This is a genomic window from Lysinibacillus alkalisoli (assembly GCF_014643595.1).
Lineage (GTDB): Bacteria > Bacillota > Bacilli > Bacillales_A > Planococcaceae > Metalysinibacillus > Metalysinibacillus alkalisoli.
This window is the reverse complement of the sequence record NZ_BMJT01000002.1, coordinates 288,357-346,027: the sequence shown is the minus strand read 5'-3', so window position 1 is coordinate 346,027 and position 57,671 is coordinate 288,357. Positions and strand designations below refer to the sequence as shown.

The 57,671-nt window shown below is 36.2% G+C and carries 60 protein-coding genes (1 of these 60 only partly in view); 22 read left to right on the top strand and 38 right to left on the bottom strand.

Annotated features, from left to right (window positions below):
• From IEW44_RS04180 to IEW44_RS04170, 3 genes are all read right to left on the bottom strand, one after another.
• Positions 1-285 carry the start of a PhzF family phenazine biosynthesis protein gene (locus tag IEW44_RS04180; protein WP_188613767.1) on the bottom strand. It extends 558 nt beyond the left edge of the window, so only the first 285 of its 843 coding nucleotides appear in the window; its start codon is at positions 283-285; the stop codon falls past the left edge of the window.
• Positions 286-449: 164 nt separating this feature from the next.
• Positions 450-2,003: a solute symporter family protein gene (locus tag IEW44_RS04175; RefSeq protein WP_188613766.1), complete on the bottom strand. Its 1,554-nt coding sequence runs from the start codon at positions 2,001-2,003 to the stop codon at positions 450-452.
• The gene (locus tag IEW44_RS04170) at positions 2,000-2,347 is read right to left on the bottom strand and encodes a DUF485 domain-containing protein (RefSeq protein WP_188613765.1); all 348 of its coding nucleotides are present in this window, start codon (positions 2,345-2,347) and stop codon (positions 2,000-2,002) included. The genes IEW44_RS04175 and IEW44_RS04170 overlap by 4 nt, the downstream gene beginning before the upstream one ends.
• Before the next feature lie 619 nt (positions 2,348-2,966).
• Here IEW44_RS04170 and IEW44_RS04165 point away from each other — a divergent pair.
• Complete coding sequence (locus IEW44_RS04165; RefSeq protein ID WP_188613764.1) at positions 2,967-3,554, top strand: alpha/beta hydrolase; 588 nt, start codon at positions 2,967-2,969, stop codon at positions 3,552-3,554.
• Positions 3,555-3,666: 112 nt separating this feature from the next.
• The gene (locus IEW44_RS04160; RefSeq protein WP_188613763.1) at positions 3,667-4,194 is read left to right on the top strand and encodes a GrpB family protein; all 528 of its coding nucleotides are present in this window, start codon (positions 3,667-3,669) and stop codon (positions 4,192-4,194) included.
• A 339-nt stretch (positions 4,195-4,533) separates the two neighbouring features.
• Here the strand turns inward: IEW44_RS04160 and IEW44_RS04155 are convergent, their stop codons facing one another.
• From IEW44_RS04155 to IEW44_RS04120, 8 genes are all read right to left on the bottom strand, one after another.
• Entirely contained in the window at positions 4,534-5,571 is a 1,038-nt protein-coding gene (locus IEW44_RS04155) for an enoyl-CoA hydratase/isomerase family protein (protein WP_188613762.1), read from the bottom strand.
• A 13-nt stretch (positions 5,572-5,584) separates the two neighbouring features.
• Positions 5,585-6,370 (bottom strand): enoyl-CoA hydratase-related protein, encoded by a 786-nt coding sequence (locus IEW44_RS04150; RefSeq protein WP_188613761.1) that lies wholly within the window; start codon positions 6,368-6,370, stop codon positions 5,585-5,587.
• A 21-nt stretch (positions 6,371-6,391) separates the two neighbouring features.
• Complete coding sequence (locus IEW44_RS04145; RefSeq protein WP_188613760.1) at positions 6,392-8,077, bottom strand: acyl-CoA dehydrogenase FadE; 1,686 nt, start codon at positions 8,075-8,077, stop codon at positions 6,392-6,394.
• Positions 8,078-8,620: 543 nt separating this feature from the next.
• Positions 8,621-9,292 (bottom strand): response regulator transcription factor, encoded by a 672-nt coding sequence (locus IEW44_RS04140; RefSeq protein ID WP_188613759.1) that lies wholly within the window; start codon positions 9,290-9,292, stop codon positions 8,621-8,623.
• 2 nt (positions 9,293-9,294) lie between these two features.
• Entirely contained in the window at positions 9,295-10,656 is a 1,362-nt protein-coding gene (locus IEW44_RS04135) for a HAMP domain-containing sensor histidine kinase (RefSeq protein WP_188613758.1), read from the bottom strand.
• A gap of 53 nt (positions 10,657-10,709) precedes the next feature.
• A complete protein-coding gene (locus tag IEW44_RS04130; protein WP_229704154.1) occupies positions 10,710-11,552 on the bottom strand; it encodes a patatin-like phospholipase family protein in 843 nt (280 codons plus the stop codon).
• A gap of 162 nt (positions 11,553-11,714) precedes the next feature.
• A complete protein-coding gene (locus tag IEW44_RS04125; RefSeq protein WP_188613757.1) occupies positions 11,715-13,175 on the bottom strand; it encodes an MDR family MFS transporter in 1,461 nt (486 codons plus the stop codon).
• Complete coding sequence (locus IEW44_RS04120; protein ID WP_188613756.1) at positions 13,168-13,761, bottom strand: TetR/AcrR family transcriptional regulator; 594 nt, start codon at positions 13,759-13,761, stop codon at positions 13,168-13,170. Before IEW44_RS04120 ends, IEW44_RS04125 begins: the two co-directional genes overlap by 8 nt.
• A 391-nt stretch (positions 13,762-14,152) precedes the next feature.
• Between IEW44_RS04120 and IEW44_RS04115 the strand changes: the two genes are divergently transcribed.
• A complete protein-coding gene (locus IEW44_RS04115; RefSeq protein ID WP_188613755.1) occupies positions 14,153-15,202 on the top strand; it encodes a 2,3-butanediol dehydrogenase in 1,050 nt (349 codons plus the stop codon).
• Positions 15,203-15,408: 206 nt separating this feature from the next.
• Positions 15,409-15,573, top strand: coding sequence for a hypothetical protein (locus IEW44_RS04110; protein ID WP_188613754.1), 165 nt, complete (start codon positions 15,409-15,411; stop codon positions 15,571-15,573).
• Positions 15,574-15,624: 51 nt separating this feature from the next.
• Here IEW44_RS04110 and IEW44_RS04105 read toward each other — a convergent pair whose 3' ends face one another.
• The 5 genes from IEW44_RS04105 to IEW44_RS04085 are packed head-to-tail and all read right to left on the bottom strand — an operon-like array spanning position 15,625 to position 19,798.
• A complete protein-coding gene (locus IEW44_RS04105) occupies positions 15,625-16,380 on the bottom strand; it encodes an amino acid ABC transporter ATP-binding protein (RefSeq protein WP_188613753.1) in 756 nt (251 codons plus the stop codon).
• A complete protein-coding gene (locus IEW44_RS04100) occupies positions 16,374-17,078 on the bottom strand; it encodes an amino acid ABC transporter permease (RefSeq protein ID WP_188613752.1) in 705 nt (234 codons plus the stop codon). Before IEW44_RS04100 ends, IEW44_RS04105 begins: the two co-directional genes overlap by 7 nt.
• Entirely contained in the window at positions 17,079-17,780 is a 702-nt protein-coding gene (locus tag IEW44_RS04095; RefSeq protein ID WP_188613751.1) for an amino acid ABC transporter permease, read from the bottom strand.
• Positions 17,781-17,793: 13 nt separating this feature from the next.
• Positions 17,794-18,636, bottom strand: a complete 843-nt coding sequence (locus IEW44_RS04090; protein WP_188613750.1) for a transporter substrate-binding domain-containing protein — start codon at positions 18,634-18,636, stop codon at positions 17,794-17,796.
• Entirely contained in the window at positions 18,629-19,798 is a 1,170-nt protein-coding gene (locus IEW44_RS04085; RefSeq protein WP_188613749.1) for an acyl-CoA dehydrogenase family protein, read from the bottom strand. Before IEW44_RS04085 ends, IEW44_RS04090 begins: the two co-directional genes overlap by 8 nt.
• Positions 19,799-19,964: 166 nt before the next feature.
• On the opposite strand from IEW44_RS04085, the gene IEW44_RS04080 reads away from it, so the two are divergent.
• Both IEW44_RS04080 and IEW44_RS04075 read left to right on the top strand, forming a co-directional pair.
• The gene (locus tag IEW44_RS04080; RefSeq protein ID WP_188613748.1) at positions 19,965-21,089 is read left to right on the top strand and encodes an SPFH domain-containing protein; all 1,125 of its coding nucleotides are present in this window, start codon (positions 19,965-19,967) and stop codon (positions 21,087-21,089) included.
• Positions 21,090-21,104: 15 nt separating this feature from the next.
• On the top strand, positions 21,105-22,214 hold the full coding sequence (locus IEW44_RS04075; protein ID WP_188613747.1) for a TFIIB-type zinc ribbon-containing protein: 1,110 nt from the start codon (positions 21,105-21,107) through the stop codon (positions 22,212-22,214).
• A gap of 66 nt (positions 22,215-22,280) precedes the next feature.
• Here IEW44_RS04075 and IEW44_RS04070 read toward each other — a convergent pair whose 3' ends face one another.
• The 5 genes from IEW44_RS04070 to IEW44_RS04050 form a co-directional block, all read right to left on the bottom strand.
• Positions 22,281-22,925 (bottom strand): HAD hydrolase-like protein, encoded by a 645-nt coding sequence (locus IEW44_RS04070; RefSeq protein ID WP_188613746.1) that lies wholly within the window; start codon positions 22,923-22,925, stop codon positions 22,281-22,283.
• Between the two features lie 78 nt (positions 22,926-23,003).
• Positions 23,004-24,707 (bottom strand): putative bifunctional diguanylate cyclase/phosphodiesterase, encoded by a 1,704-nt coding sequence (locus tag IEW44_RS04065; RefSeq protein WP_188613745.1) that lies wholly within the window; start codon positions 24,705-24,707, stop codon positions 23,004-23,006.
• Between the two features lie 161 nt (positions 24,708-24,868).
• The gene (locus IEW44_RS04060; protein WP_188613744.1) at positions 24,869-25,027 is read right to left on the bottom strand and encodes a transcriptional regulator; all 159 of its coding nucleotides are present in this window, start codon (positions 25,025-25,027) and stop codon (positions 24,869-24,871) included.
• A 111-nt stretch (positions 25,028-25,138) separates the two neighbouring features.
• Positions 25,139-25,285, bottom strand: a complete 147-nt coding sequence (locus IEW44_RS04055) for a transcriptional regulator (RefSeq protein WP_188613743.1) — start codon at positions 25,283-25,285, stop codon at positions 25,139-25,141.
• 148 nt (positions 25,286-25,433) lie between these two features.
• Positions 25,434-26,315 carry a tyrosine-type recombinase/integrase gene (locus IEW44_RS04050; protein ID WP_229704153.1) on the bottom strand — a complete coding sequence of 294 codons (882 nt, stop codon included), beginning with the start codon at positions 26,313-26,315 and terminating at the stop codon, positions 25,434-25,436.
• Between the two features lie 360 nt (positions 26,316-26,675).
• Between IEW44_RS04050 and IEW44_RS04045 the strand changes: the two genes are divergently transcribed.
• The gene (locus IEW44_RS04045) at positions 26,676-27,353 is read left to right on the top strand and encodes a hypothetical protein (protein WP_188613741.1); all 678 of its coding nucleotides are present in this window, start codon (positions 26,676-26,678) and stop codon (positions 27,351-27,353) included.
• Between the two features lie 72 nt (positions 27,354-27,425).
• Here the strand turns inward: IEW44_RS04045 and IEW44_RS04040 are convergent, their stop codons facing one another.
• The gene (locus tag IEW44_RS04040; protein WP_188613740.1) at positions 27,426-28,847 is read right to left on the bottom strand and encodes a DHA2 family efflux MFS transporter permease subunit; all 1,422 of its coding nucleotides are present in this window, start codon (positions 28,845-28,847) and stop codon (positions 27,426-27,428) included.
• Positions 28,848-28,968: 121 nt separating this feature from the next.
• Between IEW44_RS04040 and IEW44_RS04035 the strand changes: the two genes are divergently transcribed.
• Complete coding sequence (locus tag IEW44_RS04035; protein WP_188613739.1) at positions 28,969-29,400, top strand: MarR family winged helix-turn-helix transcriptional regulator; 432 nt, start codon at positions 28,969-28,971, stop codon at positions 29,398-29,400.
• Between the two features lie 92 nt (positions 29,401-29,492).
• Here IEW44_RS04035 and IEW44_RS04030 read toward each other — a convergent pair whose 3' ends face one another.
• Entirely contained in the window at positions 29,493-30,257 is a 765-nt protein-coding gene (locus tag IEW44_RS04030; RefSeq protein ID WP_188613738.1) for a DeoR/GlpR family DNA-binding transcription regulator, read from the bottom strand.
• Positions 30,258-30,429: 172 nt separating this feature from the next.
• Between IEW44_RS04030 and IEW44_RS04025 the strand changes: the two genes are divergently transcribed.
• The 6 genes from IEW44_RS04025 to IEW44_RS04000 are packed head-to-tail and all read left to right on the top strand — an operon-like array spanning position 30,430 to position 36,653.
• Positions 30,430-31,497, top strand: coding sequence for an ABC transporter ATP-binding protein (locus IEW44_RS04025; RefSeq protein WP_188613737.1), 1,068 nt, complete (start codon positions 30,430-30,432; stop codon positions 31,495-31,497).
• A 1-nt stretch (position 31,498) separates the two neighbouring features.
• Positions 31,499-32,362, top strand: coding sequence for a carbohydrate ABC transporter permease (locus IEW44_RS04020; protein ID WP_229704152.1), 864 nt, complete (start codon positions 31,499-31,501; stop codon positions 32,360-32,362).
• Positions 32,363-32,373: 11 nt separating this feature from the next.
• Positions 32,374-33,207, top strand: coding sequence for a carbohydrate ABC transporter permease (locus tag IEW44_RS04015; RefSeq protein WP_229704151.1), 834 nt, complete (start codon positions 32,374-32,376; stop codon positions 33,205-33,207).
• 33 nt (positions 33,208-33,240) lie between these two features.
• Positions 33,241-34,536, top strand: coding sequence for an ABC transporter substrate-binding protein (locus IEW44_RS04010; RefSeq protein WP_188613736.1), 1,296 nt, complete (start codon positions 33,241-33,243; stop codon positions 34,534-34,536).
• Between the two features lies 1 nt (position 34,537).
• Positions 34,538-35,959, top strand: coding sequence for a CehA/McbA family metallohydrolase (locus IEW44_RS04005; RefSeq protein ID WP_188613735.1), 1,422 nt, complete (start codon positions 34,538-34,540; stop codon positions 35,957-35,959).
• On the top strand, positions 35,952-36,653 hold the full coding sequence (locus IEW44_RS04000) for an HAD family hydrolase (RefSeq protein WP_188613734.1): 702 nt from the start codon (positions 35,952-35,954) through the stop codon (positions 36,651-36,653). Before IEW44_RS04005 ends, IEW44_RS04000 begins: the two co-directional genes overlap by 8 nt.
• 52 nt (positions 36,654-36,705) lie before the next feature.
• On the opposite strand, the gene IEW44_RS03995 is transcribed toward IEW44_RS04000, so the two are convergent.
• The gene (locus IEW44_RS03995; RefSeq protein ID WP_188613733.1) at positions 36,706-37,110 is read right to left on the bottom strand and encodes a hypothetical protein; all 405 of its coding nucleotides are present in this window, start codon (positions 37,108-37,110) and stop codon (positions 36,706-36,708) included.
• 46 nt (positions 37,111-37,156) lie between these two features.
• Here IEW44_RS03995 and IEW44_RS03990 point away from each other — a divergent pair, with 46 nt between their 5' ends.
• Positions 37,157-37,468 (top strand): DUF5713 family protein, encoded by a 312-nt coding sequence (locus IEW44_RS03990; RefSeq protein ID WP_229704150.1) that lies wholly within the window; start codon positions 37,157-37,159, stop codon positions 37,466-37,468.
• Between the two features lie 46 nt (positions 37,469-37,514).
• Here the strand turns inward: IEW44_RS03990 and IEW44_RS03985 are convergent, their stop codons facing one another.
• A complete protein-coding gene (locus tag IEW44_RS03985; protein WP_188613731.1) occupies positions 37,515-38,375 on the bottom strand; it encodes a tyrosine-type recombinase/integrase in 861 nt (286 codons plus the stop codon).
• A 167-nt stretch (positions 38,376-38,542) separates the two neighbouring features.
• On the opposite strand from IEW44_RS03985, the gene IEW44_RS03980 reads away from it, so the two are divergent.
• Positions 38,543-39,334, top strand: coding sequence for an enoyl-CoA hydratase/isomerase family protein (locus IEW44_RS03980; protein WP_188613730.1), 792 nt, complete (start codon positions 38,543-38,545; stop codon positions 39,332-39,334).
• A gap of 299 nt (positions 39,335-39,633) precedes the next feature.
• Here IEW44_RS03980 and IEW44_RS03975 read toward each other — a convergent pair whose 3' ends face one another.
• Positions 39,634-40,821: an MFS transporter gene (locus IEW44_RS03975; protein WP_188613729.1), complete on the bottom strand. Its 1,188-nt coding sequence runs from the start codon at positions 40,819-40,821 to the stop codon at positions 39,634-39,636.
• Positions 40,818-41,252 (bottom strand): MarR family winged helix-turn-helix transcriptional regulator, encoded by a 435-nt coding sequence (locus IEW44_RS03970; RefSeq protein ID WP_188613728.1) that lies wholly within the window; start codon positions 41,250-41,252, stop codon positions 40,818-40,820. The genes IEW44_RS03975 and IEW44_RS03970 overlap by 4 nt, the downstream gene beginning before the upstream one ends.
• A gap of 384 nt (positions 41,253-41,636) precedes the next feature.
• Here IEW44_RS03970 and IEW44_RS03965 point away from each other — a divergent pair, with 384 nt between their 5' ends.
• Positions 41,637-41,837, top strand: a complete 201-nt coding sequence (locus IEW44_RS03965) for a cold-shock protein (RefSeq protein ID WP_008406560.1) — start codon at positions 41,637-41,639, stop codon at positions 41,835-41,837.
• Between the two features lie 100 nt (positions 41,838-41,937).
• Here IEW44_RS03965 and IEW44_RS03960 read toward each other — a convergent pair whose 3' ends face one another.
• From IEW44_RS03960 to IEW44_RS03945, 4 genes are all read right to left on the bottom strand, one after another.
• Entirely contained in the window at positions 41,938-43,437 is a 1,500-nt protein-coding gene (locus tag IEW44_RS03960; protein ID WP_188613727.1) for a class I adenylate-forming enzyme family protein, read from the bottom strand.
• A 244-nt stretch (positions 43,438-43,681) separates the two neighbouring features.
• Positions 43,682-45,094 carry an alanine/glycine:cation symporter family protein gene (locus IEW44_RS03955; protein ID WP_188613726.1) on the bottom strand — a complete coding sequence of 471 codons (1,413 nt, stop codon included), beginning with the start codon at positions 45,092-45,094 and terminating at the stop codon, positions 43,682-43,684.
• A 249-nt stretch (positions 45,095-45,343) separates the two neighbouring features.
• Complete coding sequence (locus IEW44_RS03950) at positions 45,344-45,775, bottom strand: GNAT family N-acetyltransferase (RefSeq protein WP_188613725.1); 432 nt, start codon at positions 45,773-45,775, stop codon at positions 45,344-45,346.
• The gene (locus IEW44_RS03945) at positions 45,775-46,575 is read right to left on the bottom strand and encodes a hypothetical protein (RefSeq protein ID WP_188613724.1); all 801 of its coding nucleotides are present in this window, start codon (positions 46,573-46,575) and stop codon (positions 45,775-45,777) included. Before IEW44_RS03945 ends, IEW44_RS03950 begins: the two co-directional genes overlap by 1 nt.
• Positions 46,576-46,707: 132 nt before the next feature.
• Here IEW44_RS03945 and IEW44_RS03940 point away from each other — a divergent pair, with 132 nt between their 5' ends.
• The 3 genes from IEW44_RS03940 to IEW44_RS03930 all read left to right on the top strand — a co-directional run bounded on the left by IEW44_RS03940 (position 46,708) and on the right by IEW44_RS03930 (position 49,689).
• Positions 46,708-47,883, top strand: coding sequence for an aminotransferase class I/II-fold pyridoxal phosphate-dependent enzyme (locus IEW44_RS03940; protein ID WP_188613723.1), 1,176 nt, complete (start codon positions 46,708-46,710; stop codon positions 47,881-47,883).
• Between the two features lie 232 nt (positions 47,884-48,115).
• Entirely contained in the window at positions 48,116-48,412 is a 297-nt protein-coding gene (locus IEW44_RS03935; RefSeq protein ID WP_188613722.1) for an ArsR/SmtB family transcription factor, read from the top strand.
• Positions 48,403-49,689, top strand: a complete 1,287-nt coding sequence (locus IEW44_RS03930) for an arsenic transporter (RefSeq protein ID WP_188613721.1) — start codon at positions 48,403-48,405, stop codon at positions 49,687-49,689. The genes IEW44_RS03935 and IEW44_RS03930 overlap by 10 nt, the downstream gene beginning before the upstream one ends.
• 159 nt (positions 49,690-49,848) lie before the next feature.
• Here the strand turns inward: IEW44_RS03930 and ytvI are convergent, their stop codons facing one another.
• The 6 genes from ytvI to IEW44_RS03900 form a co-directional block, all read right to left on the bottom strand.
• Complete coding sequence (gene ytvI, locus IEW44_RS03925) at positions 49,849-50,937, bottom strand: sporulation integral membrane protein YtvI (protein WP_188613720.1); 1,089 nt, start codon at positions 50,935-50,937, stop codon at positions 49,849-49,851.
• A 202-nt stretch (positions 50,938-51,139) separates the two neighbouring features.
• Entirely contained in the window at positions 51,140-51,742 is a 603-nt protein-coding gene (locus IEW44_RS03920; RefSeq protein WP_188613719.1) for a flavin reductase family protein, read from the bottom strand.
• Between the two features lie 15 nt (positions 51,743-51,757).
• Complete coding sequence (locus tag IEW44_RS03915) at positions 51,758-52,786, bottom strand: hemolysin family protein (RefSeq protein WP_188613718.1); 1,029 nt, start codon at positions 52,784-52,786, stop codon at positions 51,758-51,760.
• A 14-nt stretch (positions 52,787-52,800) separates the two neighbouring features.
• Entirely contained in the window at positions 52,801-54,111 is a 1,311-nt protein-coding gene (locus IEW44_RS03910; protein WP_268236344.1) for a hemolysin family protein, read from the bottom strand.
• Positions 54,112-54,262: 151 nt separating this feature from the next.
• Complete coding sequence (locus IEW44_RS03905; protein ID WP_188613716.1) at positions 54,263-55,108, bottom strand: DegV family protein; 846 nt, start codon at positions 55,106-55,108, stop codon at positions 54,263-54,265.
• 261 nt (positions 55,109-55,369) lie between these two features.
• On the bottom strand, positions 55,370-55,969 hold the full coding sequence (locus IEW44_RS03900; RefSeq protein ID WP_188613715.1) for a nitroreductase family protein: 600 nt from the start codon (positions 55,967-55,969) through the stop codon (positions 55,370-55,372).
• Between the two features lie 185 nt (positions 55,970-56,154).
• On the opposite strand from IEW44_RS03900, the gene IEW44_RS03895 reads away from it, so the two are divergent.
• Both IEW44_RS03895 and IEW44_RS03890 read left to right on the top strand, forming a co-directional pair.
• A complete protein-coding gene (locus IEW44_RS03895; RefSeq protein WP_188613714.1) occupies positions 56,155-56,526 on the top strand; it encodes a hypothetical protein in 372 nt (123 codons plus the stop codon).
• A gap of 67 nt (positions 56,527-56,593) precedes the next feature.
• Positions 56,594-57,025: a GNAT family N-acetyltransferase gene (locus IEW44_RS03890; RefSeq protein ID WP_188613713.1), complete on the top strand. Its 432-nt coding sequence runs from the start codon at positions 56,594-56,596 to the stop codon at positions 57,023-57,025.
• 30 nt (positions 57,026-57,055) lie between these two features.
• On the opposite strand, the gene IEW44_RS03885 is transcribed toward IEW44_RS03890, so the two are convergent.
• Positions 57,056-57,481, bottom strand: a complete 426-nt coding sequence (locus IEW44_RS03885) for a carboxymuconolactone decarboxylase family protein (protein WP_188613712.1) — start codon at positions 57,479-57,481, stop codon at positions 57,056-57,058.
• Positions 57,482-57,671: the final 190 nt, after the last annotated feature.

Sequence of the window (57,671 nt, the reverse complement as noted above, 5' to 3'; positions counted from 1 at the left end):
AGTGTAGTGCTGTTTATTTAGTTTATTTAAATAGTTAAGTATGACAAAGGCACCTATCGTGGCATGACCACAAAGGTTTACCTCCTCCTTGGGAGTAAAATATTCGATTTTATAATCTGCTTTTTGTGATGTGGATATAAAGGCTGTTTCGGCATAACCTAATTGCTTAGCAATAGCCATCTTTTGTGCTGTCGTTAATAGGTAGTCCATAAAAACGACACCCGCTTTATTTCCACCTTTTCCTTCTTTACTAAACGCACTTGCTACGTAAACTTGTATTTCCATTCTACACTTCCTTCCTAACACTCTCTAAAGTATAACGAATTTACACCAGTAGATAAATAAGAAGGAGAATGGTATTTTCGGTTGATTAGCCTAAAATAGGCGTTAGCTGTTCATTGCTTTTTAAATAAAAATGTGAGGCGATTATTATCACCTCACATCCTATTTTAGTGTGAAACATCTTGTACAGATACACCTGTATTGGCTTTTACGCGAATCTCTTTGTAAATTTCTTCTGCTTGAGCTGTATTATGTTTACGCGCGCCAATCATTGAGCCAACGTATCCCGCTAAGAAGCCAAGAGGAATCGTAATAATAGCAGGCACTGCTAGGTTCACAAGTGGCTTTCCAACAAAGATAGCGGCACCTGGTACTTCAGACCAAATATTAGGCCCCATAGCACCAAAGATTAAGCAAGATAATACACCTGTTGAAATTGCAGCAACTACGCCTGTTGAGTTAAACTTCTTCCAATAAATCGTGTATAAAATAACAGGTAAGTTAGCCGATGCCCCAATACAGAAGGCAAATGATACAAGGAATGATACGTTGAGACTTTGAGCAAACAAGGCTAAGAAAATCGAAATAATCGCAATAGAAATTGAACCAATACGAGCGGCTAACACTTGTTGCTTCTCTGTTAAATTACCGTCTTTAATAATTTCACCATAAATATCATGTGAAATCGCTGAGGCACCTGTCAATACAAGGCCTGAAACTACAGCTAAAATAGTAGCAAAAGCTACAGCACTAATAAATGACATTAATACGTCGCCACCTAAATAAAAGGCAAGTAGTGGCGCTGCTGTATTCCCAGCTTTACTCTCAGCTAAGATCGATTCTGCCCCTACTAAATGTAATGCCCCTAAACCTAAGAAAATGGTTAACGAGAAGAAAATAGCTGTAATCCATGTTGTCCATGAAATCGATGAACGTGCTGTTTTCGCATCTTTTACGGTAAAGAAGCGCATTAAAATATGTGGTAAACCAGAAGTACCTAATACAAGTGCCATCATCATCGACACAGAGTCAATGGTACTCGTATATTTCATACCAGGTACTAAATACTCCTCACCATGTTCGATAGCGATGGTATCAAACATTTTCATCAACGAAAAATCAAATTGTACTAAAACGAGAGTAGCTAATAAGCCAGTACCAAATAATAAAAGGCCTGCTTTAATAATTTGTACCCATGAGGTTGCAGTCATCCCACCAAATAATACATATGTGGTCATCATCACACCAACAATTAATACAGCAATCCAATATTCAATACCAAATAGCAATTTAATCAGTGCTCCAGCTCCCACGAGTTGAGCAATCATATATAAAATCACAATAACAATCGTACCAGAAGCGGCCACCCCACGCACACGCTTCTCGTTAAAACGAGCGGTTAACATATCAGCCAACGTATATTTCCCCAAATTACGCATTGGCTCAGCGATGATGTATAAAAGGACTAAGTTAGCTACTACATAACCAACAGAGAAAAAGAAACCATCAAAGCCTGTTAACGCAATAGCACCAGACACCCCTAAAAATGCAGCTGCTGATAAATAGTCACCAGCAATAGCAAAACCATTTTGCCACCCTGTTAAACCGCCACCAGCTGTGTAAAAGTCACTTGCTGATGATGTTCTTTTAGCAGCAATGTATGTAACGACTAATGTTAGCCCCACAATACCTAAAAAGAAACCTACAGATACTAAATTCATGATTTACCACCCTTTGCTTGATACTCTTTAATTACATTTGCCGCTTGTTCATCAAACTTTGTAGCCTTTTTCACATAAATTGTACAAACGACTACCGTCATAATGAATAAAGCAGCGGAATAAATCCAAACACCTGTAATATTTCCTATTACTTTTTGTTGTAGTACAGGTTTAAAAGCAAGGATCGGAAGTAAAATATAAAAGAGTAAAAAGGCGCCTGTCATGGAAAATAGAAAAGTATTTTTCTTTTTCACAAACGTATTAAAGCTCTCCATTGCTTCTATTGCAGCATAATCTTTAGCGTCGAATGTGGATTTTGCTGCATCTTTCTTTTTGTTTGACATGTAAAATCTCCCCCTAACGATTGAAATTGCTATTTCATGCTTAATATTACTCGCATGAGCTTTTTAGCATGACATCATTTTATGAAAGAAAAACTTATAATGCAATACCAAATTTTTATTTTTTAGAAAATTCACCCTATAGTTATACCGAGAAATAATAAGGTTTATAGAGAAGTATTTTACTTTAAACAGACTTGTAACATTATGTAAATAGTATTTTAATAATAGTATAGTAAAAGAAAAATGACTTATAGGACGAAAAAATAACATAATCGAGAAATAATAAAATTGTGTAAATTTTGATTGCGGCTGTTGTTTACAGGGAAAACACATACTATTTTTGTTGTATAACAAGTTCTTTTTTTATGGGAAATAAAAAAACTTTTTTTATAAATATTCGTTCTAAAGGAATTTTATAAAAAACGTGTTTTATGTAAGTGAATACACTTTTTTGGTAATGAAGGGATTAATAATGATGATTTTATGACTTATCAATTATAAAAACCCGGTTTTTTTCTCAATAGTAATCAAAAAAATATCATAGAGAGGGATTATTCGCTTTTTTATAAGTTATTTTGTATAATTACTTTGAATTCGAGATAAAAGAGGAGTGATACTAATGTTAAAACATACATTTAAAAAAGGGCATACAGACCGAACATTGCTTTTATTACACGGAACAGGTGGCAATGAGTTTGATTTGTTACCGTTAGCTGAGATTGTGGACAAGGACGCTAATATTCTTGGGGTGAGAGGTAATGTGCTAGAGAATGGTATGCCAAGATTCTTTAGGCGTTTAGCTGAAGGGGTATTTGATGAGAAGGATTTAATCGTACGTACAAAAGAATTGTATACATTTATTCAAGAAGCGGCTGAATTATATCATTTTGACGCTAAAAAGGTAGTAGCGATTGGTTATTCTAATGGAGCTAATATTGCGGCAAGTTTATTATTCCATTACGATCAAGCTGTAGAAGCGGCTATTTTACATCATCCCATGGTGCCACTTCGCAATAAGGTAGTTCCTATACAACATACACGTGTTTTCATTGCTGCAGGGAAAAATGATCCTATGTGCCCGCCAAAAGAAGCGGAGGACTTAGCTTCAATGCTTGAACAAGCAGGTGCTGATGTAACACTTTACTGGGAACAAAATGGCCATCAATTAACACGCACAGAAGTAGAAGCCGCAAAATACTGGCTATGATGCAGCTTAATCAAAGTATTAAAGAAGTTAGGATTTGAATTTGAACAAAATATAAAAGACTATCCTAAAGAAATTTCTATTTATTCTAAATATCTATAAAGGAGTGAATTTTATGGAACTAGGGTTAGAAAGAAATAAAGTAAAATTGGTACCTTACAATAAAAATTGGAAAAATGAATTTGAAAAAGTAAAAGAAATAATTCATAATTCGACTGGTATTGAAAATGATAAGATTGAACATATTGGAAGCACTGCTATAAAAAATATAATGGCAAAACCATTAATAGATATATTGGTAGGTGTAGAGAACATTAGTTACATTAAACCTGATTTGATAAAGCAATTAAAACAAATAGGTTTTTATAAATTAAAAGTGGAAAGAGAAAATGAAATTGTATTTGCTAAATTTACAGATGATACATTTAATATAAAAATACACTTCATTCATCTAGTTGATTACGATGGGGAAATATGGAAAGATTTGATCTTTTTTAGAGATTATTTAAATTATGACGAGTCTTCGAGAGAAGATTATGAGAATATTAAAAAGAAATTTGTTGAAATTCAGTCAGTAGGGATTGAAGAATATACTGATTCAAAAGAAGAATTTGTAAAGTATATATTCTCCAAAAGGACATAATAAGAATTAAACATAAACCAAAAAAGCATGTGTGATACAGCATGCTTTTTTTGGTTTTCAAAACAATGCTTGTATTGAGTCATTCTTCTCTTATTTTACATTAAGGACATAATAAGAATTAAACATAAACCAAAAAAGCATGTGTGATACAGCATGCTTTTTTTGGTTTTCAAAACAATGCTTGTATTGAGTCATTCTTCTCTTATTTTACATTTGTCTCAATGTTAAAAGAATACTATTGAATGAGATATAACTTCCAACAATTTATATTATGTAAACTAAAATTAAAAAATAACAAAAACATGCGCCCTACTATCTTTAGAGGCGCATGTTTTTGTTTTATTTGAAGAAAGCTGTTACAGCCTCATCACTAAAGTCTGCTAATGTTTTATATTTATAGTTAGGATTACGATCTTTATCAATGACTACAGAACGTACCCCTTCATAAAAATCAGCATGTGTTAAAAAGTTTTTAGCTAGTGTTAAATTCGTAGCAAAACATTCTTCCATTGTTTTTTGTTGGCCATCTATGATTTGTTTTAATGTAATTTTTAGTGATGATGGCGAAACAGATTGTAATTGTTTGCATGTTGTTTGCGCAAATTCACTAGGATCATTAGCTAATGAAGCTATGATGGCTTCTACATTATCAAAGTTAAAGTGTTTGTTAATGGCATCTTCATCTGTTTGTAGTGCACTCTCATCGGCTGGTTGACTAGCGTATTGGGCAATTAGACTATCCAATTGTGCCGTACTATCTCCTTGCCACTTCGTATGTTCAATCGCTGTTAAAAACGCTGTTAATTGTTCTGTTTGCATAAAAATATCCGCAGCATTTGCAAATAGTACATCCTGTGCAGGTATAACAGAAGCTGTTAATGCTAAATAACGTCCGATATGCCCTGGCGCTTTATTTAAAAAGTACTCAGCACCCACATCTGGGAAAAAACCAATATTCATTTCAGGCATTGCCCATTTTGTGCGTTCTGTCACGATGCGATGGCTTGCCCCATATGTGAGCCCAACGCCACCACCCATAACAATACCATCTAATACAGCAATGATTGGTTTTTTATAATGATAGAATTGCATATCTACTTTGTACTCTTCCTCGAAAAACTGCATGGCTGTCGCTTTAGCTTCATCATTTTTACGTGCCTCATAGAGCGTTTTAATATCGCCACCAGCACAGAAGCCTTTTTCTCCAGCTCCTTTAACGATAACCACTTTAACTTGCTCATCCATTGCCCATTTTGTTAAGTGTTCCCCAATTGGTTTAACCATGTCATAAGACAATGAATTTAAAGCTTTTGGGCGATTTAATGTAATAACAGCTGTGCCGCCTTCATATACGTCAAAAAGAACTACATTTTCCATCCTACATGCCTCCCTAGCGATTATTGAACTTAGCTTCACGTTTTTCAATAAAGGCTTGTACGCCTTCTTGTGCATCTTCAGTTGTAAATAATTCTGAAAAACGCTTGCTCTCTAAAGCTAAGCCATCTCGTAAAGATAAATCAGTACCTTGCATAATACATTCGATTGTGCGCGAGATACTTGTCATACTTTTATTTTCAATAAATGACTGAGCAGTCGCTCGGGCAGTGCTCATAAGTTCTTCAGGTGGAGTGACAACTTGTACAATACCTAATGTTTGTGCTTCTTCTGGCGATAATTGTTTACTCGTTAAAATTAATTCGATTGCTTTTGCTTTAGATGTGATATGTGTGAGGCGTTGTGTCCCACCAAACGTTGGTAGCAATCCAAGTTTAAGTTCTGGTAAACCAAGAATCGCTTTTTGAGATGCAATACGATAATGACAACCTAATGCAAGCTCAAGACCGCCGCCAAGTGCTGGGCCATTAATCGCAGCAATGACTGGTTTTGTTAATGCTTCAATCTCATCACATAATGCTTGTCCTGCTTTAGCCATCTCATGTGCGGCTTGTTCATTACCAAATGCTTCAACAAACTCCTTAATATCGGCTCCGGCTACAAAAAATCGCCCTTCCCCTGTAACGATAATCGCGTGAACAGTATCATCTGCTCCTAGTTGTTTGAATGTAGCACGTAAGTCAGCAATACACGCTGAAGATAAAGCATTAGCTGGTGCATGATTGATGGCAACAATCGCAATGGCTCCATCCTTTGTAATAGTTGAAAATGATTGTGACATATGAATACCCTCCCTGTTATATTAAGCAAACCATTTTGGATTAGTAATAATCTCTGTAGCAATCGCACGTTTTTTAGCAAATAGATTGCGATGAGTTGGTGCTTTTGGCAATGATGCTAAGCTTGTATTTAATGCCTCACCATCTTGAATACCTGCTATAATACTTGTCGCTAATTGAGATACTTTGTGATAGCCCTCTTCACATAATACATCTGTCAATAATGTATGCAACTCAGGTGGAGTAGCTTGTTTTTTTAGACGAGCTAAGGCAGCGTCCATCACATATACTTGTGTCACAATATCGGATAATGCGCGTGAATATTCTTGTTCAGCATTAATATCAATTTGTGCAGATGTAACATGTTGTAAAGCAAGCTGTAATGCTAACTTAGCGCTCGCTACAAATTGTGTATTAACATCAGCTTGCTGATCTACCACACTATTGTGTAATCCGCTATCGAAACGTTTCGTTAACATTTTAGCTATCGTTAAGCGATTGATTTCATTTGTACCTTCAAAAATACGGCTAATACGTGCATCGCGATATAAACGCTCTACATCGTACTCTTGCATATACCCATAACCACCATGAATCTGTACGGCTTCGTCAACAGCATAAGCTAAACTCTCTGAACAAAATACTTTATTTAATGCACATTCCATCGCATAGTTGGCGATACTCTTCATAACGGCTTGTTGGTCTGTCGCAGCTTCAATCGCATCATCCATATCACCAGCTGTACGATAAGCAGCACTCTCAGCACCATAAATTGCTACGGCCATATTAGCAATCTTTTCTTGAATCATCGTAAAATCAACAAGGAAGTGATTGAATTGTTTGCGCTCTTTCCCGTAATTAACAGCTAAATGCATCGCTTGTTTCGCTGTACCAATGTTAGAGAAAGCAAGTTTTAAACGTGCCATATTTAAAATATTCATGGCTACCTTATGCCCTTGACCTAATTCACCTAATACGTTTTCTTTTGGTACTTTCACATCCTGTAAAATTAATGTTGCTGTAGAAGAGCCTTTAATGCCCATTTTCATTTCTTCAACACCAATAGATACACCGTCATATGTGCGCTCTACAATAAAGGCTGTCATGGCATTGTCTGTTTTAGCAAAAACGACATAAACATCAGCCATATTAGCGTTTGTAATCCACTGTTTCTCCCCGTTAATCGTGTAGTGCGTGCCATCGTCAGATAATATGGCATTTGTTTTTGGCTTTAAGGCATCCGACCCTGCATCTGGCTCTGTTAATGCATAAGCACCAATCCATTCACCAGAAGCGATTTTTGGCAAGTAGGTTTTCTTTTGTTCTTCCGTCCCGAAATAAACATAAGGTAATGTACCTACCCCTGCATGAATATTATAAGAAACACTAAATGACCCACCAAAGCCAATGCGTTCTGCTACTAAACCTGATATTTTTTTGTTTAATTCTAAACCATCATAATCTTCTGGTACTTCAATTGCTAGTAAGCCAAGTTCGCCCGCTTTTTCAAACAATTTAACTGAAATCTCATGTTGTTGTTTTTCAATTGCTTCGATTTGTGGCGTAACATCTTGTTTAATAAACATCTCTGCTGTTTTTGCGATTAACTCTTCTTCATCTTGGAAATCTTCGGGTGTAAATAAAGCATTGCGCTTTACCTCATCTCCTAAAAAGATTGCTTCTGAAAATTGACACGTTGTTTTTTCCATACAATACCCTCCCCAAAATCGCTTACATTTATTTTCCTTGATGTCCCCTTTGAAAACGCTGTCACCACTAAGGAAAATAATACATGACAAATACACTAAAGCGGATAAAACCGACAAAAAATAGCATATTTGTCTTGTTTCTTCACCTTACCATATGCTTTTTAATACAAGCAATATCGTTAAAATTCTGAAAAAACAATTAACGACAAACAAAAAGTGTTGTCGAGCATTATTATAACGTAAACAACAAATAATGTGTATAAAAATAATTTTATATCCTTTTTAGCATAATAAAAGAGAGCCATTAACGGAGTGGCTCTCTTTTATTTCGGTATTTACGCATGATAGCTGATGTTATCACACTGACGGTTGAATAACGTATAAGCAGCTTGGTCAGAGATGTCAGATTCCCAGTATTACCATCATCTTTGGGGAAGATGTGCTAATAAACATCTCACTGTTATATCGCATTCGACCTTATGCTTGCATCTTATCAAATGAATGTGCAAATAGTATGCAAAATTTGCGAAATTACAAAGAATTTTATTGCCAACGGTAACCGATGCCCCATACCGTTAATAAATAATCATCCATTGGCAAGCCCTTCTTTCGCAACTTATCCCGTAAATTACGAATGTGAGAATCGACTGTACGATAATCCGTATTTGTCTCATCCTCCCAGCCATAATACAGTAACTCTTCACGCGAGTAGGCTTTATTAGGACGTGATAAGAAAGCCTTCATTAGAGCAAACTCTTTCACTGTCATGGGTATGATCGTAGTTTGATATTGGAGCGTAAATGTTTCCATGTTCAAGACAAAATCTTGATATTGGATAACTTGTCGTTCAGCGGGTTGCGTCCTTCGCAATAAGGCTTGTAAACGTGCGACTAATTCGTCCTCATCAAATGGTTTTGTAATATAATCATCCGCTCCAATATTTAAGCCTTCGATAACATCTTGTTTTTCGCTTTTAGCTGTTAACATAATAATCGGTACTCGTGAAAACTGACGAATGGCTTGGCAAATTTCAAAGCCATTTAAACCTGGCATCATAACATCTAACAAGACAGCATCGACCTCGTTAGCGCGCAAATAACGTAAAGCTTCCTTACCATTTGTAAATGTTTTACACGTAATATCATGTGGATATAAAAATATTTCAATTAATTCAAGCATACGTTGTTCATCGTCTACAACAACAATATTTGACATCTTTAAACCTCCTCAAGCGTCACAATAAATTGTGAACCTACATGTAACTCGCTTGTTACTGTAATTGAACCCCCATGTGCTTCCACTAACTCTTTCACGATGGCTAAGCCAATACCAGAGCCACCAAATTCACGTGCTCGAGATTTCTCGACACGGTAAAATTTATCAAAGATATGGACAACATCCTCTTCACTAATCCCGTGACCAGTATCTTTAACAATAATGCGTGTCTGGCTTGCGCTTTGCTTGCATGATAATGTAACAGTGGCGTTTGGCTCGCTATATTTTAACGCATTATCTACTAAATTTAAGATAATTTGCTCAAGGCGAAGTGGATCAGCATAGAAAGTAAAGTTATGTGGACAGTCAACAGTTAAGTGTACACCTTTTTCAGCAAAAGAATGGGATACAATTTGAGCGACTTGCTCAATAAAAGGTTTAGCCGCTATTAATTCTTTTTCAATCGTAAACTTATGCTCATCAAGCTGAGCTAAATCCATTAAATTTTTGACTAATGCCTTCATGCGAGTAGATTCTTCATGAATGATTGTTAAATAATGCTTGCGCTTCTCTTCGCTAATATCTTCACGCATCGCCACTTTAGAATAGCCAATTAAATACGTTAAAGGTGTGCGTAACTCATGTGATACCGCAGACAAAAATTCATTGCGACTATTTTTCATATGCGCTAAATCTTTAGCTAAACCATTAATCGCATGCCCTAATTCGCCCAGTTCATCATCTGTTGTAGATGGAATTTTAACATCAAAATCTCCTTGACTCATACTTTCTGTAGCACGTTTCATACGCAAAATAGGACGTGTAATACGTCTTGATAATAATGCATATGCCATAAATAATACAAAGATGCTTGTAATGCTAATCGTTTTAAAATCTGTGCCAATTTTATTCGCGATTTCTTGTAGAGATGCGGTATCTTGAATCATGATTAAGTAACCCGTGTTACCATCAATGGCATAGGGATGAGCGCTCATGATGTATGGCTCTTCCTTCCAATTGGTTAATAGTAAACGGTCATGATCCACTTGTACTTGCGATAGAAAAAGACTATAGTGTTCGTACAATTTAGGATCAGAAGCCACGACAAGCTGTTTATGTTCGTCTAACACAATTACATCTCTATCTCGCCCTTGCTCAACGAGTAGAATGCTCGCTAATGTTGAGGATGTATAATTTTTAGCTAACATATCACGATAATTCGTCCCATGCTTTTGTAATTGAGTTAAGGCATCTTCTGCATAGTCCTCCACCATATTGCTATGAATATAATAGAGTAGCACAATTTGGAAAATCATAACAACAGTAAAAAAATACATTGCAAGTTTAATTGAAATTTTACTCATTACGCCACCTCAGTTACTGTTATACCGTATTCATATGAAAAAAGTATGCAGAGTTACCCTTGTAAAAATGTCTGTAATTGTTGTAAACGATTTTGTGTTTGACGATACCCCATATCATAGTTGACTTTCATTACTTTAGGTTTCTTTTCAAAACTATTAATAGGCACATAAGGACGATAAACAAAGGCATCACCAGCGGCTTCAAGTGCCTCAATTTGCCTCATTGTTTCATTGTATCGTTCAGCTCGTGTAAGTAAAGATTGTGCTACTTTAGGATAGCGTTTTTTAAAACGAGCCATCACCCACTCATCTTGTTTACTTGTCACTTTACGATAACCAGGTGGGCGAGTGAGTACAATGACATGCCGCTTATACCCCTTATCTATGGCACGATTAATAGGAATAGCATCTGCTAACCCCCCATCAAAATAAGGGGTGTCATTAACTAAGATTTCTGGAAACAATACAGGTAACGCACAAGTCGCACGTAACAGTGTACAATGGCGATCCATAGTTAAGGCGTCATGATATTCCGCCATACCTGTGTGTGCATTCGTTACCCCAAACTCTAACTCGCCATCAAAATTACGAAATGTCTCCCAATCAAAAGTATCTAATTGATTAGGTAAAATATTATAGGAGAAATCTAAACCAAAATAACTTTTATCTGTAATAAAGTTGCGCCACCCCATATACCTTGGGTCATTGCGATATGTAGAAATGGTGCGGAAAGTACGTTCACGTTGTTGAGAAATATAAGAACATGCGTTAATGGCTCCTGCTGATACCCCAATTGTGTACGGAAAGCTAATTTCAGCATCTAAAAATGCATCAAGTACACCCGCTGTAAAAATCGTACGAAACGTGCCACCTTCTAAAATTAAACTTGTTGTCAAAAGAAAACCCCCTATGTTTTGATATGCAATAATAAAAAAACCTTTACTTTGATTGAATGGTAAAGTTACCATGCCCAAAATAAAGGATAAACCTCTGTATCGTTTTACACAACAAAAACTCATAGCACAACGAGGAAATGCTGTTTACCAAATGAAAATATATTATGACTTAGCATCAGGCGATTCAGGTACTGCTCGACGCATAAATAGTGCGAGTACAAAGCTAATGACAGCAAAAACCACACCGAATAAGTACACATACTGCATACCGCCAATAAAAGCATCTGCTGCATTCATATTTGGCGTTGAGGCTAAGAGTGTGGTTTGTTTAGCAGATAACAGCCCAACAAATACAGAGACGCCAATAGCACCCACAACAGGCTGCAATGTTGTAATAACTGCTGTGCCATGAGGGTAGAGCGTTTTAGGTAAGCCATTTAACGCATTCGTTTGAGCGGGCATCATAATGGCTGACACGGATACCATTAATAAGATATACCCTACAACAATTAACCATTTTGGTGTGGTAATTGTAAATTGGCTAAAGAGAAACATTGTTCCGCTTAACATGAGAGTAGCTGGAATAATTAGCTTCCGAGGGCCAAAGATATCAAATAATTTGCCCATAACAGGTGATAACAAACCATTTAACAAACTGCCTGGTAATAATAATAAACCTGCTGTAGCCGCTGAGATCAGTAATGGGCCTTGCAAATACATTGGTAAAATAACCTCAGATGCTAACATGGCCATCACAATGATGGTATACATCATAATCGCTAATCGAAACATAGGGTAGCGAAAAACCTGCAAATTTAATAATGGTTGCTCTAGTGTAAGTTGACGCCTAACAAAGAGCGCAATGGTCACTGCACCCACAATAATAGCTATGTACACACTAGGTGTTAGGAAACCATGTTCAGCAGAGCCTGCCGAACTAAAGCCGTATACAATACCTCCAAAACCAATAGTGGATAATACAATCGATAATACGTCTATTTTAGGTTTTGTTACTTCTGAGATATTAATCAAATATTTATAACCAAATAAAATAGCAACCACTAAAAAAGGAATCACAACAATGAATAAATAACGCCATCCTAAATATTCTACAATAACACCGGATAATGTAGGCCCTATTGCTGGCGCAAACATAAAGACTAAGCCTACTAAACCGAGCATAGCTCCTCGACGTTCTGGTGGAAATAACAATAAAAATACGTTAAAAATAACAGGTGACAGTAACCCTGTACCAATGGCTTGAAGAAATCGACCAACAAGTAACATAGTGAAAGACTGAGCACTCGCACAAATGATTGTACCTATCGTAAATATAGTCATAGTGCCAATGAACATTTGGCGCGTTGTAAACCACTGGATTAATAAGGCTGAGGCTGGCATAATCATACCCATTACTAGCATAAATCCTGTTGTCATCCATTGCACAGTCGTCATTGTAAGATGAAACTCATGCATTAAAGTGCTTAATGCAATATTCAATAATGTTTCGTTCATCATGGCAAAAAAAGCGCCAATCATTAAAGATAAAATGATAGGTAATACTTTTACAGAAGGATCATCTGCTAAGTATTCATATTTTGGTGTTGTTTGAGGCTCAGTCATGTGCGATAAGTTCCCTCTCTTTCTGTGTAATAATGGTTAAGATTTGTTGATGCGCTAGTAAGAATGGCTCATTTGATAAGTGCGTCATTGCCATAATGCCGTAGCCTTGTAAAATGGCGAGCAATAAAGTGGCAATTTTCACCGCTTCTTGCTGAGGCCATTTTGAGGCTATGAATTTTTGAGCTACTAGCTCAATCATCAGATCATAGGCCTCCTTACAAGCCAGGCGAATACGCTCGCTCATAAGCGATGTTTCCATAGCGATCAGTGCTAATGGAATGCCGTCATATTCAGCAGTAACATCTATTTTTTCATGATAGGTCAATACATAATCAATAGCATCTCGTGCATCATCATGGACAGCAAGTAATGTTGTTAAGTCTTTACGCATTCCTTCTTTAGCTCGCCATATTGCTTCTTCTACTAGTTGCTCCTTCCCTTCTGGAAAATAATAATAGAGCGAACCTTTTGGGCATCCTGATTCTTTAATAATTTGATTTAATCCGGTGCCATGATAGCCTTGTTTTTGAAACAATTTAGAAGCAGTGATTAAAATCTTCTCTTTAGTGTCTGTTGGTTTTGCCACAATACATCATCCCTTCACATTATATTATAACAACTGGTCTACATATTACGCAGTCATCCTATGGTTGTCAACTTGTATAAGATAACCAATATATGAATAAATCCCTTTTTATTGTTTAAAATTAAGTAATCTGAATAGTTTTTTATTCGTTTTAGGACACCTTTTTAACGCAAAATATAAAAATACATAAACGCGTAAAAAAAAGATTTAAAAAGACTAAAGTTTCATTTTCTAGCGTATTTAAGCGGTTACAATTCGATATATTCGTCATAAATATGACATATATAGTTTTATCGACCTAAAAAAAGAGCAAATGATTCGCTTTCTCATCATAATTATTCTACAATAAAGACGATGTTACATCACACCACTTTAAGGGAGGACACAAATTATGAAAGCAGCAGTATGGTATGGCGAGAAAGACATTCGTGTGGAGGAACGTGAATTACGTGCAATGAAAGATGATGAAGTAGTTGTACGCGTAGCATGGGCAGGTATTTGCGGCTCAGATTTACATGAATATCAAGAAGGGCCAGTATTTGTCCCAGTAGGAGAACCTCATCCACTTACAGGCGAACAAGCACCTTTAATTATGGGGCATGAGTTTGCAGGTACAGTTGAAAAAGTAGGTAAAGATGTGAAGGACGTAAAAGTGGGCGATCGTGTAGCAATTAACCCTATGTTCACTTATGGTAATAAACACGAAGATGTAGATGCATATGATGGTTTCCAATTCATCGGCTTAGGTGCAGATGGTGGTTTTACATCACATGTAGTAGCTGGTGAGAAACATATTTACCAATTACCTGACACATTAACATTACAAGATGGTGCTTTAGTAGAGCCGATGGCAGTAGCTGTGCAAGCGGTTAAAGAAGGTAACATGCAATTTGGTGATACAGTAGCTGTATTTGGTGCAGGCCCAATCGGTTTACTAAATATCATTGCAGCAAAAGCAGCTGGTGCTAGCAAAATTTTTGCTTTCGACTTATCAAATGAACGTCTTGAAAAAGCAAAGGAATTAGGTGCTACACATGTTTATAACTCAGGTGAAGTAGATCCTGTAGCAACTGTTAAATCTATCGTTCCAGATGGCGTAGATGTGGCATTTGAAGTAGCTGGTGTTCGTCCAACATTTGAACAATCTATCGAAGTAACACGTGCGCGTGGTACGGTCGTTATTGTATCAATTTTTGCACGTCCAATTGAATGGAACCCAATGCAACTGACAAATACAGGTGTTAAAGTAACTTCTACAATCGCTTACACACCAACAACATTCCAACAAACTGTTGATTTAATGGGCACAGGTCAAATCAAACCTCAAGGCATTGTGACTTCACAAATCGTATTAGACGATATTGTAGAGAAAGGCTTTGAAGCATTAACTAATGACAAAACACAAGCTAAAATTTTAGTAGAGTTAAGTGGCGAAAAATAAGCCTCACTTTGTAAATAGCTTAGTATGAATAAGCGGTAAAGAGAGCGAGTAACTTCTCTTTACCGTTTTTTTGCGATATGGCACTCGAATTATAATTCAACCTTTTTTTACGTAATTTTCACATATTTTAACTTTCAATTTATAACCATTTTACACTCATTTGTTACGATACATGGTGTAAGCTAATTTAGAAAGGATGATGGAAAATGAAGTGGAATAAACTTTTAATGCCTAGTCTTTTAGCTGCCATGTTATTGTTAGGGGCATGCGGTGATAACAAAGAAGAAAAAGATACGACAGATACCGATTCAAGTGATACAGAAGAAGTAGAAAACACAGATGATGCATCAACAGAAGATACAGAAGAATAAAAAAACGAGCAAATGAATAGTACATTCATTTGCTCGTTTTTTATGCTCATTTTAAATTTGGAAATTATATTCTTCTGGTAAAACGCGACGTAAAAATTGTTTAGTGCGTTCTTTTTGAGGGCGTAAAAATAAATCATCTGCACTTCCCTCTTCAATAATATGCCCACCATCCATAAAGATAACATGATTCGCCACTTCTTTTGCAAAACTCATTTCATGTGTTACAACTAACATTGTAGTCCCTTCTTTTGCAATATTCTTCATAACGTCTAACACTTCACCAACTAATTCAGGGTCGAGTGCGGATGTCGGTTCATCAAATAAAATGATAGAAGGCTCTAAAACAATGGCTCTCGCAATACCAACACGTTGTTGTTGTCCACCCGATAATTGGCTTGGATAAAGTGCCATTTTATCTGCTAATCCCACTTTTGTGAGTGCCGCTTGCGCTTTACGGTTTGCTTCCTCTTTTGCCATTTTACGACCAATAATCAAGCCTTCTGTCACATTTTCTAACGCTGTTTTATTAGCGAATAAATTATAATTTTGGAATACAAATGCTGTTTTTTGGCGCACTTCACGAATTTCTTTTTTTGATGCCTTGGCCAGATCAATTTGTAAGTTATCATAAGTCGCTGTACCAACATCAGCTTGTTCTAAAAAGTTCAAGCAACGCAGAAATGTTGTTTTACCTGAACCACTAGGCCCTAAAATAACAACAACATCTCCTTGATTGACAGTAAGGTCTACACCTTGTAAAATCTTATTTTTGCCAAATGATTTATGCACATTATTAACTGTCAGCATATGACCCCTCCTTCGTAACGGCGTAATTTACGCTCCATTATTTTAAAACCGTATTCGACCAATAAACAAACAACTAAATAGACAATAAATATGGCTAAGTAGGCTTCAACATAATGATATCCTACATTAGCTGCTACCTTAGTGCGCAGTGTAATTTCTGGCAAGCTAATCGCATAACCGAGTGATGTTGCCTTAATCAGATTCACTGTAGCCGTACATAAGTTGGGCATAGCGGCTACTAGCATTTGGGGGATAATTATACGACGATACACTTGAAATGTTGTTAGTCCAACAGCATATCCCGCTTCTTTTTGCCCCTCATCCACAGTTTGTAATGCACCTCGAAAAACTTCAGCTAAAATAGCTGTCGTATTAAATGAGAAGATAATAAAGGCATACCATAGGGGATGAATCGTATAGACTTCGATTGGCACATTATAACGCTCGAAAATGCCTGTTAATAGTAAAGGGATACTACTATATAAAATAAAGATTTGAATAATAATGGGTGTCCCTCGTACAAATGATACGTATATTTTAACGAATTGGTATAAGACGGGTACACGCTGTAAACGCAACAGCGCAAAGATGAAACCGAGTGGAATGGCTATAATAAGGGCAATAGCTGCTACAAAAAGAGCAATTGGCACCCCACTAAATGCAATACCTAATGCCTTTACAAAAAAAGTAGTATCCAATTAAGCCACGTCCTTTCCAACACGCAACTTGCGCTCTAATAAAGCAAAGAACTGATCAATACTAATCGCTAATAGCCAATAAATGAGTCCTAATGCTAAAAATATTTCGAGGGTATGCGTATTTAAGTTATTAGCAATAATTAAATTTGCCTTACCTACAATATCGATAAAACCAATAGTATAGGCTAATGCACCCTCTTGTAATACGCTAATAATACCATTACCTATATTTGGCAAAGAGAAGAGTAGAGCTTGTGGGAAGATAATACGCATATAAGCTTTAGACGGTGTTAACCCGACGCTAACAGCCGCCTCATATTGTCCTTTTGGTACAGCTAATAAACTAGAGCGAATAACCTCAGACATCATAGCCGCAAATTGTAAACCAAATGTTATGACCACATAAAAACCAGTATGCACATCTTGAAGATTTAATGAAAATAGACTTTCAGCTAATGCAGGCACACCGTAATAAATTAAAAATAACAGCACGATGGAGGGGGTACAACGCATAATGGTCGTATAGCCATTTGCTATTCTTTGACTTATTTTGGACGGTGATAATTTCATAAAAGCAAGCAATAAGCCAAGTAGCGTACCAAGTAGAACGGCAAGTATTGTGACCAATAATGTGACACCTAGAAAGGGTAGGATTTGTGGAAAAGCATTCCATAAATACGTACTATCAAAATATTTCTCCATCGTCTTGTCTCCTTTAACGTTCTACTTCATCTAACACATCAAATAAATTGCGTCCGTAATGTTTCTCAGTAAGTTCTGCTAACTTGCCTTCTTCTCGCAACTCCTCAACCGCTTTATCATAAGCATCTGCAAATGCTTGCTCTTTTTTATTAAATAATGGCCATGTTTTAATAACAGCAAACTCTTGATAAATGACATCGTCTTTAAACTTATGGTAAGGTCCTTTTTCATCTTTGACTTGCTTATCAAACATACCTTGAATCATTACACCACCATCAACGCGCCCTTCATTCACCCACTGCACCACATCGACACCAAAGTCTTCACCCGCTTTTAATTTAACAGGTTTATCAGGGTTTTCTTGGTTATACTCGTCGATAACGGTATACTGTGCATTATTTGCAGCAATAGGTGCTAATGTTAACTCTTGTTGTGCAAAGTCAGCTAAAGATGTGATGGCTTCATTTTTCTTTTGTAACACTAAACCGGCGCTTGAAAGGCCAATAAAGTTTTTAGGGTAAATATATTTCTTGGCACGTTCATCTGTATAAAAGGCATTTTTAACACCTACTTGAAACTTCCCTTGCTCTACTCCAATGAGTAAGTCATCTGAAGTTGTACCAACAAATTCAAATGTATAATCTTCTAATTTTTCATCTACTAACTTCATGACATCTACATCATAACCAGCAGGCTCTCCCTTTTCATCAACATAAGTGATAGGTTTACTCCCAAGTTCAAATGCTACTTTTACTGGCGTTGCTTCATGATCATTTGTATCCTCTGTTGTTTTATCACCACATGCAGCTAGTAACAAAGCTGAAGCAGCTGTAATCGCTAATAATCGTTTAAACATGCTGTGTTGCCTCCCATTGTGTATTCGCAAATTTTGCTAATAATGTAATTGTTAAATCATCCATTGGTGGATTGTGTAAGCCAGCGCGCACATCGCGATACAAACGCTGTAATGTATTTTCTTGTTGTAAGCTCTTTGCACCCACCACGCGCATCGCTAAGTCAACAATGGCAATGGCATGATTGGTTACCGTGTATTTAGCAATGTTAACAAGATGGCTAATTTGCTCAGGAGCATTGCCTCTTTCGATAGCTTCAGCGGCGCCATATATGGCAAAACGGGCTTGTGTTAGTAAAAGGTCGATCTCCCCAAGTTGCGCTTGTACATTAGGTAAATGAGCAATTGTTGTATCAATACTATTTGGCTGATAACGATTAGCAAAATCAAGTGCAATATCTCTTGCTGCTTGAGCGATACCTAAATACGTAGCAGGAATTAATAACAACCATGCATTTAGCTTAAAACCAGTATGATAACTTGGTATTTCAACTAAAAAATGCTCGTCTACTGTAACATGATCGATAACTAAATCATGACTACCTGTGCCACGCATCCCTAACATATGCCAGTTGTCTTCAATGGTTAATCCTGCTGTATCTTTATGTACTAAAAAAAAGCCCACTTGCTCTTTGTCTTCTAACCATGCCGAAATTAAAAAATAATCTAAAGCATAGGCACAAGTTGTAAACCCTTTTTTACCGTTAAGTGTATATTGTGTGTTATGGCGTGTAGCTGTTGTCGTTGGTTTGCCCCCACGTATAGGGCTACCTGTTGCCACTTCACTCACGGCTCGGTTTACAATAGCACCTTGTTGCACTTCTTTTGCAAACATTAGTAACATTTCCTCTGTCCAGTAACGGTTTTCATATAGTTCTCCTACTGTGAGTAATGTCCAACCAATCGCAAGTGCTGTACTAGCATCATAACTGCCTAATGTTTCTTGTAATACAATAGCGTCGTATAAGGATAACCCTTCTCCACCATCTCTTTTTGGTAATGTTATTTTGCCATAGCCTATCTTGCGCAGTGCCTCGATATTAGCTGAAACAAAGGTATTATTTTCATCTGCAATTTTAGCTTGTGCAGTAATTTGTGGTTGTAATGTTGCTAATTTCTCTAGCCATTGTTGTACTTCGGTAGTGCGAATGAATTGCTCTTTCATACTTGTGCCTCCTTCTTCGTTGTACATCATTGTATGCGCGTTGAAATCAAAAGTCAATAGTATTCATACCTGTTTTGTAGGGTTTTGAAAAAATGAAAGAAATTCTGGGTTTTGAAACTTTTTTTAAACTTTTTCGTATACACTATTAAATAGAGGAGGGATCGTTATGGGGATTTTTGATTTTTTTAAAAACCAATTCATCGAAGTTATTGAATGGACAGACAACACATCGGATACGTTAGTTTATCGTTTCCCTGTTGCTAATAATGAAATTAAAATGGGGGCTTCATTGATTGTTCGCGAGTCGCAAATGGCTGTATTTGTAAACGAAGGTGAAGTGGCAGATATTTTTGGCCCAGGTCATCATGAGTTATACACGCGTAATATTCCCATTTTAACAAAATTAAAATCATGGCCTCAAGGCTTTAATTCACCATTTAAAGCAGAAGTCTATTTTGTTAATACTAAACAATTTGTTAATCAAAAATGGGGGACATCTAACCCTATTATGATGCGAGATGCTGAGTTTGGCATGATTCGTTTACGAGGCTACGGCGTTTATTCATATCGTGTGAGTGACCCAGGCGTATTTTTAAAAGAGTTATTTGGTACAAATGAAACGTACACGACAGATAATATTGAAAGCCACTTAAAAAAAATGATTATCTCTGGCTTAAGCGATTTATTTGCTGAATCGAAAATACCAGCACTTGATTTAGCCTCTCATTATGACGAGCTTAGTGAATTAGGTAAACAAAAAATGGAGCCGCACTTTAAAGCATTTGGCTTTGCCATTACGTCTTTATATATTGAAAATTTATCTCTTCCAGCTGAAGTGGAAAAAGCAATGGATACACGTACTTCTATGGGAGTTATCGGTAATATGGGGCAATTTCAGCAGTATCAAGCTGGTCAGGCATTACGTGAAGCTGCTCAAAATGAAAGTGGTGGTCTTGCGGGGGCAGGCGCAGGGTTAGGAGCAGGTGCTGCACTTGGTGGGATGATGACAGGTGCTATGCAAAATAATGTACAACAGCATCAAGCTCAGACAATGGCTTGTCCAAATTGTTCGGCTCAAATGCCAGTAGGTGCAAAATTCTGTCCAGAATGTGGTAAGTCACCACAACCTGCAACGAAAAGTTGTGTGAGTTGCCAAGCGACCATACCAGCTACTACTAAATTTTGCCCTGAGTGTGGTACGAATCAAGAACAAAAAAAATGCCCAAAATGTCAACATGTTAATGCCCCAACCGCTAAGTTTTGTGCAGATTGTGGCGAAACATTAGCGTAGTGAGGTGGTCGTGTTATGACACAATCGGCAGAAACAACTGTTTCCCAATTTAAATGCCCTAGCTGCGGTGGCAATGCTGTATTTGATCCGGAGGTAGGACAATTGCGTTGTCCATTTTGTGATACAGAAATTGAGATTGCACGTACAACAAAACAAAATGTAGAGTTAGATTTTTTGCAAGCGTTACAAGTTGAGGATGAAGAATGGGCCCCTGGTTTACGTGTTTTCCATTGTGACAATTGTGGAGCTGAGACGGTACTCTCTGAGCATACTGTTGCGGATTTCTGTTCATTCTGTGGTTCGTCACATATTGAACAGACAGATCATAATACAGGCATTCGTCCAGCTTTAGTTGTCCCTTTCCAAGTTTCGCATCAGCAAGCCATTGATGCATTTAAAAAATGGATTAAGGCGCGCTATATGGCACCAGGAAAACTACGCACAATGCATCAATTAGATCGCTTAACCGGTATTTATATCCCTTACTGGACTTATGATACAGACACTTATAGTACGTATACTGTCAAAGTTGGCATTCATTATTATGTACAAGAAACGTATACGACAACAGATTCAAATGGCAATACTGTAACTCAAACACGCATGGTGCAAAAAACACGTTGGCACTTTGAAAATGGCACACATCGTGAGTTTTTTGATGATGTATTAATTCGTGCAACAAATCAAGCAAATGGGCATCTCATAAAAAAAATCGAACCTTTTGGTTTGCAACAATTAGTAGACTACAATGATGCTTATTTGTCAGGTTTTATAGCAGAACGTTATGCTGTACCACTTGAAAATGGCTGGCATTTAGCAAAATCAAAAGTGGATCAAGGTATTGAATCAAGTATTGAATCAAAAACGGCAGGCGATATTGTTATTGTTATGCAATGTGATACGGATTATAACGATATTACATACAAACATTTATTACTCCCCATTTGGATTTCTTCATTTCGTTATAATGGGAAAGTCTACCCGTTTATTATTAACGGACAAAGTGGACGAGTTGCTGGCGAATCACCTGTTAGTTGGGTAAAAGTGACATGTATTGTAGTACTTAGTATCGCCTTTATTGCCTTCTTATATTTTGGTTTTTTATCGGACAATCCTATCTTTTAAAAAAAGTGGTAAAGAGGAAGCATACGCTCTCTCTTTACCACTTTTTAATTATGCCATTTTTAACAATCATTTCACAAGTGTTAAGAGTTGTGGCAATGCATCAATACAATAATCGGCTTGTTGTAACTCTTCTTCAAGCGAAAAGTCAAAAGTAACACCAATTGCTGTAAGGTCATTTTCTTTAGCTGCATTAAAATCGGATATACGGTCACCTACCATATAGCCTGCTGCAATATGATGCTCTTCTTTAATTAACTGGACAAGCTGCGCTTTATTACTAGAACTAATCATCTGAATACTATAACTTTGTTCGATAAAACGGTCTAGTTTATAATATTTCATGATGGCGTTAATGTAGTCAATTTCACCATTACTTGCAATAAATAAAGAGTGTGTTTCGGCCAACGTAGCTAACACTTGTTCTGTATGAGGATATAAAGCACCTTCACCATCCGCAATTAACGTAATCAATTGCTGTGTGAAATATTGATTAATATCGGTTCGTTGCTGCTCATTTAAATTAGGGCATAATGTAAGCCAAACTTCAACTAAAGGGACACCCATAATAGCTTCGTATTGCTTGAGAGGTGTATCACCTGTCCATAATTTTTCTTTACGTAATTTTTTAAAAGCTTTTTCTAATGCTTTATGTAAAACTAATTTTGTTTGAAATAACGTACCATCCATATCAAAAATGACTGCTTTTTTCATACTATCATCTCCCATTGTATAGCAATAAGTATAACAAAAAAATGTTGCTTATACGAATAGCAAAAGAGTAGCCATTTGCTACTTTTTCACTTGATATTGGGAGGGCCAATCTAAAATTAATTGTGAGAATTGGTCTGCTGATACAGGCTTACTAAAATAATAACCTTGAACGTGCTCACATCCATGTTCGATTAACATATCTAACTCTGCCTGTTCCTCAACACCTTCTGCGACCACTGATAGACGTAGCGCATGCGCAAGTGCAATAATAGCAGCTGTCATCGCCACACCTGAAGGCTCACGCATAATATCTTGTACAAAAGAACGATCTATTTTTAAAGCATCTATCGGAAACTTCTTTAAATAACTTAATGAAGAGTAACCCGTACCAAAATCATCAATTGAAATGGCTACACCTAAATTACGCACAGCTTCTAACCGCGCTAATAATTCATCGCTATAATCAAGTAATGTCAGTTCGGTAATCTCGATTTCTAGTTCATAAGGCTGGATGCCTGTCGTTGTAATAACTTCGTCAAGTAAACGTAAAAAACCTTCTTGATTTAAGTGAGATGGTGAGATGTTGACAGCGACACGAAGTTGAGTTTGGTAAGTTTGATTCCAAGATTTGATTTGCTCAGCAGCCCGATATAATACCCATGCACCGATATCACTCATTAACCCACATTGTTCAGCAAAAGGGATGAATTTATCTGGTGGGATTTGTCCTAAATCTTGATCATACCAACGTAGTAAAGCTTCCATACCAACTAATTGATTTGTCTTAATATCTACCTTAGGCTGATAGTGAAGGGAAAAGTGATTATACTTTAAGGCTTGATGTAATTTTGTTTCAAGCATGAGCCATTTATCTGTTCCATGATCTTTAATTGTCTCATATAATATAAAGTCACTACTTTTATATGATTTTTTTGCATAATGTAAGGCTTTTTCAGCTTCTTTAAAGAGCTGTTCACTTGTGGAATGAAATTGACTTATACCAATGCTAACAGAACCATAAAACTCAAAATCATCAATAGTAAAGCTTTTTTCAAATAAAGCTGTAATTGATTGGGCAATGGCTTCCACATCTTTCACGCGTGTTGTGAGTAAAATAAACTCGTCAGAATTATTGCGGAAATAAATATCGCCTTGTTGCTTGACTTGTTCTAAACGCTGCGCCACTTCATACAAAAATAAGTCACCTAATACATTGCCTAGACTATTATTGATATTGCGAAAGCGGTTAATATTAATTAATACTAAGGAGAATTGTTTATGTTCTCTTATGTACTGCTCAATGGTCATCGTTAATTTACGACGGTTGGGTAATTTTGTTAACTCATCTTGATAAGCGAGTTCTGTGACGCGTTTAATATCTTTTTGTGCTGTAATATCCGTTCGGATGGCCACATATTGATAAGGTCTCCCTTTTTGATTGAGAAAAGGAACAATTGTTGTTTTTACCCAGTACAAGGAATGGTCTTTCGCTCGATTACAAATCTCTCCTTGCCATGTTTGTCCACTGCCTATCGTGCGCCACATTTCTTTAAAAAATGAAGAAGGATGATAACCAGAGTTTACAATGCGATGGTCTTGTCCAATTAACTCTTCTCTTGTATATTTTGTGATATTACAAAAGTGGTCATTAACGAAAGTGATTTTCCCCTTTTGGTCAGTAATCGCTACAATAGCAGCTTGATCAAGTGCTGTAATAATATTTTGTACTTCTTTTAATGTATAACCTGCGGTGTTAAATTCATCAAATAGATGTTGCAGCATATCATCGCCACCTTATGAGAAATAAATAATGTGTGTTATTCGACAAATAAGACATATTCTTTATAGTCAATTCGTTCTATTTATTATAGCGTAAAAACCTTATAATAGCACGAAAAACCCAAAATAAAAGCGCTTATACGAGACATAAGTCACGAATAGCGCTATGTGGCGGTGCTTATTTTTTTATGGGCTTGCTGATTGTAACGCGCAAGTTGTTCCTCTGATAAAGTTAACATGTAATAATGAAAATTCAATGGTTTGATACCATGTTTTGTACAGGCATTTTTATAATATTCATACCCTTTTTGATAATCCTTCATAAATAAAATGCACTCCTTTAACATAAATATAGCCCATCACTGTTAAATTTTACAGCGTGGGCTAAGTAATACTGGCTTGTGTTTTAGCCAATGTGGACACATCCTTTGTCATTAGATTACAAATTGTGCTTGTTCATTATACGCCGTTAGCTGCTCTTGAGAAAGTTGTAGTACATAGTAGCGGAATGGAATGGCTTCAATCCCAAAACTCTCACACATCTCACAATAAAATCGATACCCTTCTTGATACATTGTCATAACGATCATCTCCTATGTTTTGTTATATAACAGTTGTTGTTATTAATTAATAATATAATACAGTTATAGTACAGTGTCAATAGTTTATCTCGTATTTTTAGAAAAATTAAAAAATACCATCATTACTCTTCAATGATGGCATTTTATTTTATAGGTCTTTATCATGTGTTGGCACTTGATTTAAAGGGTTGTTCACTAATACTTGTTGGAGCTGCTCGTCCTCAATATGTGTGTATATCTGTGTGGTTGCAACGCTTTCGTGCCCTAAAATATGCTGTAAACTTCGGATATCGGCTCCTGATTGATACATTAAAGTGGCAGATGTATGACGTAATTTATGTGGGGTGATGCCTTTCCGGTTAATGCCAGCTGTTTCAATCGCCTTTTTTATAATGCGTGATAAATGCTGTCGTGTTAATCTTGTCCCTTTTTGCGATGTGAATAAAGGGATTTCTCCTTCGCCTTTATAGGCGGTTTTATGAGAGGTGTAATTTGTTAAAGTTGTTTGGCAAGCCTCGTTCAAATAAATAATACGTTCTTTATTCCCTTTTCCGATTACTGTGACATAATTATTTTGTATGGATGTTTCATTTAGTTGACATAATTCCGTTACACGTAAACCTAAATTTAAAAACCAAGTGACAATGCAAGTGTCACGCGGATTCAGCTCACTATTAAGCAAAGATTGCGCTTCCGTTAATGTGAGGTATATTGGGGAACGTTTAATTTGTTTAGGTGTTTCTAATTGTGTTGCAGGGTTCTCTTCTAGTAAGCGTCGCTTATCGCGCAAATAATTAAAAAAAGATTTTAATGTAGCAACTTTGCGTGCGCGTGATGCAACACCGTTTTTTCGAGATTGCTCGCAGTATTCCATGAATAAATAAAGATCTTCTAATGTGACTTCTTTTAATACATCCATTTTGAGTGTGGAAATATCTTGAATGACTTCGATATCTTTACCTTCATTCATCGCGATTAAAAAACGGAAAAATAAAGTTAAGTCGTATTCGTATTCTTTTCGTGTACGCATAGACTTCCCTCTAATTGTCGTAAGGTATACGAGAAAATCACGTAGTATTTTAGGTTGCATCTTTTTATCTTTCCTTTCCCTCTTATACGTTAATAAGTCTCTTGATACTACAAATTATAGCATAAATAATGTTCCCAAATATAAATTTGGGAACATTATTAAGTATTTCTATAAAAACAGCCTATTTTACTGTGTAAAACATAGAAAAATATTGAACGCTGTGAGACGCATCGAATAATTGAGAGGTGTATAATAGTATTACTCGATGCGTCTCACAGTTTATGATTGTTTTGAAACTTTTTTGATTGTAGTTCGTATAATACTAGTAAGGAAGTTAAATCAGAAAGGGGTTATACAATTATGAATAGACCAATTCCAACTTGGGCAACAGCTATGATGGCGATTATAGGGATTTTAATGATATTGTCATACTTGCCACTCATTTTCCCGATACTTGCTATAATTGGTGTTGTCATATTAATCAAGTATATTATTCAGAAATCTAAAAATGCGATAGAGGAAACAAAAACACAATTTGATACTTTTACTTCTGATCGGGATGTTATTAACCGATTGCCTGCCTATAAAGAATTTAGTTACGTTGAAAAACGTTTGATGGATAAAGATAGCAAATATGCGAAACAAGTACGTCATGCTGTGTTCGAAACAGAACAAGATGGTTTTAGCAAATATAAAAATGATAGCAAACGCATTCGAAGTTATATTAAAGAAGGTGACATTTCACGTGATTTTTATTTAATCTTTGATAAAAATATGACCATGTTAGACGAAATGGCAAAAGAATTGAAAACAATGAATTTAGATGATACACCGTCTCCTATTGTAGAGGCTAAAGTTCGTGTTATGTGGCGAGAACTTCGTATTATGCATGATGAGTTAATGCAAGCTATGGAGAAACATGTGATTTTAATTAAAGAAGATTACCTTGGCGCAGCTCGCGAGGAGCGTGAAGCGTTAGGTAAGTTAATGGCAGAACGTGAAGCAGAACGTGAAGACTTTGAAAAATCTTTGCAATAAATAACAAAAAACACAGAGAATTTATGCTGTGTTTTTTCTTTTTGTTTATTTAGTTGACATAATAATTTTATCTTATGATTTTAACTTCAAGCTATTTTTCACAAATAGAGAGCAAATAAATAAAATAACACTAATGGCTGTAATAATATAAAACGTATATTGTACACCATAGGCAATCGCTACTGGACTAGCGGGGTTTGCTATAGGATTCAGTTGAATAAACGTATGCAAACTAGCTGTATAAATTGTAATAGCTACCGCCGTACCTACCGCTCCCCCCACTTGATTTAATGTATTCATAACAGCAGAGCCATCTGCATATAGCTCACGTGGTAATTGGTTTAATGCATTCGTTTGAGAAGGCATCATGACACAAGATAATCCGAAACATAATAACATAAAAGCAATAATGATTTGCCAAGTAGCTGTTTCAGTAGAAATTGTAAATAAGAACATCATATTTCCTAAAGTCATAATGATCGTCCCGCCAAATAAAAATGGTCTTGGCCCATATTTATCAAACAATGCACCAACAATAGGCGCTAACAATACATTTAATAAATTACCTGGCAATAAAATAAGACCTGCAGCCGCAGCTGCGAATAATAATGCCCCTTTTAAATATAAAGGTAATAAAATCGCAGTAGCTAAAATAGTGACTAAGCTAAGAAAGGCCATGATTGTGCCAAGTGTAAACATTTTATATTGGAATACACGTAAATTAATCATAGGTTGTGGTAATTTAAATTGGCGTAAGCTAAATAATAATAGTGCGACAATACCGACTATAAAGGGCGCTAAAATTTGCCAATCTGTGAATGGACGATCTGCCATTGTGGCTAAAGCATAAATAAATCCACCAAAACCAACAGATGATAACACAATCGAAACAAAGTCAATATACGGTTTTGTTAAATCACCAATATTTTCGACAACTGATAATGCCATTATGATAAGCAATACATAGCCGATTGCACTAAACCAAAAAATAAAATGCCAGTTTAATGTTGAAATAATGACACCTGATAGTGTTGGACCTAGTGCTGGTGCTAATGTAATAACAAGCCCCATAAGCCCCATAACCTTCCCTCTTTTGTAGGCAGGGAAAATAAGTAACGCAATATTCATCATAACAGGTAATAAAATACCTGTGCCAATCGCCTGTACAATACGTCCTATCAATAACATGATAAAACTTGGTGCAATGGCTCCTATTATCGCCCCAATTAATGAAATAATTAATCCACTTAAGACAAGTTGTCTTGTATCAAACCATTTAATTAAAAATACCGATATGGGAACAAATATCGCCATAACTAGTAAATAACCTGTAACTAGCCATTGTGCTGTTGATGCTTCAATGGAAAACTGCTCCATTAAATTTGTAAGTGCCATATTGAGTGCAGTTTCTCCAAATAAGCCAATGAAGGCCCCTAACATCAAGACTAAAATCATGAACTTCGGAGAACGCACTTGTTTTTGTGCAGTATCCATATATAACCTCTTTTCGCTATTTTGTCAATCTAGTTGACGAAATTCATTGTAACTTAATCGAAAATGATTGTCAATTAGAACTTTGACTTTCTGTTATAATACTTGTTGGGAGTGATTAAACATGGAAGTAAATTTAGAAAAAATAGATTTGATTGATGTTTTAAGTGAGCGGCATGGTTTATTAAGACGAGTGACGATGCGTTATTGGGATGCTGAAAATAATATGCCTGTCTCCAATCGAGAATGGTATATTTTATCACGCATTTATAATCAACAGGCTACCATTGCAATGATTTCAAAAAATGTGGATATTTCACGTCAGGCGACACATAAATGTATTAAACAACTTGAGGCAAAAGGTTTAGTCAATATTAAAAACGTACCTGAAAACAAAAAAGAAAAAGCGGTGGAGCTTACGGTCTTAGGTACTACTTGTTATCAACAACATGAAGCAATTAAAGCCCGTATTATTGACGAGTTGAGGGCAAACATTGGAGAGGAGCAAGTCATGCTATTACAACAAATTTTATTGCAAGATTGGAAACTCACCTAATTTCTTCAATTATGTTTACATGATAATAATATGTGTTAATTTTATAATAGCCCATAGAAGTAGAATATTTACTACTCCTATGAGCTTTTTTTCTATTCTACATAAATTGTAACACCAGCTTCTTGAAAATCATGCGCAATATTTTCATTAAGTGCAGGGTTTGTAATAATGCCATCAACAATGGCTAATCCCCCTACTTTAAAAATGGCTGTTTTATTAAATTTTGTATAATCCATAACAGCAAATACAGACGTTGCATTACGTAACATCGCTTGTTTGACACTAAGTTCGTCTAGCCCATAATCTAAAAAACCTTGATCTAGTGACACACCACTAGCACTCATAAAAAAAGTATCAATATGAAAACCTTCCACAAAATCCACTGCTTTTTGTCCCACTAAGCAAAGTTCAGAGTTCTTTAAAATACCACCTGTTAAAAATATTGAAAAGTTGGGGTTTTGTGCTGCTATTGTGGCAATACTTAAACAATTGGTTACGATAGATAGTTGTTGAAATGAAGTAACAAGTTGTTTAATAACCTCTGTATTTGTTGTGCTAACATCTAGAGCGATACAGTCTCCTTCCTTTACAAACGCAGTAGTTAAACTAGCTAATTCTGCCTTTTGTTCTTTATTAATGGTCTCTCGCACACTGAAATTGGTTTCCTTTGTATTACTTTGTTTTAAAATCGCCCCCCCATGTACACGCCTTACTTCTCCTAAATCCTCTAAATATTCTAAGTCCTTTCTAATTGTCTCAGATGTTACATTTAATAATTCACTTAAATGAGCTACTCTTACTGTTTCAGATTTTTGCAACAGCACTTTTATCTTTTCAATTCTCTCGTCTCTCAACATCTTATCACTCACACCTTATCCTGTTATTTCCTTTATATTATACTATAGAATTGGTTTTTCTTTTGTAAATTCAAAATTACACGGTATTAAAACGACATTAACAATTGATATCTATACTTAAAACCAAGTAAAACAAAACAAAAAAAGAAAAAACAAAGGAAGATAACTTAGTATGAATGCTACTAAAATTGAGATTGAACAATTAACTAAGCAATATGAAAACGCTGCTACCCCTGTGATTGAGAATCTAAATATGACGATTCAAGAAGGTGAATTTATTGTTATTGTTGGCCCCTCTGGTTGTGGCAAATCCACAACAATGCGCATGATCGCTGGCATTGAAACCATCACCTCTGGTTTTTTAAAAATAGATGGTCACATTGTGAACCATCTACCTGCCAAGGATCGAGATATTGCCATGGTGTTTCAAAGTTATGCTTTGTACCCTCATATGACTGTATTTGATAATATGGCGTTTGGCTTGAAAATTCGCAAGCATAAAAAGGAGGTGATTCAAAACAAAGTACATGAAGCGGCAGAATTATTAGGCTTGATGCCTTATTTAAAACGCAAACCTAAAGATTTATCAGGCGGACAGCGTCAGCGAGTAGCGCTAGGTCGAGCTATTGTAAGAAATAGTCCTATCTTTTTAATGGATGAACCATTATCTAATCTAGATGCTAAATTACGTAATCAAATGCGTGTTGAGTTACTCAACTTACATCGTAGTTTAAAAACAACAACAATTTATGTTACTCATGATCAAACAGAAGCGATGACAATGGCAGATCGGATTATTGTATTGAAGGATGGACAAGTACAGCAAATCGGAACACCAGAAGAAATTTATCGACAGCCTGCTAATTTGTTTGTAGGTACGTTCCTTGGGTCGCCACAAATGAATACTATGCCGATTACACTAAAAAAACGCACCGTGTATCTTAACGAAATCGCAATTGCACAATTAGCCAATGACATTAATAGCGGGCGTTATCAAATCGGTGTACGCCCAGAAGATTGGCTTATTGTAGAGACAGGGATCCCGCTTACGATTACGCATACAGAATTATTAGGTGCTGATTTACATATTCATGGGAATTTTGAACATCATACAATCATTTTACGCTGTGATGGCAAGTCTACGTATACAATCGGTGGCGTCATTCACATTATGCCTAAACACCTGCAATTATTTAATGAGCAAGAGCAAAATATTTATGTAAAGTTGTTAGGTGAATAAAGTGAAAAAACGTTTAACGATTGCCCTATTTGTCGGTATACCACTCATTCCTTTGCTAACATTTTGGTTTATTCCTATGATTGTATCCGTCTGGTTAAGTAGTACGGATTGGGATTATATTAGTCCGGATTTTTCCTATGTCATGTTAGACAATTATAAACAAGTGTTAACGAGTAGCGATTTTCACCAAGCGCTATGGAACACAGTTTTCTTCGGTTTTTGGACAGTGCTGCCCACTGTTGCACTTGGCTTAGGTTTAGCGCTTATTGTAAGAAAACAAATGGTTGGACAAACTTTTTTTAAAGGTTTACTTTTCACACCATGGATTACGCCGATGGTAGCTGTATCAATTGTTTGGTCATGGATTTATGAGCCTACAATTGGACTCTTTAATCAAATACTTGGTTTTTTACATTTACCTCAACCTCAATGGCTAACTGATCCTGAATATGCTATGTGGGCCATTATTATCGTAACAATATGGAAAAATGCCGGTTGGGCCATGCTCTTTTATTTGGATGCTTTGTCAAAAATACCAGATGAATTATATCAAGTGGGTGACCTTGAAGGAGCAAATGCTTGGCATCGTTTGCGTCATATTACATTGCCACTCATCTCACCTACGACATTATTTTTAGTTGTGTTATCTGCTATTGATTCTATTCAAGCGTATGACCAAATACAAGTGATGACACAAGGTGGTCCAGCAGGTAGTACACGTACATTATTATATTTGTATTATCAGTTAGCATTTGAGCAATTTAATATGGGTGAAGCCACTGCTGTAGCCACATTAATTGTGTTATTAACAGCGTTACTCGCCTTTATTTTATTCTTTGTATCAAAACGTTGGGTGCATTATTAGGAGGAACCATATTGAAACAATTTGTATTAAAATCCATGCCAAGAACGATTATAGTCATGCTATTGAGTGTTGTGATGATCTTTCCTTTAATTTGGATGTTATTGAGTGCATTAAAAACAGCAGATGAAATTTTCGCCATTCCTCTAACGTGGTTACCAGCAATCCCTCAATGGGACAACTTTGCTAATGCACTCAAGCTAGCGCCTTTTGGTCTATATATTTGGAATAGTATTTTCACTGCTATTATCATTGTGTTTTTTCAAGTCTTATTTGCTGCTATGTTAGCTTATGCTTTAACACAGTTTACATTCAAAGGTAAAAAACTTTTATTTCAATCCATTTTACTTACCTACATGTTGCCGGCAGCAGCAACATATGTACCAAGTTATGTCATTATTTCTAAAATGGGATTACTCGACTCCTTGGCAGGCATTATCATCTCGAATAGTATAAGTGTCTTTGCCATATTTATATTGCGTCAAGCATTTATGCAAATTCCAACAGAGTTATTAGATGCCGCTCGTTCAGACGGTGCTTCTGACTTTGTCATTTTAACTAAAATTATGATGCCCATGAGTAAATCTACTATCTTTACCGTGGTACTCATTAGTTTTGTTCAAATGTATAACAATTATCTGTGGCCTTCATTAATTGTAAAAAGCGAAGAGAATTTTTTAATCACTGTAGGGCTTAATCGTTTCTTTACAACTCAAGGCACATTTGCTGAACAATGGCCACTTATTATGGCAGCAAATGTAATGACTGTTGCTCCATTACTTCTACTATTTTTAATCCTACAAAAATGGTTTATGAAGGGCATCAGTGACAATGGACTCAAAGGATAAGTTTTTAATCATAAATAACGGAGGAATGAGTATATGAAAAAGTTATGGTATGTTGCCCTAGCAAGTTTGATCTTATTATTAGGAGCATGTTCTGTGAAAGATAAAAAAGAGGACAAAGCATCTAAGGGTGAGCAAGTAGAAGTGGAATTTTGGTATGGTCTAGGTAGTGAGGCGCATAAAAAAATGCAAAGTATTATTAAACAGTACAATGATTCGCAAAATGAATATGTTGTAAAAGGGGTTTCTCAAGCAAGCTATACAGAAACATTCCAAAAGTTACAATCGGCTATTGCTTCAGGTGAAGCACCTGGCGTAGTCATTGCGCAAGCGGATACCATTCATAACTTGGCGCAAAAAGAGGCACTAACAGATCTTACTGCATTTGTTGAGGCAGATCAAGATGTCAATACGGATGACTTCTTGCCTGTGTTTATGGAGAATGCACAAATGGATAATAAACTGTATGCCTTACCAGCTTATGGTACAACACAAGTCATGTATTATCGTAAAGATTTAGTAGAGGCACAAAATATGAAGCCAGAAGAAATTTTTAGTACGTGGGAAAATGTGGCTGCAGCTTCAAAGCAAATACAAGCTACTAATAAGGTAGAGTTTGGTCATTTACCTATGTGGGGCAATGGCAACCTTATTGACTTAGCACGTAGTAGTGGTGGTCAGATTTTAAATGAAGACGGCACAAAAGTAGTAATTGATAGTGATGAATGGGTACAATCTTGGGATTTTATACGTAAACAAATCCATGAAGAAAAAACGATGAAAGTAAATTCTGGCGGACAAGGCTGGGAGTATTGGTATCGTACCATTGATGATGTGATGAATGGAAAAGCTATGAGTTATACAGGCTCTTCAGGCGATAAAGGGAACTTAGACTTTACGAAAATCGGCTCTATTCCACAACCAGGGTTTAATGGCCATGACGCTAAACCTATGATATCTACGCTATACATGACATCACCTGCTATTGTCAGTGATGAAGTAAAAGCGGGTGCTTATGATTTTATGAAGTTTTTCTCTAGTGCGGAAGTCAATGCAGACTGGGCGCAAAATATCGGCTATATCCCTGTTAAACAAAGTGCGATGGAAGTCCCTGAATATAAGGCGTTTTTAGCAGATAACCCTGCTTATGCTGTTCCGTTTGAACAAGCACAGTTTGGTTTACCCGACTTTATTGACCCTACAAATGGTAAAATCATGGATGCTCTCGCTATTGCAGCAGATGAAGTAGAGTTACAAAATATTGATGCAAAAACAGCGCTCACAAAAGCACAAAAAGCAGCTCAAGAAGCATTGGACAAGGTGGATAAATAACATGACAACTTTTACGTTAGAAGCAATAACTTCAGCATCAACACAATATATCGAAAAAGAATTCTTTATCGCAAATCATACACAAAGTATCGCGATCACTGTTCATGCACCCACGCATTATTGGTTACAGTATTATGTGTATGATAACCTTGGGCAGCTACGTATGCAATATTTACACAAGAATACACCACAACCAGTGATTTTACACGAAGATATAACACATAGTGCGCCTTATACTTTTGGTGGCGAGTTGCCAACTGGTCAATGGAAAATAGCCATTTTAGTCGCGAAAGCTGTAACAAAGGATGGAGGTTTTGCAGCTGGTGAAGCGATTGGCACAGTGGATATTTTGACCAATATTCTTACAACTAATCATCATGATACAATCTGTCATACGATAGATGACTTTACGTTACAATTACCTACAGCGATTTTAGCTGACGGGACAAAAGGTTGGTTAAAAGGAGATTTTCATACGCATACCATCTTTTCAGACGGGGATTTAACACGTGAGGAAAATATGATGATGGCACAGCGTCAAATGTTAGATTTCTTTGTGGCTACAGATCATAATATTGTGCCTACCAATTGGCCTTCTCATGTAGCCGAAACCATTGTAATCCCTGGTATTGAGGTTACCGCACCTAATGGCCATTTCAATATTTTAGGCGTAGCTACCTCCCCCTTTGCCAAACATAGTATTCAGCATTTAAATGAAGAAGAAACGATGGTACAAATCATTAATGATGTAGCAAAACCAGCACTAGTATCAATTAATCATCCCTTTTTAACTGTGTGGTCTTGGTTATTTAAACAAACTAAACTCCATCAAGTGGATAGTATTGAAATTATAAATGACCCTACTTATGCAGATAATACCGCCGCTACAGAACAAGCGTTACAAGCTTGGAACATTTTATTAAATGATGGATATCGTATTACAGGTATTGGTGGCTCTGATTCGCACTTACACCCTACAAAAAAATATGAAGGTGCCACCTACCCTTCATTGATTGGTGACCCTGCCACATATGTATACGCAGAAAAATCAGCACATGCTATTTTAGCTAGTGTAAAAAAAGGGCATGTGTATGTATCACGCGTTGGCACGCTTCAAACAGATGGCACAGTTTTGTTTGGCGAATGTTTAGCTACAAAGTCTGGTCACATCACCGTGACCCTTGAGGCCAAGCAGATGACTATAGATTGGGTAATAAATGGTAAGGTCGTACAACAAGATACGGGGCATAAAGCTTGTTATCATTTTGATTTCCAAACAGACTTTGCATGGTTGCGTATAGATTTACGTAACGAAGATGGCGAATTAGTTGGCTTCACAAACCCATATTACTACGGCGAGAAAACCCCTACATTACAAACATGGCAAGATGTATTAGGGCAAATGGGTGTAGCACATGATTAAAGGGATTTTATTTGATAAAGATGGTACATTAATTGAATTCAATGCGCTATGGATTCGAGTGACTAGTAATATCGTTCAACATTTGCTACAAAAATATCAAGTTTCAGCGAATTATTATGAGCCAATGCTTGCCGAGTTAGGTATTAAACAGGATGGCACATTGATGAAAAACAGTTTAATTGCAAGCGAGACTTTATATGATACTGCACAAGTATTAGCCCCTTATGTGCAACAAGATGTTACCTTATTGTACAAAGAACTCGATCATTTATATTTTACAGAGACCAAGAAGCACCAAGATACAATTATTCCCATTGGTGACGTGCAGCTGTTGTTTAAGCAGCTGCACAATAAAGGGATACGTATTGGCATTGTGACAGCAGATCAATATAATGTGACAACATTTACCTTACAAAAATTATGTATCATGCCTTATATTGATTTTGTTGCAACAGCCGATACGTATGCTAAAAAACCAGCACCTGATGCCTTACATGCTTTTTGTCAACAGTTTGCATTAACGCCTGATGAAGTCATACATGTGGGCGATACGTTTGTGGATATGCAGTTTGGTCAGCAAGCACAACAAGCGGTTGGTGTATTGTCAGGCACTTCAGATTTAGCTACCCTACAACAATACGGGCCGACTGTATTGCCATCAATACATGATATTATTAGACACTTTAATTTATAAGAAAAATTTACAGGCACAGACGAAGTTGACTTCGTCTGTGCCTGTTGTGTGCTTACATATGAATGGATAAACCTTCTTCAAAGGATGTCACTTGCCAGTTAGAAGCTACCATAGTACGAATCTTTTGCTCTTGTGTAGCATTTACTTTCAATTGAGTAATCGCTGTATCTGTCACAAAGAAATGTTTATTCATGGTTAGCTTAAAGCGCTTTTGCAATAAGTTGCTTAAACCAGGTAAGGTTAAATATGAAATCGTATAGTCGCCTTGTAACGCCTGTTTAAAGTCTTCAGGTTGTTGTGCTAACTTTTGCAACTCCTCCATTGGCCAATCTGCTACGATATCAGCCCATCTCACCATATTTTGTCCATCAACATCAGCTAAAATCGCATCTTTCGTCATTTTTTCTTGAAGTGCCAATAGTTCATAGGCTTGTAATAAGTTGATTGTCATTGTCATGTTATACACCTCATGTTAAAATTTTTAGGAAAAGGAGCGGATGAATATGAAAATTGATTATTTACCAGATATGTATAGGGATTCATACTACCCTAAACATCTAGTCGATGCCATAAAAGTACAATTAGAGCGTGTAGAGGCATTGTTAGCTACAGGCGAAAAAGATATCGCTATTATTCAAAAGCAATTAGATAAAGTAACAGAAGAAATCAATGATATTGGCTTTAAAATGATGGATGAAGGTAGTGAACTTGAAACCGTAGCGCGTGACGATATTGCGCTTACTGTAGAGGCAATTTTACAAGCTTATCATATTACCATTGACGTAGAAGAAGCATTGCGTATGCGAGACTTCTAATCCAACGTAGTTGTCGGCACACTTTAATAGGTGGCCGATTTTTTTATTACTTTAGCCTACGTTGTCGATCTTGCAATACCCACTTCCTTGCGTAACCAAAACGTGCAATCGCCTGTTCATAATCTCCATCTTTCATAGCACGTTGTATTGCAGCATAACGTAAGTCTGTTGCACGCACTGTGATACCTATTTCTTTAGAAATGGTTTGAAAAATCCGCTCCACTGTTTTCACAGTAATAGGATTACCTTTAATGTTCGTTTCGCTTTGCCAAATATACGGAGAATCATTCGGCTTTTCATTCTCATATGCTTGCATCAATTGTAAATACAAAGCATTCACTTCAACATCCCTGTATCCTTTCCCGCTTAGTAAACGTACAAAGCCTTCTGTATAATGCAAGTGATGCCACTGCATACGTACTAACTCAGATGGCTTACAGCCTAGTGTTAAAATAGTAGTCGTAATAAGATGATTACGCTTTGCAATAAAGTATTTGTCCTCTGAGTCGGCATAGGATAAATAACGTTCCCATACGGCTCCAATTTGTTGAATTTCTCCTTCAGTTAATGCAGGGATTATTTCTTTAGGGATTTTTTTAGGCGTTAATAATGCTAAATAACACTCATCATCAACCCATTCACGCAAACGAGCAAATTTGAAGAAACGCCTTAAGCAAGCTACTTTCCGATTATAACTCGTTTCTTTCGGATATGCCTCTTCTAAATGTTGCACATATTGTACGAGAAAAGGATAGTATGTCGCCGTTAAATGCGGCTCATTATGCACTTTTGTATAGGCAATAAATTGTCGTCCATCAAGTGCATATTGCTTTAATGTCGAAGCGCTCATATTTAACTGTTTTAAATGAATATGAAACGCTACCCAAGCTTGCTGATACGTTACCATGCGGTCACCACCTTTATTTGTTAGTCGGATAATATTATAACATAAAATCTGTTTATTATGAAAATTTAACTTGCAAGCGTCAAAACAAACATAACTGACAAGCTATTTTGCGTTAATATCTGTTAAACTGTACTATAATAGCAGAAATTTCATAAGGGGTGGACAGTTTGCAAGTCAAAACATTACATTTAGAAGCAGAGGAAGCCAAAATTATTTATCAAGAAACAGCAGGTCTTGCCATTATTACTATCGCTAGACCACAAGCTAAAAATGCGTTAACAGCAAATATGTGGACACAATTACGTAACATTGCTTTACGTGTATTAGATAATCCTAAAAATAAAGTACTTATTATTCGTGGCAAAGGTGAAAATTTCACAGCAGGTTCCGATATTAAAGAATTTGACAGCATTTCATTAGAGCAAGCAGAAGAAGCTTTTATTCACATGGAAAAAACCATTTCCACGATTGAACGCTTACCTATTCCAACAATAGGTGTTATTAATGGGCCTGCTATGGGCGCAGGCTTAGAGTTAGCATTGGCATGTGATATTCGAATTGGCTCAGAAAAAGCAAAGATGGGTATTCCTGTTGGTAAGTTAGGCATCACTTTGAATAACAAATTTGCCCAGCGCCTTGTTCAATTAATTGGGCCTGCTGCAACAAAGGATCTAGTATTTACAGGACGTATGTATAAAGCAGAAGATGCTTTTAGAGTTGGTATGTTAAATTACCTCGTGGCGGAGAAAGACTTACAAAAATATATGATTCGTATGGGCAAGCTAGTAGCAGGTATGTCACCTGAGTCATTATTGGCTGTAAAAACGTCTGTTCAAGAATGTGTAGATAGTGTACCATCATTATGGCAAGGTTCTACACCTTTTGTTGGTAATGACTTTGCTGAAGGCTGTCGTGCTTTTGTTGAAAAAAGACAACCTAACTTTGTACGCCAAATCTAATCATAAGTTGAAAGTTATGAAATTAAAGTCATTATCTCTTTATCAACAGTTAACTCTTGTATTAAGTAGTGTGATATTCATAGCATCTTTATTATTTTTCTCTAAAGTATATTTTACTAATAAAGAAGTGAGCCTGTTATTTGAGCAATGTTTAGAAAATGATGGTTCGCCTGATTTGTACATATCTACACTTCATGTAGACTATTCATTCGCTTGTAAGATTTTTTGATGAGCATGTAAAAGGCAGGTTGCGTCATGCAATCTGCCTTTTGTACATAGATTACGATTCTATAGCTTTTTTAGATTCGTAAAGTACTTGTTTCCTGATAGCTGTGGTCTTTGCGTCCGTGCAATAGATAGTAGCCAAAAATATTAATCAAAATTAAAATAGTCATTATAAGATAGAGACCACTGTAGCCCACATAAGGAATTAAGCTACCAAACAATAATGGACCAAAACCTAAGCCTAAATCTAAGAAAATAAAATATGTTGATGTAGCCAAGCCTACTTCTTCACGAGGCACAATTTTAATAGCTAATGCTTGTGTTGTAGACTGGAAGTTACCATAGCCTAGGCCAATGAAAGCAGCAGCAACAAATAATTGCCAAGGCATTTGCATTTGACTCAAAATAATCATACCAATGGCATATAATACTAATGCAGGATAGGCTACAGCATTGCCACCTTTACGGTCAATTAATGGGCCTGTAAATGGGCGTGATAGTAAAATCATGCCCGCATAGATTAAAAAATAGTATGCACTAACAGCACCAATCCCGATTTCTTGTGTATAAGAAGTTAAAAAAGATAAGATGCTAGAATAAGCTAATGCCATAATAAACATACTAAACGCTACTGGCACTGCTTTTTTAGCAAAATAATGTTGCAGTTTAAAGCCTCTTGATGCCTTATATAATACTTCTCCAGCAGGCTTCTTAATAAGAATAGCTAGTGAAAAACTAACAATGGTCATTATAATGGTAAATATAAATAACCAATTATAGCCCCATTGGTCTACAATGCCAATCCCAATAAACGGACCAACAGCAATGGCTAACACTACACCTAAGCTAAAGTAACCAATCCCCTCCCCACTGCGAGCAATGGGCATTACTTGTGCAACAATAATACCTGTTGCAGTCGTAGCTATACCAAAACCAATCCCATGTAAAAAACGCACAGTTAACATCATTTCAACGCTGACTGTTACAAAATAAAGCAAAGTAGCAATCACGAGTATACTACTACCAATGACTAGCATTTTTTTACTGCCATACTCCCCTGCTTTTTTTCCTGTCACTAAACGCGCCAGTAATGCACCAATAATAAAAATGCTAGCAACAAGCCCGCCCATTGAAACACTTGCATCGTATTGCTGTGTCGCATAGATAGGTAAAGTAACAAAAAGCCCATACATCGATAACATTAAAACGAATTGAATAATACTTACAAAGATAAAATCTTTTGTCCATAAAGGTTCTTTCATTTTATCGCTTCTTTCTTTAGATGATGTGAAATTTGTTGTAATACATGTATCGTTGTTTGCATCTCCTCAAACGTAACATTCGTAAGTAACTCCTTTTGGTCAATAAGCAGCTCTTGTTCAACACGTTTAACAAGAGTGACGCCAGTGGATGAAAGTCGGAATAGGCGTTGGCGTTTATCTTCACCTACACGCGCTGTAACATATTGTAATTGCTCTAATTTTTGTAAAGTCTTTGTCATTGAAGGTTTCTCTACACATTGCATCGTTGCCATCTCACTAGCCATTAACTCTTGGTGCTCTGCTAACATAACAAGTGCCCACCATTGATAAGTAGATAATGAATACTGTCCTAACAGCATATCAAAACGTTGTTTATATGGACGGTGTAAAATTAAAAACTGCTGAAACAATTGTCGTTCAATAGCGAACATACTTTTTCTCTCCTATTAATTAGTTTTCTTAACTAACTATAAAATTGTGAAAAAAGTTTGTCAATTACTATAAATAAAGTTAAACAGGTGGAATTTTTGTATCGTAAGTCATGATGTAATAACGATGGTAAGTAGATGGATATTGTAGGGCTTTGAGGAGAGAATGATGTGAATGAGCGAAATAAAATTAAATAATCGCATATCCATTAGACAAATGGATTGATTTATTATATAATACAATTAATAAGATAGTTACAAGACAACAATAAATTCACCTATTACAAAAAGTATTTGTGTTTTATTTGGTGCTTTTTGTAATATGTGAATTTTTTTCTTTTTGAGAAAATGTGATCTTATTAAATACAATTGACGGAGGTCATTTAAATGACACAAGGTACAGTAAAATGGTTTAACGCAGAAAAAGGTTTTGGTTTTATCGAAGTTGAAGGTGGAAACGATGTATTCGCTCACTTCTCAGCAATCCAAGGTGAAGGTTTTAAATCTTTAGACGAAGGCCAAAAAGTTGAATTCGAAATTGAAGATGGTCAACGTGGCCCACAAGCTACAAACATTGTAAAACTTTAATTTTCATGATGCAACCATAAAAAAAGAGGTATCCTTTTATTAGGATGCCTCTTTTTATTTATTCGTTAAAATCTTTATTTTGTCTACTTTAGTTGAATTTTTATTGCGTGTATTGGTTGCGCAGTTCGACTTTCAAGATTTTACCTGATGGATTGCGTGGCAACTCATCGACAAAACTAACATACCTTGGCTTTTTATAACTCGCCATTTTACCTTCACAAAATGCAATGATTTCTTGTGCTGTAGTATGTTGCCCTTCTTTTAATGCAACAACGGCTTGTACAGACTCACCCCAAGTTGGATCAGGAATGCCAATGACAGCTACTTCTAATACCGCTGGATGACCATACAATACTTCTTCAATCTCTCTTGGATAAATATTGACACCTCCACTAATTAACATGTCTTTTTTACGGTCAATAATATAATAATACCCCTCTTCATCTTGACGTGCTAACTCCCCTACAGAGAAGTATCCATTCCAAAAAGCTTGTTTTGTTGCCTCTGGATTGCGATAATACTCATCCAATAAATAAGGCCCTTTGAAGTACAATTCACCTACTTCACCTTGTTTAACCGGTTGCATATGCTCATCCACAATCAAACATTCAACAAATGGGAAAGGTTGCCCTACACAGCTTTCTTTACGTGTTAAATCTTTAGGCTTAATATTCAATGTCACTGCACTCTCTGTTGCGCCATAAAACTCATGTAGATCTACATTGGGGAAATAATGTAATATGGCATTCTTAGTTTGTGTTGGTAATGCTGAGCCTGCTGATATAAACACACGTAATGAATTTGTATGATATTTTTTGATAATATCGTCTGGTAAATTTGTTAAAAAATTATACATTGTAGGTGCCATAAATGTATTAGTGATACCGTATTTTTCAACATCAGCTAAAAATTGTTCAGGACGATACGCTTCTTCTACAACAATAGTGCCGCCTGCTGTTAATTGTGTCATTAAAAAAATCCAAGGTGCAGCGTGATAAATCGGGCCTACTACGGCATGAATATCGGATTCATCAATTTTATATTCAGCTGCTGTTACTAGCGCAGTTAACATTCTCGCACGATGTGAAATAACAACACCTTTAGGTTTACCCGTTGTGCCAGATGTATAGCCTAAATAAAGTGTGTCGGTTTCTACAACATCATTTACTGGCTCTGTTGCATCATGATGTAAAAAGTTTTCATAGTTTTCTTCGACGACTAAATAGGTGTCAATTTGTTCAGCAGCGCGCCCCACTCTTGCAAATTCCTCTTTATATTCCCGTGTTGTAATGTACCCACGGCTTTCAGAGTGCTCAATAATATAAGCAATCTCTGGCCCTACAGCTCGGAAATTAATAGGTACAATCACAACACCTATTTTTGATAAACTTACAATAATTTCAATGTAAGTACTATTATTCTTCATCATTATGGCAACCTTGTCACCTTTTTTATACCCCTTTTGTAAAAAAGCATTTGCTAAACGGTTACCTCTTTTATTCAGCTCTTCATACGTCCACGTGGCATTTTTATAAATGACTGCCGTTTTTTGACGATACTTTACTGCGTTTTGTGTCATGATGTTACCAAATGTTAACATAATATCGAATCCCCTCTAAATTTACATTACATTATGTGTGAAGCATAATGTTATTTCTATTCTAGCGAAGTTTCTTACAGATTTTCATATGACAAAAGTCATTTATTTTCTGAAAAATCAAAATAAAATTAATATATTGAAGCGATATCAGTAATATAGGCATATAATAACTCGTTCATGTTTATAAATAGCTGAAATCATAAAAAAACACGAACGTACAAATGCGTCCGTGTTTTACACTAAATTAATGGTCGTCATCTTTCCAGTAATCGACTTGCTGTTCTAATCCTGGTATTGATTTTGCGCGGAATACAGGATCTTTACCTGCCTTACGTTGTTGTACGTAATCTTGCAATGCTAGAAACGCATATTTACTCAAGGCGATAATAGCAATAAAGTTCGTCATAACCATCAATGCCATGAATAAGTCTGCTAATCGCCATACTGTTTCTAAACTAACTACCGCACCAAAAATAATCATACCAATCGCAGCTATACGGTAGCATAAAATAGCAATAGCAGAGTTTTTGATAAATGAAATATTTGTCTCACCATAATAATAATTGCCAAGCAATGTACTAAAAGCAAATAAAAAGATAAGCACAGATAAAAAGATGCCTGCCCAGTCACCAATATGATAAGTCAAAGATTGTTGCGTTAAAGTAATTCCTGTCGATTCTCCTGTTTTGTAAATACTTGAACAAAGTACAATAAATGCTGTTGATGTACAAACTAAAAATGTATCTACAAAAACGCCTAAAGCTTGAATTAAACCTTGTTTAACAGGGTGAGTAACATGTGCAGTAGCTGCAGCATTAGGTGAGCTACCCATCCCCGCTTCAGTAGCGAATAAACCACGCTGAATACCAAATTTCATAGCAGCACCAATGCCACCACCCACTACTTGTTCATAGCCAAATGCACCTTTTATAATAACGAGTAATACTTCTGGTATAGCGGTAATGTTCGTTAACACTACAAATACTGCAACTGCAATATAAGCCAGTGCCATAGGTGGTACAATTAGTGTTGAAATATTAGCGATACTACGAACACCACCAAAAATGATAGCGCCCACTAATACTGCAATCGCAATACCTACTGTTGTACGACTCCACCCAAATGAATCCGCAAATGCAATGGATACCGTATTAGCTTGAACAGAGTTGAAAATTAATCCATACGTAATAGTAATTAAAATGGAAAACCAAATGCCCAACCAGCGTTTATTAAGTCCTTTCTCCATATAATAAGCAGGACCTCCACGGAAGCGCCCGCCATCTTTCACTTTATAAATTTGTCCTAATGTACACTCTACAAAACTTGTAGCTGCACCAATCAAACCAATCATCCACATCCAAAATATCGCACCAGGTCCCCCACTCGCAATTGCGATCGCAACACCAGCGAGATTACCAATACCTATACGTGCAGCAGCACTAATACAAAATGCTTGGAAAGGAGAAATGCTATCTTTCTTTGTTTTATCTTTACTAAAACCACGTGAGATTAGACGTAGCATCTCTTTAAATTGCCCAATTTGGACAAAGCGAGATTTAACGGTAAAGTATAGCCCGACACCAATAAGTAAGACTAAAATAAAATATGTCCATAAAAAATCATTAATATGGTTGAGCCCTGTTGTAAATAAGTCCATTTCTTCCACGTCCTCTTTTTAGTATAGAAAAAGTATAGTAGAGCGATTCAATATAATCAATTTGTTTGTAAAAAGTTTGAAAAAACAGATTTTTTATACGCTGTTTATTAAATCATGCCACGTAGTGAGTCAAAACAAATGGTAAAGGAAAATGTACTTCTCCTTTACCATAACATTGTCGAAAAATGGATGATATTTTCTATTGGTTACTCGCCACTTTACTTGCTTTGACACTTAGCTAAACTTGATTTACTTTAAGCGTTTTGAGTAATGAACCGTTCTATCCTTTGTCATGCCTAGTTTTTCGTATAAGCGATTGGCTCCAAAGTTATCAATGGTTGTTTCTAGCGTAATGTATGCGGCATCCATTTGCTCTGCATAACTGATCGCTCTTTTCATAAGCGCTTCTGCTAAACCACCTTTTCGATATGCTTGATCGACATATAAATCATTAATAATATAGACACGTCCGCAAGCTAACGATGAAAAGGTTGGATATAATTGTACAAAACCAGCCGCAATATGATCCTGCATGGCAATAAAGATAATCGACTCACGATGTTTAATACGCTCTCGTAAAAACTCTGCTTCGTGTCCATTCACTTCAAAGCCATAAAAAGCACGATACTTCACAAATAACGGTACAACTATTTTTTCATCTGTCGCAATAATAATGTCCATTAGGCAACTTTCACTACCTTTACATAAATTTTGTCTGTACTAAAACCAAACATTTGTAAAAAATCATCATGCATTTGCTGTTGGCAACTCTCCAATGCTTCTCTTAGCATTGGCGTAATAGGTGTTTTTACTACAATACTAACTGTAATGATGACTTGAGGTGTTGTTGAGATACTCAATTGTTCTACTTTGTGTACATACAATTGCGATAACATAATATGCCGTACAAGTTGTAAATACACACGTTTATGAATACTGACCGTTTGTTGATGAAAGTCAGGATGAACAATAGTAGTCTCACCAATCTTTTCCCTCTTTGGTGAAAAAATATCCCACCCTTTTTTAATTAATTGTTTAAAAAAATTTTGATTCACTTGGTCTGCGGAAACAGGCATCACATGTTTGCCTTCGGTTTCACGTACAAAACGTGCACGTCTAATTTCATTCTCTGTACGAATATCTGTGATGTAAAAAAAACTTTCAATCTCAGGTAAGTCCAGCGCTTTAGCAATTTTCTTGGTCATTTTATCTGAGGTACCAATGATAAGTAGACTTTCAATTTGGTGTTCAGTGATAGCTTTTTTTACTTCATCTCGATGTGCGGCTTCATCAAATATAGCGCGTCTCACTGCAGTCACAGTATTTTTTTCAAACTTGGCACTAGTGCCTGCTATTTTTTTGCCTTTTACAATGAGTAAACCATCATCAATCATGGCTTCTACATGTTGTTCATGAGCAAAATGTACCGCGCTTGTACTTTTCCCCGTGCCACTTGGTCCACTTAACGATACAACTTTCATTGTTTACCTCCTACAAAAATACGTGTTTTTCTTTTTTTATGAATGTTTATGCAGATCATCTACGCTCTATGCTATAATATTTGAATATATCTGACAATATCATGTTAGAAAAAAGTAAGGAGAGTGTACGCTTTGAATATTCAACCATCCAAACGCATGGCTTTATTTGCACCGTCTATTTTTAGTGATTTAAAAAGCTTTGCGTTAGCACAGCAGGCCAAGGGTATGGACCTTATTGATTTAAGCTTAGGTAGCCCTGATATTCCGCCACATGAAGACATTAGAAAACTTTTATCGAAAGAAAGCGCACTCGCCACTTCTTACGGTTACACATTAACAGGTACTATGCGTTTTTATACAGCAGTAGCGGATTATTATAAGCGTCGTAGTCATGTACAATTAAACCCTGAAACAGAAATTATTCAAACGATGGGCTCACAGGAAGGTTTAGTTCATTTACCAATGGCATTTTGTGACCCAGGTGATATTATTTTAACTACAAACCCCGCTTATGTCGCTTATGATACTGGCATCCACACGTCAGGTGCTACGCCGTATTACATGCCACTTACAAAAGAAAATGGCTACTTACCCAATTTAGACGATGTACCCGAAGCGATTGCACAGCAAGCGAAACTACTTATCTTAAACTTACCAGGTAACCCTGTTCCTGCAATGCCTTCTGTCACTTATTTTGAAAAAGCTATTGCCTTTGCTAAAAAATATAATGTTATGATTTTACATGACGCAGCTTATTCAGAATTTTATTTTACAGGCGATGCGCCATTAAGTTTTTTACAAGTGCCAGGTGCTATGGACGTTGGTGTAGAAATCAACTCCTTATCTAAAAGCTTTAGTTTAGCAGGTACACGCATTGCCTATATTGCAGGAAATAAAGAGATGATTAATATTATTCGTGGTTTTAAATCCAATCTCGATTTTGGTATTTTTGAGCCTATTCAAAATGCTGCTGCCTACGCTTTAGATCATGCGGAACCTATCACAGAAAATTTACGCGAGATCTTTTCTAAACGCCATCACATTTTAACAGAGGGCTTAACTCAATTAGGTTGGGATGTTGCCCCGTCTCAAGGTGGGATGTTTGTTTGGGCCAAGTATCCAAATGATAAAGATTGCACAGACTTCTCTTTTGAGTTAATCGAAAAAATTGGTGTAGTTACTGTACCGGGTACAGTGTTTGGTACAGCAGGCGCAGGCTACTTACGCTTAGCACTCGTACAAGATGAAACAAGACTACAAGAAGCGGTCTCTCGCTTAGCTACAATTACCACACATACAACTGTTTGATAGATACTGGGACATAACTCCATTTTGAGGAGAAATATAAAATTCAAGTAATAATTTTTTGGCTAAATGAATGACTTAATGTACTTGAAAGCAAAAAAATGCGAGGCAATTTTAAAAATCGCCTCGCATTTTTTCTTTTGTCCCAGCCTCTATTTTTTATATAAGCATTTACTTATCTATTAAGTTGTGTTACTTTATATAAGCAATTGATGATATAAGGAGCGAATAAAAGATGGATGAGTTAACGAAGCAACTTAAAGCATTAGCAGATGCTAATCGCCTAACATTATTAGCTTGTTTAAAACAAGAGGAAGTTTGTGTTTGTGATTTTGTCGAAATACTTGGCATATCGCAACCCGCTGTAAGCCAACAACTAAAAAAATTAAAAGAAGCGCATATTATTACAGAGCGCAAAGAGGGCACCTGGAAATACTATAAACTCGCTGATGTGTTACCACCGTTTATTCAAGCAATATTGGATGAATTACCACCCACATCGTGTCAATGTATGAGGGTAACATGTTCATAATCGCGAGTAGTATTTTTATTGTGACATTAATTTTTGTCATTTGGCAACCTCGGAATTTATCGATTGGTTGGACAGCCATTATAGGGGCAACAATTGCTTTACTTTTTGGTGTTGTCGATTTCGCCGACGTAGTAACAGTCTTTGGTTTAACGTGGAATGCAACATTATCCTTTGTGGCTATTATTATTATTTCACTTATTCTCGATGAAGTGGGCTTATTTGAATGGGCAGCCCTTCATATGGCAAAGCTTGCTAAAGGGAGTGGTATTAAATTATTCATTTACATTAGTTTGTTAGGTGCAGTGGTAGCCGCTCTGTTTGCTAACGATGGCGCTGCCCTGATTTTAACACCTATTGTATTAGCGATGGTACGACACTTATCTTTTAATGAAAAAATGATTTTTCCTTTCGTCATCGCCAGTGGTTTTATTGCGGATACTACAAGTTTACCTTTTATCGTTAGTAATTTAGTGAATATTGTTTCTGCTGATTTTTTTGGTATTGGTTTTTTAGCTTATGCCGTTCGCATGATTATACCGAATCTTTTTGCCATTATAGCTACGATTAGTATTTTATATTGGTACTTCAGAAAAGCGATTCCTAGAAATTTTTCAATGGAACAGGTAAAAGAACCCGCTTCTGCTATTCGAGATACTACTCTTTTTAAATGGTCTTGGCTTTTATTATTCGTACTCATGCTTGGCTATTTTACAAGCGAAGCTCTACAAGTGCCTGTATCTTTTATTGCAGGTGTTATTGCATTAATATTTGTCATACTCTCTAGTAGAACGGCCATTAATACAGCTGAGGTTGTAAAAGGTGCACCTTGGAATATTGTGTTCTTTTCTCTTGGTATGTATGTAATTGTCTTTGGTTTAGGTGAAGCTGGTCTAACACATTATGTGGCACAAGTGATTGCTTTATTCATTGAACAAGGTTTATTCGTTACTACAGTTGGTATGGGATTTTTAGCGGCAGTGCTATCTAGTGTTATGAATAATATGCCTACTGTTATGATTAATGCCTTAGCCATTGCAGAAACTAGTAGCAGTGGCTTAACACAGGATGCTTTAATTTATGCAAATATCATTGGCTCAGATTTAGGTCCTAAATTTACGCCAATAGGTTCCTTAGCTACCTTAGTATGGTTACATGTATTAAAACAAAAAGGCGTGTATATTTCTTGGCGCACATATATCAAAACAGGCTTTTTATTAACAATCCCCATTTTATTTATTACGCTAATCGGTTTATATCTTTCTTTTTTATTATATTAATCTAAAAAATACACCCGATTAAAAAGATATATAAGTAACCCGCTTTCTGATCATTTTTCAGAAAGCGGGCTTTTATGCTGTTTGTTTTAACTAAGGTGTGTAGTTATGTCACCATGTTATTGGTTAGCCTATGTAGTTTATACTTGCTAAGCATGAATGTTACTTCCACCAGTTCATATTTTCGGACTCTTTAAAGTTGATGACCATTACCGTTAAAATAGGTGCAAAAATCATGCCTAATATACCAAATAATTGTAAACCAATGAACATTACAAAAAGGGCTACTACAGTATTTAACCCTAGTTTCTTTCCTACAATTTTAGGTTCGATAACATTGCGTACAATAGATACGATACTATAAATCACAAGAAGCTGAATGCCTAAGGTAGTATTGCCATTTAAAAAAGCAATCGCAATCCATGGCATCATAATGCCACCAGTCCCAAAAATAGGTATCATATCAAAAACCGCAATACCAAGTGCCACTAAAATGGCATTAGGTAAACCAATAATTAAAAAACCAATACTTAATTCAATAGCAGTAATACAGGCAATTAATGCATAGGCTGCCACATAATCACGAATCGTTCTCGTAAAGGTTTTAATGATGGCAATAACACGTTGCTCTGTTTTATCGCTCATTTGACGTTTCATAAAACCGATAATATTTTCATAATCCCAAGTGATAAAAATACTTGCTAATAAAGCAAAGAAAACCATTAATAAAAAACTTGGCAAAGCAAGTGAAAAAGAAGTTAAGGCTGAAGCTAAATCACCTGATAAATCAATAGCTTTAGACGTGATAAATTTCATCGTATCATTCAGTACAACATGATATTGCTCTGCATTTTCAGGTGAAATACGTTCAATACTATCAGCGCTAAACTGCTTTATTTTTTCTAAGGCTGGCAATATTTTTTCAAAGTAGAGTTGAGGCAAGTTGGTTACAAATTGAATGAGCCAATTTACAATCTGAATAAGTAATAAAGTCAGTAATGTACCAATTGTGGCATAAAGCGAAAAAATTACGACTAATCCCCATAATTGCCGACTCTTGATACGTGTCTTTCTTGCTAGAAAACGTACAATTGGCATACACATGGCAGCAATAACAAATGCAATAATAAATGGAGCGATAACAGGAAACACATACTTTAAAAATAAAATGCCAAGCCCTACCACGATAGCTATATAGACAATTTGAATAATTCTTGCGCGCTTAATTTCAACCATTTGTTGATTTTCCATAAATCCTCCTCAGTCGTACACTATGTAATATGGGATAAATAATCACCAATAAAAAGCCCAATGTATTTTGGCTTTTGGCGCTGTGCTTATTTAGTATAGGGGAGTTGAAGCGGTTAAACAAGATAATATACAAAAAAAGGGTCTAAAGTGAGATTGCTAAAAAAGTGGTAATGGAAGCAAGCTCTCCATTACCACTTTAACTTTATTTAGGACGAGCCTTATCAAATACACTGCCAATTGTTGCGTAAGAGTTGCCTGCTAAACGACTGACAGCTTGTAATTCCTCACTATTAATGCGTCCCGTATCGGGATTGTAAACCTGCTCATCAAAATGAAATTGCACAATCTCTCCAATTAATAAATCTGTACCCTGGTCGCCTAATACTTTATGATGCACTAATTGGCATTCCATACGTACTTTGGCTTCTTTTACACCTGGCACTTTTACTTTCGCGCTCGCAATAGGTGTTAAGTTGGCAAGTAAAACCTCACTATCATGCGGTGCAAGGTTTGCTGCAGTTTCATTAATCTGCGTTACATTATCCCAATCTACCATGTGAACAACAAATTGCTCAGTTGCTGTAATATTACGTGCGGTATCTTTCATCACACCTGCTTTTCGCTGAATGGCTAATGAAATCATAGGAGGATTAGCTGACACGATATTAAAATAACTAAAAGGTGCTCCGTTTAGTACATCACCATGCAATGAAGTAATGAATGCAATAGGTCTCGGCACAATACTGCCCGTTAATAATTTATAATTTTCGCGCTCTTCGTTTTGTTTAGGATCAATGGCGTACATTGTTTCCCTCCTTCTTTAGGCTACTTCTTTAGGCATAATCATCTGATTTAATAAATCTTCCATCGTAACAATACCTACTGTAGTGTTGGTATGAGACATAATTAAAGCAATTTGATGATGTCCATTTTGCATCTTAAAAAATACATCACTCACAATGGCATTTTCATCAAAGCTAGGCATTGGTTTAATAAAATCCGTTAATGTAGCTTTTGAATCACTTGCAATGGTAGTTAACATTTCTTTTGTGTTTACAAATCCTATAATCGCCTCTTTGTCTACTGTGCTATTCACAATAGGATAACGAATATGCTCATATTGTTTAATACATTGTAGATGTTGCTGTAAACTTTGCTGTGCGTCTAAACACTTAGTCTGACTCAGTGGAATCATGATCTCTTTAATTTGATGTTTATCAAAATCAAAGGCACGCGTGACATATGCAAGCTCTGTAGCATTAATCTCTCCACCGCGATAACTATCCATGACTACTCTTTTTAACTCTTCTTCAGAGTAGGCTACGTCTTCATCTGTAGATTTAATGCCTAATAATTTAAGTAATAAGCGCGCTGAACCATTCAATATCATAATGAAAGGAGCAGTAATTTTACCAAATAGGTACAAACTTGGTGCTAATACTAACGTCATGCGCTCCGCATATTGAATCGCTATCGTTTTAGGCATAAGTTCTCCTATAATTACATGTAACACGGTAATGACAAATAAAGAAATCGCATATGACAAAATGAAGGTAAGTGTAGCGTTTAATTGTAACCATTCAAATAGGGGGGCTAATAATTTAGCCACCGTGGGCTCACCAAGAGCACCTAATACTAACGCGGTAACCGTAATGCCAAGTTGGCATGCGGATAAGTGATAGTCCAGTTGTGCCAATACTTTTTTAGCAATGACGGCACTTCTTTTTCCTTGGCTCGCTAACACATCAATTTGTGAAGGTCGAACTTTTAAAATCGCAAACTCTGCCCCTACAAAAAAGGCGGTTAAAGCAATAAATAAAATAATAAGCAATATATTTATGACTAACATAGGATGTCCTTCGTTTAAGAAGGATTCACCTCCCTCACTTGTTGTTTAAGCAAGACTTGCGTAATCTGAAAGTTTTCAATAGCAGTGATTACCCAGATTTGTTCCTTATCTTGAATCATCAATCCTACTTCTAACGGATGATTCGCTCGTAACACGCACTGTAACAACCAGCCTCCAATAGTATCAATACCTTCTCGATCTGTGAATGAAATAGGATATTTTTCTTCAATATCATCCAGTAAGACAAGTCCATTTAATACATATTCGTGAGGTGAGAGTTGGTAAATATCATCTAATTCATCTGTGTCAAATTCATCTCTAATTTCGCCTACTAACTCTTCAACAATATCTTCTCTTGTGAGTAAACCAGCTGTACCGCCATACTCATCTACAATAATCGCCATATAAGCTTTATATTGTTGCATAGTTGTAAGCGCATCATGTAAGGAAGCGTGTTCAAAAATAAAGCACGTTGGTTTCATTAATGTTGTCATATCGATAGCTTGTTCACTTAAAATACAAGTCAATAACTGATTCGCTTTTACAAAACCTTGAATATGGTCTTTATCATTTTCTAGTGTGACAGGATAACGTGTGCGTTGATGCGTGGCTATCGTTTCTAAAATCATCGCACTGGTCATCGCTGCATCTACTGTAACCATCTGTGTACGTGGTGTCATAATGTCTTTAGCTGTTCGTTCATCATACTTAAATACATTGAGTAGATAGGCAAGTTCATGACGGTCGATTTTGCCATCATGAAAACTTTCTGTCGCAATCATTTGTAACTCTTCTTCTGAAAAGTGTGCAGTTTCAGGCTTAGGCTTTACCCCTAGTTTAGTCAATAAAAAGCGTGATGTCCCATTCAATAAATGAATAAAAGGTGCCATTACCTTACCAAAATAATATAAAGGTGTTGCCAGCTGTAATGTCACTCGTTCTGAAAATTGAATGGCTAATGTTTTAGGCGCCATTTCGCCAATGACCACGTGCAAGTATGTGACAATAGCTAATGCCACAACGTAAGCCATTAAATTAAGCGTTGTGCCTGATAAAGAAAAGGATTGTAGTAAAGGCTCAATAATTTTTTGCACATAAGGTTTTGTAAAAGCACCTAGTGCAATGGCTGTAATTGTGATACCTAACTGACAAGCTGATAAATAATAATCTAAATCTTGAATCACTTTATAAGCAATTGTAGCTCTCTTCTTACCTGTTTCCGCTAATTGTTCAATACGTGATTTTCGCACTTTAACTACTGCAAATTCCACAGCAACAAAAAATCCAGTTAAAGCTAAAAGAATGAGCAAAACCAAAATATTCACTATATCGTTTATGTCCAATCAGTTCCCTTAAAAAAGGGATTCACCTCCAAATGATCGTATGACTTCTATTATATATTTTTTTATAAATTTAAAGCAATTTCTAGCCAAATAAAAAGTGAAATTGTGAGTCACAATTTCACTTTTTGTTTAGTTATGATTCACGCACCCACGTTAACCCTAATGTTCCCTCGCCCGTTAATAAACCTACAACCGCAGATAATTCTGTTACCTGAAAAATAATGTTTGGGAATTGTGATTGTAGCGTAATGCGCCATGTCTCAGCAAGTTCAGGTGCGTTCGTATGGATAATTGCCACTTCTTTCACACCATCCGTTGTGATCACTTGTTGCAAACGCGTTAAAATAGCTTCGCGTGCACGTTTTTCTGCACGTACTTTCTTAGCAACTACACATACACCATCTTCATATTTAATGACTAATTTAATATTAAGTAAGTTACTTAAAAACATAGCTGAACCTGAAACACGTCCACTTTTATGTAACTTTTCTAAGTTGGCTGGTATAAATAATAATTCTGCACGGTCACGCATTTCTTCAATTGCTTGGACAATTTCTTTAGGTGTTGCCCCTTCTTGTGCCATCTTTAATCCTAGTTCCACCATTTTTTGAATAGGATGAGAACCAATTTGTGTATCAATAGGATATGTCGTAAAACCCGCTTGCTCTGCTGCCATGGCTGCATTAGCAAATGTACCTGACTGTTTTGAAGAGATATGCAAAGCAATTGCAGCGTCGTACCCTTCATTTTTTAATCGCTCGTATAAGGCAACATGGTCACCAAAATTAGGTTGTGCTGAAGTCGGATGTTTTTTCGTAGCGCGCATTTTATCATAAACTTGTGCAGCTGTTAAATCTGTCCCTTCTCGGTAGCAGCCATCTTCAAAAACTAATGACAACGGTACAACGTTAATTTGATGTTTCTCAATAAATGATGGTGACAATAAGGCACCTGTATCTGTAATCCAAGCAAGCTTCATAATGTAACTCCCTCATATGTGTAATGACGTAAATTTACACAACAATGGCGACAAAGCCTAGTGACAAACGTCATGACTATGCAAAGTATAAGCCTAATTGCCATACAATAGTCGCAACTTTGACAATTTACACTAGATTACTTTGCAATAATCTTCATAAACAAGGCATAGATGTCATATTACACATATAAAAAAGAACAACATAAAAAAGGGATACAGGCAAATGTTCATATCCTGTACCCTTTTTATAATGTCAATCTGTTATCGAATCACTTTAACACGATTAGCTACATCTTCAAATGCTTTTTCACCTGGTTGTGCGATTGGATTACCAAACGGCATTTGTGCAACAAGCTTCCAGTTAGCTGGTATATCAAAAGCACTTTGCACTTCACTATCAATGAGCGGATTATAATGTTGTAATGAAGCACCTAATCCTTCTGCCTCTAAGCCTGACCAAATCACTAGCTGATGCATGCCAGATGCTTGATGTGACCAAATAGGGAAATTATCCGCATATAAAGCAAAATTCTCTTGTAAGCCCTTTACAATATTCTCATCTTCAAAAAATAATACTGTACCATATGCGGCCTTAAAACTATCCATTTTTTCTTGTGTGGCAGTGAAATCATTATCACCCATCACATTGCGCAAAGCCTTTGTTGTGATATGCCATAATTCATCATGTTTATCATGAAATAGTACCGCTACACGCGCTGATTGAGAGTTAAATGCAGATGGTGTATGCTTTACTGCAAAGTTAATGATTTCCTCAATGCGTGCTTCAGATACTTGAATATTTTTATCTAGTCCATAATAAGAACGTCGTTGTGCTAACACTTCGTAAAAATCTTTTGTCATAAAAAAACCTTCTCTCTAAAATTTTGTACATGCTTACTATATGATATATTTATCTCGAAATCAAGATATATGCTTATTAAATAGCTAGTGCTTTTGATGTAATATTTATCATTTATGTTTATGGGTAATGCTATTTTGGGCATAAGATAGATAATTATCATTTTTGCACGCAAGGAGTTGGTACGATGAAGCGATTATATATGCTTATTGTGAGCGTTTGTTTGTTGTTGTCTGCTTGTAATACATCTCAAGCAGAAGCAATGACAGTGAAAGAGTTTTATACAAAACAAGGACTACAAGAAATACAAGAAATCGTTATTATTAATGGTGAAACAGGGGCTCAAATGGCAGTAACGAATCAAGAGAAAATTCAGCGTCTACTCGCCCAAATCGATGAGGTGAAAATGAGACCTAATAAAGAAACACCCTCTAAATTCACTTATTCTGTATTACTGAATGATGAGGAAAAACAGTTTCAATTCAGTGATACATTGTATGAATCTGATGAGCTTCTTTTCCCTATCATCGCTGAATTTTATCAAACTTATAAGAGCTAGTTTATTTGAAAGAAGCTTTGTTATTGAGCTTCTTTTTGTTTTATAATGATTATGGGGTGAGTAAGAAATGGCATGTATAACGATTTCTACAGAACAAGAATTACAACAAGCTTTTGCAATACGTCGCAAAGTATTTGTAGAGGAACAAGGTGTACCATTAGCAGACGAGTTTGATGAGTTCGATACGTTATCATCAAATTGCCAACATGTACTGGTAATTTATGATAATCAAGTCGTTGGCACAGGACGTATAAGACATGTACAAAATGTTGGTAAATTAGAACGCATTTGTATTTTAATTGACTACCGTAAATATGGACTTGGCAAAACGATTATTAGAGCGCTTGAAAAATTAGCTTATCATATGCCAGTTGATACGGTCATATTACATGGTCAAACACAAGCAGAGGGTTTTTATCATAAGCTTGGCTATATGACAGCATCTGAGCCTTTCTTAGAAGATGGCATAGCACATGTCACTATGACCAAAACATTATAGAAAAAAGCTCCCAGCGCTAGGAGCTTTTTTCTATTTATTTATACTTGCATATTCTTGTACAACTGGCATTAAACCGCGTTCTTCAAATACTTTTTTTGCCACGCGTATTGCATTTAAAACACGAGGGAAGCCAGTATAACTAATAAGGTGAGTGATACTTTCCACAATTTCTTGTGGCGTTAAGCCTGCTACTAATCCCGCATTAATATGGATTTCTAATTGCGGCTCTGCCCCCTGTGTGACAAGTGAAGCAATTGTTATAAGAGCTCTCTGTTTATTATCTAATGGCTCTCTTGTATATAAGTCTCCATAACCAAACTCAATAATAAATCTACTAATATCTGGGGCAATATCTTTTAAATCTTCCACTACCTTTAAATGATTACCACGGTCAGTTGTACTTTCATTGAACTCCATCATCTTTTTCAGCCCTTTTTCATAACGTTCGTTGTGCATAATAAAACCTCCCATAATATTCTATTTCCATTATATTGTAAAATTTACAATAAAGCAAATTTTGGTAATACGATAAATAAAATCTGTTTGCTACCTTGACTTAAAGCAGAAAATCTTTATAATATTGGTACTTTTTTATTTTTGTTACGTTAAAATTTAGTGTCGGTTAATTTGTAATTGAAGTAAATAA

What these genes read in the sequence shown, in the direction of transcription:
- IEW44_RS04175 (WP_188613766.1), bottom strand. Translation starts at nt 2,003, where the DNA reads ATGAATTTAGTATCTGTAGGTTTCTTTTTAGGTATTGTGGGGCTAACA.
- IEW44_RS04170 (WP_188613765.1), bottom strand. Translation starts at nt 2,347, where the DNA reads ATGTCAAACAAAAAGAAAGATGCAGCAAAATCCACATTCGACGCTAAA.
- IEW44_RS04165 (WP_188613764.1), top strand. Translation starts at nt 2,967, where the DNA reads ATGTTAAAACATACATTTAAAAAAGGGCATACAGACCGAACATTGCTT.
- IEW44_RS04160 (WP_188613763.1), top strand. Translation starts at nt 3,667, where the DNA reads ATGGAACTAGGGTTAGAAAGAAATAAAGTAAAATTGGTACCTTACAAT.
- IEW44_RS04155 (WP_188613762.1), bottom strand. Translation starts at nt 5,571, where the DNA reads ATGGAAAATGTAGTTCTTTTTGACGTATATGAAGGCGGCACAGCTGTT.
- IEW44_RS04150 (WP_188613761.1), bottom strand. Translation starts at nt 6,370, where the DNA reads ATGTCACAATCATTTTCAACTATTACAAAGGATGGAGCCATTGCGATT.
- IEW44_RS04145 (WP_188613760.1), bottom strand. Translation starts at nt 8,077, where the DNA reads ATGGAAAAAACAACGTGTCAATTTTCAGAAGCAATCTTTTTAGGAGAT.
- IEW44_RS04140 (WP_188613759.1), bottom strand. Translation starts at nt 9,292, where the DNA reads ATGTCAAATATTGTTGTTGTAGACGATGAACAACGTATGCTTGAATTA.
- IEW44_RS04135 (WP_188613758.1), bottom strand. Translation starts at nt 10,656, where the DNA reads ATGAGTAAAATTTCAATTAAACTTGCAATGTATTTTTTTACTGTTGTT.
- IEW44_RS04125 (WP_188613757.1), bottom strand. Translation starts at nt 13,175, where the DNA reads ATGACTGAGCCTCAAACAACACCAAAATATGAATACTTAGCAGATGAT.
- IEW44_RS04115 (WP_188613755.1), top strand. Translation starts at nt 14,153, where the DNA reads ATGAAAGCAGCAGTATGGTATGGCGAGAAAGACATTCGTGTGGAGGAA.
- IEW44_RS04110 (WP_188613754.1), top strand. Translation starts at nt 15,409, where the DNA reads ATGAAGTGGAATAAACTTTTAATGCCTAGTCTTTTAGCTGCCATGTTA.
- IEW44_RS04105 (WP_188613753.1), bottom strand. Translation starts at nt 16,380, where the DNA reads ATGCTGACAGTTAATAATGTGCATAAATCATTTGGCAAAAATAAGATT.
- IEW44_RS04095 (WP_188613751.1), bottom strand. Translation starts at nt 17,780, where the DNA reads ATGGAGAAATATTTTGATAGTACGTATTTATGGAATGCTTTTCCACAA.
- IEW44_RS04090 (WP_188613750.1), bottom strand. Translation starts at nt 18,636, where the DNA reads ATGTTTAAACGATTATTAGCGATTACAGCTGCTTCAGCTTTGTTACTA.
- IEW44_RS04085 (WP_188613749.1), bottom strand. Translation starts at nt 19,798, where the DNA reads ATGAAAGAGCAATTCATTCGCACTACCGAAGTACAACAATGGCTAGAG.
- IEW44_RS04080 (WP_188613748.1), top strand. Translation starts at nt 19,965, where the DNA reads ATGGGGATTTTTGATTTTTTTAAAAACCAATTCATCGAAGTTATTGAA.
- IEW44_RS04075 (WP_188613747.1), top strand. Translation starts at nt 21,105, where the DNA reads ATGACACAATCGGCAGAAACAACTGTTTCCCAATTTAAATGCCCTAGC.
- IEW44_RS04070 (WP_188613746.1), bottom strand. Translation starts at nt 22,925, where the DNA reads ATGAAAAAAGCAGTCATTTTTGATATGGATGGTACGTTATTTCAAACA.
- IEW44_RS04065 (WP_188613745.1), bottom strand. Translation starts at nt 24,707, where the DNA reads ATGCTGCAACATCTATTTGATGAATTTAACACCGCAGGTTATACATTA.
- IEW44_RS04060 (WP_188613744.1), bottom strand. Translation starts at nt 25,027, where the DNA reads ATGAAGGATTATCAAAAAGGGTATGAATATTATAAAAATGCCTGTACA.
- IEW44_RS04055 (WP_188613743.1), bottom strand. Translation starts at nt 25,285, where the DNA reads ATGACAATGTATCAAGAAGGGTATCGATTTTATTGTGAGATGTGTGAG.
- IEW44_RS04050 (WP_229704153.1), bottom strand. Translation starts at nt 26,315, where the DNA reads ATGCGTACACGAAAAGAATACGAATACGACTTAACTTTATTTTTCCGT.
- IEW44_RS04045 (WP_188613741.1), top strand. Translation starts at nt 26,676, where the DNA reads ATGAATAGACCAATTCCAACTTGGGCAACAGCTATGATGGCGATTATA.
- IEW44_RS04040 (WP_188613740.1), bottom strand. Translation starts at nt 28,847, where the DNA reads ATGGATACTGCACAAAAACAAGTGCGTTCTCCGAAGTTCATGATTTTA.
- IEW44_RS04035 (WP_188613739.1), top strand. Translation starts at nt 28,969, where the DNA reads ATGGAAGTAAATTTAGAAAAAATAGATTTGATTGATGTTTTAAGTGAG.
- IEW44_RS04030 (WP_188613738.1), bottom strand. Translation starts at nt 30,257, where the DNA reads ATGTTGAGAGACGAGAGAATTGAAAAGATAAAAGTGCTGTTGCAAAAA.
- IEW44_RS04025 (WP_188613737.1), top strand. Translation starts at nt 30,430, where the DNA reads ATGAATGCTACTAAAATTGAGATTGAACAATTAACTAAGCAATATGAA.
- IEW44_RS04010 (WP_188613736.1), top strand. Translation starts at nt 33,241, where the DNA reads ATGAAAAAGTTATGGTATGTTGCCCTAGCAAGTTTGATCTTATTATTA.
- IEW44_RS04005 (WP_188613735.1), top strand. Translation starts at nt 34,538, where the DNA reads ATGACAACTTTTACGTTAGAAGCAATAACTTCAGCATCAACACAATAT.
- IEW44_RS04000 (WP_188613734.1), top strand. Translation starts at nt 35,952, where the DNA reads ATGATTAAAGGGATTTTATTTGATAAAGATGGTACATTAATTGAATTC.
- IEW44_RS03995 (WP_188613733.1), bottom strand. Translation starts at nt 37,110, where the DNA reads ATGACAATGACAATCAACTTATTACAAGCCTATGAACTATTGGCACTT.
- IEW44_RS03990 (WP_229704150.1), top strand. Translation starts at nt 37,157, where the DNA reads ATGAAAATTGATTATTTACCAGATATGTATAGGGATTCATACTACCCT.
- IEW44_RS03985 (WP_188613731.1), bottom strand. Translation starts at nt 38,375, where the DNA reads ATGGTAACGTATCAGCAAGCTTGGGTAGCGTTTCATATTCATTTAAAA.
- IEW44_RS03975 (WP_188613729.1), bottom strand. Translation starts at nt 40,821, where the DNA reads ATGAAAGAACCTTTATGGACAAAAGATTTTATCTTTGTAAGTATTATT.
- IEW44_RS03970 (WP_188613728.1), bottom strand. Translation starts at nt 41,252, where the DNA reads ATGTTCGCTATTGAACGACAATTGTTTCAGCAGTTTTTAATTTTACAC.
- IEW44_RS03965 (WP_008406560.1), top strand. Translation starts at nt 41,637, where the DNA reads ATGACACAAGGTACAGTAAAATGGTTTAACGCAGAAAAAGGTTTTGGT.
- IEW44_RS03960 (WP_188613727.1), bottom strand. Translation starts at nt 43,437, where the DNA reads ATGTTAACATTTGGTAACATCATGACACAAAACGCAGTAAAGTATCGT.
- IEW44_RS03955 (WP_188613726.1), bottom strand. Translation starts at nt 45,094, where the DNA reads ATGGACTTATTTACAACAGGGCTCAACCATATTAATGATTTTTTATGG.
- IEW44_RS03950 (WP_188613725.1), bottom strand. Translation starts at nt 45,775, where the DNA reads ATGGACATTATTATTGCGACAGATGAAAAAATAGTTGTACCGTTATTT.
- IEW44_RS03945 (WP_188613724.1), bottom strand. Translation starts at nt 46,575, where the DNA reads ATGAAAGTTGTATCGTTAAGTGGACCAAGTGGCACGGGGAAAAGTACA.
- IEW44_RS03935 (WP_188613722.1), top strand. Translation starts at nt 48,116, where the DNA reads ATGGATGAGTTAACGAAGCAACTTAAAGCATTAGCAGATGCTAATCGC.
- IEW44_RS03930 (WP_188613721.1), top strand. Translation starts at nt 48,403, where the DNA reads ATGTTCATAATCGCGAGTAGTATTTTTATTGTGACATTAATTTTTGTC.
- ytvI (WP_188613720.1), bottom strand. Translation starts at nt 50,937, where the DNA reads ATGGAAAATCAACAAATGGTTGAAATTAAGCGCGCAAGAATTATTCAA.
- IEW44_RS03920 (WP_188613719.1), bottom strand. Translation starts at nt 51,742, where the DNA reads ATGTACGCCATTGATCCTAAACAAAACGAAGAGCGCGAAAATTATAAA.
- IEW44_RS03915 (WP_188613718.1), bottom strand. Translation starts at nt 52,786, where the DNA reads ATGTTAGTCATAAATATATTGCTTATTATTTTATTTATTGCTTTAACC.
- IEW44_RS03905 (WP_188613716.1), bottom strand. Translation starts at nt 55,108, where the DNA reads ATGAAGCTTGCTTGGATTACAGATACAGGTGCCTTATTGTCACCATCA.
- IEW44_RS03900 (WP_188613715.1), bottom strand. Translation starts at nt 55,969, where the DNA reads ATGACAAAAGATTTTTACGAAGTGTTAGCACAACGACGTTCTTATTAT.
- IEW44_RS03895 (WP_188613714.1), top strand. Translation starts at nt 56,155, where the DNA reads ATGAAGCGATTATATATGCTTATTGTGAGCGTTTGTTTGTTGTTGTCT.
- IEW44_RS03890 (WP_188613713.1), top strand. Translation starts at nt 56,594, where the DNA reads ATGGCATGTATAACGATTTCTACAGAACAAGAATTACAACAAGCTTTT.
- IEW44_RS03885 (WP_188613712.1), bottom strand. Translation starts at nt 57,481, where the DNA reads ATGCACAACGAACGTTATGAAAAAGGGCTGAAAAAGATGATGGAGTTC.